Source organism: Isoptericola sp. NPDC057191, from assembly GCF_042670225.1.
Taxonomy (GTDB): domain Bacteria; phylum Actinomycetota; class Actinomycetes; order Actinomycetales; family Cellulomonadaceae; genus Isoptericola.
This window is the reverse complement of sequence record NZ_JBHUWC010000007.1, coordinates 1-54705: the sequence shown is the minus strand read 5'-3', so window position 1 is coordinate 54705 and position 54705 is coordinate 1. Positions and strand designations below refer to the sequence as shown.

Below are 54705 nucleotides of genomic sequence, written 5' to 3'. Positions count from 1 at the left end.
GGCTGCCGCACCCACCCCGCCTCTTTCGGCGCCGCACCCCGGCGCCTGCCCGGAAGGACGACCATGTCCCGTAGCACCCGCAACCGCCTCCTCACCGTCACCGCGATCGCCGCCGTCACCACGTTCGCCCTGTCCGCCTGCGGCGGCTCGGACGCCGCCTCGGGCGACGGCAAGGGGGACGGCAAGCTCCGTGTCGGCGTCGTCGGCGCCTCCGACGACAAGTGGGGCGTCTTCACCCAGGAGGCAGCGGCCGAAGGCCTCGACGTCGAGCTCGTGGACCTCCAGGACTACACGCAGGCCAACCCGTCCCTCTCGCAGGGCCAGCTCGACGCCAACCAGTTCCAGCACCTGCAGTTCCTCGCCGGGTACAACGTCGACGCCGACGACGACCTGACGCCCATCGGCGCCACGGCCGTCTACCCGCTGGGTCTGTACTCGTCGAAGCATGACTCGCTCGACCAGATCCCCGCCGGCGGCCAGGTCGCCGTCCCGAACGACCCGACCAACCTGGCCCGCGCGCTCCTCGTGCTCCAGGAGGCCGGTCTCATCGAGCTGAAGGACGGCGGCAGCGCCGTCTCGACCGAGGCCGACGTGCTCCCCAGCTCCAAGGTCTCCGTGACCCCGGTCTCCGCCGAGCAGACCCCGATCCAGCTCCAGTCGGTGGACGCGTCGGTCATCAACAACGACTACATCGAGGACGCCGGCCTCTCCGCCGACGACGCCCTGTTCCAGGACGACCCCGACTCCGCGGCCGCCGAGCCCTACATCAACGTGTGGGTGGCGCGGGCCGAGGACGCCGACGACCCGGACCTCCTGAAGCTCGCCGAGGTCTCGCACTCCGACGCGGTCGTGGCCGCCGAGAAGAAGGCATCCGGCGGCACCGCCGTCATCAAGAAGAACTCGCCCGAGGAGCTGCAGAAGATCCTCACCGGCCTCGAGGACGACATCCGCGCGGCCTCCTGACCCGCCACCCGGACGGGGCGCGCCACCCGCGCCCCGTCCGCGGTGCTGGGCACGACGGCGAAGGACGAGGACTGAGCAGTGAGGACGGACACGTGAGCGAGACCGAGACCGCAGGCGCGGCGCGCGCCGGCACCCCGGCGATCGAGCTGCGCGGGGTGTCGAAGATCTTCGGGGACGGCGACCGCGCCGTGCGCGCCGTGGACGACGTGTCCCTGACGGTGCACGCGGGCGAGATCTTCGGCGTCATCGGCTACTCCGGCGCGGGCAAGTCGACCCTCGTGCGCCTGGTGAACGCCCTGGAGGTCGCGACCTCCGGGACGGTCGTCGTCGAGGGCACCGACCTCTCGGGGCTGCCCGAGCGGCGGCTGCGCGGGGTGCGCGCCCGCATCGGCATGATCTTCCAGCAGTTCAACCTGCTGACCTCGCGCACCGTCGCGGGCAACGTGGCCTACCCCCTCAAGGTGGCGCGCTGGCCGCGGGAGGAGCGCGCGGCGCGGGTCGCCGAGCTGCTGGAGTTCGTCGGCCTGGCCGACAAGGCCAAGGCCTACCCGCGTCAGCTCTCCGGCGGCCAGAAGCAGCGGGTCGGCATCGCGCGCGCCCTCGCGACGTCGCCGACCATCCTTCTCGCCGACGAGTCGACGTCGGCCCTGGACCCCGAGACCACCCGGGACGTGCTGGCGCTGCTGCGGCGCGTCAACGCCGAGCTCGGCATCACCATCGTCGTCATCACGCACGAGATGGAGGTCGTGCGCTCCATCTGCGACCGGGTGGCCGTCATGGAGCGCGGCAAGGTCGTGGAGGTCGGCGACGTGTACGACGTCTTCTCCGCCCCGCGGGCCGACGCCGCCCAGCGCTTCGTCGGCACCGCGATGCACGACCGGCCGTCGCCCGACGCCCTCGCCCGGCTGCGCGAGCGGCACCCGGGCCGCCTCGTCACCGTGGGCGTGCGCGAGGGCGCGAGCACCGGCACCGACCTCTTTCGCTTGCTGCGCGAGCACGAGGTGGACGGCGCCGTCGTCTTCGGCGGCATCAGCGAGGTGGGGGAGCGGCCCTTCGGGTCGCTCACCGTCGAGCTCGTCGCCCCCGACGAGCGGGTCGCCGCGTTCCTCGCGGCGCTGCGCACCCGTGCCGACGTCGTCGACCTCGGCACCGCCGCCCGCCCGCTCGACGACCCACGATCAGCTCTCGCCGAGGGAGGCACCCGATGAACCGCGACTGGGACACCCTCTGGCCGCTCCTGTGGGAGGCGTTCGGCCAGACCCTGCAGATGGTCACCGTGGCGATGCTCACCGGCGGCCTCGCCGGGCTGGCGCTGGGGCTGGCGCTCTACGTCACGCGGCCGGGCAACCTCATGGCGAACCGGGCCGTGTTCGGCGTGCTCAACGTGCTCGTCAACATCGTGCGGCCGATCCCGTTCATCATCTTCGTCACGCTGCTCGGGCCGGTGACGCTGCAGGTCGTCGGCACGACGCTGGGCACCGCGGCGTTCATCTTCCCGCTGTCCGTGATGACGGCGTTCGGCACCTCCCGCATCGTCGAGCAGAACCTCGTCGGCATCGACCCCGGCGTCGTGGAGGCGGCCCGGGCGATGGGCGCGTCGTCGTGGCGGATCATCACCACCGTCCTCGTGCCCGAGGCGCTGGCGCCGCTGATCCTGGGGTACACGTTCCTGTTCATCGCGGTGCTCGACATGTCCGCGATCGCCGGCCTCATCGGTGGTGGCGGCCTGGGTGACTTCGCGCTGCGGTACGGCTACCAGCGGTACAACTGGATGGTCGTCGTCGTCACCGTCGCGGTGATCATCGTGATCGTGCAGGTCGTGCAGTGGCTGGGGAACCTCCTGGCGCGCAAGGTGCTGCACCGCTGAGCTCCCCTCGGGTCAGACGTCCGTGAGGCGGCGCCACTGTGCGGCGACGAGCACCGCCGCGGCGGGTGCCACGACCGCGGTCAGGGCCAGCGCGGCCCCGCCGACGTCCGCCGCAGCCTCGGGCCCGCCGGTGCCGGTCCACAGGGACGGGACGGCGTAGGGGAACCAGGCGCCCGCTCCCACCAGCACGACGACTTGCGTCAGCGCCACGACCCCGATCAGCGCGCCGACCGTGGCGAGGGGGCTGCGCGTCGCCGTCGCGACCGCGGCGAACGGGAGGCTGAGCCCGGTCCCGAGCAGGCCGGCGCCGAGGGCTCGGCCGGCGGCCGCCCAGGCGTCCGGGCCGAAGGGTGCGGACGTCGAGGCGGCGGCGAGGGCCGACGTCGCCACGGTGAGCACGGTCGTCGCGACGACGCACGCCGCCAGCCAACCCGCCACGACCAGCACCCGCGCGAGCGCCAGGGTGCCGCGCGGCGTCGCGAGGCCGAAGTACGCGCCCGCGCGCCCGTCGGCCAGCGGCTGGCCGAAGGTGGCGGCCACGGCGAACCCGCCGGCCATGAGCACCGCGACGGAGAGGATCTGGCCGGCGACGACGAGGTGGGTCGTGGCGAGGTCGCCGGTGGCGTAGTCGGCGAGCTTGGCGGCGCCCGCTCCCTGCACCGCGCCCGACCGTGCCAGCGCGGTCAGCCCGACCGACGCGAGCGGGACCAGCGCGACCAGCAGCGGTGTCGCGAGCCGCTGCACGGTGGCGCGACGCCACGCGAGGAGCTCGACGAGCAGGGCGGTGCGCAGCGCGGTCACGCGTGCCTCCGAGGGTCGGCCTGAGGGTCGGTCTGAGGGTCGGCCAGGGGTTCGGCCGCGACGTCGGCCGCGAGGACGAGGTCGAAGAACCGGCGCTCGAGCTCGGCCCCGCCAGGGGCGAGCGTCCCGACGACGCGCCCGCCGTGCACCGCGAGCACGCGGTCCGCGACGCGCGCCACCTCGTCGAGGTGGTGGCTCGACACCAGGACCGCGGCCCCGCTCGCGGCGCGCTCCCGGACCAGCGCGCGCACGAGCACGACCCCCCGCGGGTCCAGGGCCGAGGTGGGCTCGTCCAGGACGAGGGCGTCGGGCGCGTGGACGACGGCGCACCCGACGGCGAGGCGCTGCGCGTTGCCGAGGGACAGGGCGCGGGCGCGGGCGTCGGCCCAGGGGGTGAGGTCGAGGCGGTCCGCGACGGCGACCACCGCGTCGTCGACCGCGTCGCGGGCCAGCCCGTGCAGGAGGGCCGCGACCCGGAGGTTCTCGACGACGGTGAGGGCGGGGTCCACCAGCGCGGCGCCGACGACGTGGCCGAACCGGCGGGCGGCGGCCACGGGCAGCCGTGCCGGGTCGTGACCCAGCACCCGGGCGGCACCGGCTGCGGGCCGCAGGCGGCCCGTGAGCACGCGCAGCGCCGTCGTCTTCCCCGCTCCGTTGAGCCCGATCATGGCCACCACCTCGCCGGGCGCCACGGTGACGGACAGGCCGGTGAGCGCCCGCCTCCCGCCGAAGGCGTGGTGGACGTCGCGGAGCGCGAGGGCGGGAAGCGGGTCAGGCATCGTCGTCACCCGGCGCGAGCAGCCGGAGCGCGCGGGCGACGGTGTCGGCGACCGTCGTCGCGGGGTCGGCGGGCGCGAGGAGCGCCGCGGTGCACGCGCCCAGGCACGCGGCCGCGGCGACGGTCGCGTCGAAGCGAGGGACGCCGTCGGCGACCAGGCGGTCGGCGACCGCGCGCTCGGTGGCCGCGGTCGCGCCGACGGCCGCCGCCCGCAGCCTCGGCGTCCGCGCGACCAGCGCGACCCGCCGCTGCGCCGTGGTGTCCTCGGTGGGCGCGACGTCGCGGAGGGCCGCGAGCATGCCTCGCCGGACGCGCTCGACGGGCGGCAGGTCTGCCGGTTGGGCGCCGACGGCCTCCGCGATGAGCGGGTCGTACGGGTCGGAGACCAGCAGGGCGTCCTTCGTGGGGAAGTGTCGGAACAGGGTCATCTGCGTGACTCCGGCGGCGTCGGCGATCTGCGCGGTCGTCGTGGCGTCGTAACCCTGCCGCTCGAAGAGGTCCAGGGCGTGGGAGACGAGGCGGTCGCGCGTACGTCGCGCCCGCGGGGTGACGAGCACGGGGCCGTCGGCGGTCATGAAGCCACCGTACACCTGAATGTGAGTGACTCACTTTTCGCCCTGTGCAGCGGCCTCGTCCGTGTCGGCTGGGGCGTCTAGGGTTGGCGGGGTGACCACCGCTCTGTACCGCCGCTACCGGCCCGAGACGTTCGCCGAGGTGATCGGCCAGGAGCACGTCACCGCACCGCTCATGCAGGCCCTGCGCAGCGGGCGCGTCAACCACGCGTACCTCTTCTCCGGCCCGCGCGGCTGCGGCAAGACGACGTCGGCGCGCATCCTCGCGCGGACGCTCAACTGCGCCCGCAACACGCCGGAGACCCCCATCGACACCCCGTGCGGCGAGTGCCCGTCGTGCGTCGAGCTGGCGCGCGGCGGCCCCGGCTCGCTCGACGTCGTGGAGATCGACGCGGCCAGCCACAACGGCGTCGACGACGCGCGCGACCTGCGCGAGCGGGCCACGTTCGCCCCCGCGCGCGACCGGTACAAGATCTTCATCCTCGACGAGGCGCACATGGTGACGCCGCAGGGCTTCAACGCCCTGCTCAAGATCGTCGAGGAGCCGCCGCCCCACGTGAAGTTCGTCTTCGCGACGACCGAGCCGGACAAGGTGATCGGCACCATCCGCTCGCGCACCCACCACTACCCGTTCCGGCTCGTGCCGCCGGACGTGCTAGGCCCGTACCTCGAGCAGCTCACCGCCGCCGAGGGGATCGAGCTGGGCGGGGGCGTCGTGCCGCTGGTCACCCGCGCCGGCGGCGGCTCCGTGCGCGACAGCCTCTCCGTGCTCGACCAGCTCATCGCCGGTGCGACCGGCGGCACCGTGGAGTACGACACCGCGGTCGGTCTGCTCGGCTTCACCCACGCCACGCTGCTCGACGACGTCATCGACGCTCTCGCCGCGAGCGACGGCGCGTCCATCTTCCGCGTGGTCGACCAGGTGATCTCCACCGGGCACGAGCCCCGGCGGTTCGTGGAGGACGTGCTGGAGCGGCTGCGCGACCTCATCGTCATCGGCGTCTCCGGTGACGCCGCCGAGGCCGTGCTCCGTGGGCTGCCCGCCGACCAGCTCGAGCGGATGCGCACCCAGGCCGGGCGCCTCGGCGTGGCCGAGCTGTCGCGCGCGGCCGACCTCGTGAACGCCGCGCTCACCGAGATGACCGGCGCCACCTCCCCGCGGCTGCACCTCGAGCTGCTCTGCGCACGGCTGCTGCTCCCCGGGGCGGACGACGGCGCGGAGGGTCTCGCGGCCCGGATCGACCGCCTCGAGCGCGGAGTCATCGGCAGCGCGCCCGTGCGGTCCGCGCCCGCCGCGACGGGTGACCGTGGGCCCGCGACGGACGCGCCCCCGGCGGCTGCGCCTGCGGCCGGTGGCCTGAGCGGTGCCGCCGCCGCGCGTGCCGCTCTGCAGGCGAGCCGTCGCCCCGCCGACTCCGCCGACTCCGCCGAGCAGGCTGAGACGGCGGTGCCCGCCGCAGCGGCCGCGCCTGCCGCAGCGGTGCCGGAGCGTGCCGGGTCCGACGCGTCCGCCGCGTCGGGGCTCGCGTCCGGACCGGCGGGCTCGGGCGAGGCGCCCCAGGACGGCGACGCCGACACCCGGGCGGAAGACGCTACGCCCCTGGCCTCCGAGGTTGTGGACCCCGAGCCGCCGGTCGCCGGCGTCGAGGACCTCCGCACGGTGGACGCTGAGCCGGACGTCGCGGAGCCCGACGATGCGGCGACGGACGACGCGGCGACGGACGACGCAGAGCCCGTCGGCGCAGAGCCGGTCGCTGCTGAGCCCGTCGACGCTGAGCCCGTCAACCCTGTCCCCGTCAACCCTGAGCAAGTCGCTGCAGAGGCGGACGACGCAGCGCCGGTGGACGCGCAGCCGGTCAGCGTGGCCGCCGTCGAGCCCCCCGTCGCCGGCGGGGCGCCGGGCGCGACCGCGGAGATGGTCCGCCGACGCTGGGACGAGGTGGTCGCGAACATCGGGAGCCCGGTGACTCGTGCGCTCGTCGGCCCGAACGCCCAGGTCGCGTCGCTCGAAGGCGGGCTGCTGCGACTCGGCTTCGCCGCCCCCGGCATGGCACGGACGTTCTCGCAGCCCCGGCACGTGGACGCCGTGAGCGAGTCGGTCTACCAGACGCTCGGTGTCCAGGTGCGGGTCGAGGCCACCGTCGACGAAGGGCGGTCCGGTGGCGGGTCCGCGCCCTCCGGAGGCGACCCCGGCGGCCCGCCGCCCGAAGACCCCGACCCGGAACCCGCTCCGAGCGCCGACGACTCCGCCGGGCGGTCCGGGTTCTCGCGCGCGTCCGGCAACCGCCCGGGCGGCGATCGCCCCGCGGGTACCGGGCCGACGGGATTCGGTGCCGGGAGCCACGGTCCTGGGGGCCGCAGTTCTGGGGGCCACGGAGCTTCCGGCTCCGCACCGACCGCTGGTGGCAATGGCAATGGCAGTGGTGGGTGGCCGGAGGTGCCGGCGCCCGGAGCCGGCCAGGGGCGTCCGTCCGCGCCTGTCGCCGCGACCCCGGTCGCGACCGTCGCGGCGGCCACGGTGGCGGCGGCCGGTCCGCAGTCGCCCGGCACCTCCGGCGCGACAGCTGCCGGCGTCGCCCTCGCTGAGCGCCCGACGGAGTCGCAGCGCGACGCGTCCCCTGAGCTCGCATCCTCTGAGGCCGCATCTGCGGAGCCCACATCTGCGGAGCCCGCATCTTCGGAGGCCGTGGTCCCTCAGGGGCGTGCGGCCGCGCCGGCGCGCACGGCGGCGGAGGACGCTGACGCCGCCTGGCTGGCGGGCGCGTCCACCGCTGCCGCCGCGCCGCGGCGCGCCACCGGGTCCAGCGCCCCCGCCGTCGAGACGGTGCCGCCGTCCGGCTCCCGGGCCGGCGACCCGTCGTCGTGGACGCAGGAGGTCCGGGCACCCGCGCCGTCCGCGCCGTCCGCGCCAGGTCCGGCCGAGCCGAACCGGTCCGCCGCCGCTCCGTCCGGCCCCGCACCGTCGGCGTCGGCGACGGCTCAGGCTGCCGCCACCCCGTCAGTGGCACCGCCGTCTCCGGCCGCCCCGCCGCCGACCGTACCGGCACCGACCACCTCGCCGGCTGGTGCGCCTGCCGGCTCGCCCGTCCGCGAGACGCCGCGGCAGGCAGCCGAGCGGCGCGTGCGCGAGGCGCAGCAGGCCGAGGCTCGACCCGCCTGGGGCGGGTCGTCCGGCCCGGGCGGGATGGACGACGAGCCGTCCGCCGACGACCCCGACATCACGTCGACCGGACTGGTCGGCGTGCAGCTGGTGGTCCAGGTGCTGGGCGGCAAGGTCATCGAGGAGATCGCGGAGCAGCCCTGACATGACCGGCCACCCGACCACCGCGTCGAGCTCCGCTCCGGAGATCCCGACTACCCCGGCGACCCCGGCGACCACCACGCTGCACATCGTCGCCGCCGTCATCGTGCGCGACGACGGCCGCGCGCTCCTCGTGCGCAAGCGCGGGACCACCGCGTTCATGCAGGTGGGTGGCAAGATCGAGCCGGGGGAGGAGCCGGTGGCAGCGCTCGTGCGCGAGTGCGCGGAGGAGATCGGCCTCGTCGTCGACCCGACCGCCGCCCGGCCGCTGGCCCGCCGAGCCGCCGTAGCGGCCAACGAGCCGGACCACGTGGTCGACGCGCACGTCTTCGAGATCGGGCTGCCGCAGGGATTCGTCGTCGAGACGCGGGCCGAGCTCGAGGAGCACGTCTGGGTCGACCCGGCCGACCCCGTCGCGCCGCACCCGCTGGCACCGCTGTCGGTCGACCTCATGGCCGACGTCGCCGCCGGCCGATGACCTTCGGCCGGTGAGCGCACCCGTGCCCGGGGGCCCGCGGCGCGGTGCGATCCACCACGTCGAGCTGTGGGTACCGGACCTCGCGCGCGCCGAGCGTTCATGGGGCTGGCTGCTCGCCCGGCTCGAGTACCGCCCCCACCAGTCCTGGGAGCACGGGCGGTCGTGGCTGCTCGACGACGCCTACGTGGTCGTCGAGCAGAGCCCGGCGCTGTCGGACACCACCCACGACCGCCGTCGTCCCGGGCTGAACCACCTCGCCCTCCACGCCGGCACGCGCGCCCAGCTCGACGCACTGGTCGCCGCCGCTCCCGAGCACGGGTGGACGTTGCTCTTCGCCGACCGCCATCCGTTCGCCGGCGGCCCGGAGCACTACGCCGCCTACCTGGAGGACGAGGACGGGTTCGAGGCCGAGCTCGTCGCGGGCTGACCGAGAACACCTCGGCGGGCTCGGAACTACCTCGGCAGGCTCGGGACTACCTCGGCAGGCCTGGGACTACCTCGCGGGGGCCTGGGACGACCTGGGCTGGGAGCGGCGCAGGTCGTCGAGCCAGGACGCGAAGTTGGCGACGCTGTCGGGCATGAACGGCAGCTCGTCGATCATCCGGAGCAGCCGGGCGGGCGGGACCCACGCGCCCCAGGCGACCTCCTCGGGCTGCCAGGTGACGGCGCCGTCGTAGGTGCACTCGTAGAGGAACTCGCGCATGCGCGTGCGGTCGTCGGCGTAGTCGGCGGACCCGAGGGGCGCGAGGTCGACACCCGTCACCCCCAGCTCCTCGGCCAGCTCCCGGACGGCGGACTCCGCCGGGTCCTCGCCGGCGCGCAGCACGCCGCCGGCGCAGAAGTCGTACCGGCCGGGGTAGAGGTCCTTCGTGTCCGTGCGGCGGTGCACGTAGACCTCGCCGGCGCCGTTGCGCACGACGACCGCCGTCGCGGCGTGCCGCAGGTTCTCGGCACGCACCCGGGCCCGGGGCGCCGTACCGCACGGGCGCCCGTCGTCGTCGAGCAGCGCCACGACCTCGGAGGCGGACAGATCCATGCGAGCCATCCTGCCGCAGTGGTCACGTCGGCAGTTCGGCATCGGGGCGGCAGTCCGAACTGCCGACACGGTCGTGAAGTGCCGCACCGATCACGGAGCCGCCGCTGTCCGGCACCGACAGTCCGCGGTGTCTCCGGCGGCCCGTAGGCTGGGTCCTTGTGTACGAGGGCGCAGTCCAGGACCTGATCGACGAGCTCGGCCGCCTTCCCGGCGTCGGGCCCAAGAGCGCGCAGCGGATCGCGTTCCACCTGCTCGCGGCCGACTCCGCCGACGTGCGCCGCCTGGCCGACGCGCTCACCGAGGTCAAGGCGCGCGTGCAGTTCTGCGAGACGTGCGGCAACGTCGCCGAGTCGCCGAAGTGCCGCATCTGCGCGGACCCGCGCCGCAGCGACGACGTGATCTGCGTCGTCGAGGAGCCCAAGGACGTCGTCGCCATCGAGCGCACGCGGGAGTTCCGGGGGCGGTACCACGTGCTCGGCGGCGCCATCAACCCGATCGAGAACGTCGGCCCCGACGACCTGCGCATCAGCCAGCTCATGACGCGCCTCGCCGACGGGGCGGTCACCGAGGTCATCCTCGCCACCGACCCCAACATCGAGGGCGAGGCGACGGCCACGTACCTGTCGCGGCTCATCGCCCCGATGGGCGTCACCGTGTCTCGTCTGGCCAGCGGCCTGCCCGTCGGGGGAGACTTGGAGTACGCGGACGAGGTGACCCTCGGGCGCGCGTTCGAGGGCCGGCGGGTCGTCGGCGGCTGACCAGCCGCGACGCCCGCGAGGACACCGTCCAGCACGACCGACGCCGTCGACCACGGCGGGAGGGGGCAGCATCGTGGGGGAGATCGAGGCGGGCTCAGAGTTCCGGGACGTCGCCGAGCAGATGTCCGCGCAGGCGCGCGTGTTCCTCTCGACGACGACGCAGGTGGCGTCCGGCGCCGCACCGGGGGCCGAGCTCTCGCTGCTGATCCTCGCGACGTCCGACCTGCTCGCCGCGGGCGCGCGGCTGGCCGCGATCGTCGACGTCGTCCCCGCCGAGCGGTGGGAGCCCGACGCCGGCCCGGAGACCGACGTCGACCCCCTGCGTGACGCGCTCGCGAAGATGTTCGACGGCTTCGACGACTACGTGGAGGTGGCCGACCCGGCGCTCAGCGCCGACGTCACCCCCGCCACCCTGTCCGGCGACCTGGCGTGCGTCGCCGAGGAGATCGCCAAGGGCTTGCAGCACTTCGACGACGGTCACGAGCTCGAAGGCCTGTGGTGGTGGCAGTTCAGCTACCTGTCGTCCTGGGGCGAGCGCGCGTCGTCGGCGCTGCGCGTGCTGCAGGGCGTGCTCGCGCACCTGCGCCTCGACGTCGACGACGACGTCGCCGCCGAGGCGGAGTACGACGCCCTGCACTCCTGAGCGTCAGGCCGGCGGCGGTCGCCGCGCGGCACGACCCGTCGCCCTGCGCCGCGACACACTCGGCGGGGTGACGGACAGGTACCGGGCATGAGCCAGCAGCAGCGGCACGCCGATCCGGAACGCACCTTCAGGGCGCTCTACGAGGCGGTCTATCCGGACCTCGTGAGGTTCGCCCAACGTCGAGCGCATCCCGACCGTGCCGAGGACCTGGCTGCCGAGGCGCTGCTGGTGGTCTGGCGTCGCCTCGAGGACCTGCCACGCTCGCACGACGACGCCCGAGCCTGGGTCTTCGGCATCGCCCGCAACCTCATGCTCAACGATCAGCGGGGTGAGCAGCGCCGCCGCGCCCTCGGCGTGCACCTCGCCGACACGCCGTCGCTCCCGTCGGCCATGGAGGCCGACGGGGTCGTGAGCCTGATCGACCTCGGCCGGGCATGGAAGCTCCTGAGCGAGACGCACCAGGAGGCGATCGCTCTCGCAGCGTTCGAAGGTCTCGATGCGCCCCGGGCCGCCGCCGTCCTCGGCATCTCGCCGGTGGCGTTCCGGCTGCGACTGAGTCGGGCGCGTCGAGCGCTCCGGCTGTTCCTCGACGACCTGCCCCGGCAGGCCGCGCCATCGACCCCCGTCACCGAGAGGACCGCAGCATCATGAACCGTTCCGACACCATCGACGGCGCCCTGCGGCTGCTGGACCGGGCCGACCGCACCGTCGACCCCACCAGCTCCCGTGCTCGCGCTGACCTCGACACCATCCTGGCGACGGAGCCTGGTCGGGCGACGGGGCCGAGGCTCGCGTCGTCACCGATCGCCGACGTCCGCGCCCCCCAGCTTTCCAGGCCCGTCCGTCGAGCAGCCCTGCTCGGCGGCGTGGCGGTCGCGGCCGCCGCGTCGATCGTGGTGATGCCTGCGCTCACCGGCGGAGACCAGGCCTTCGCCACCTGGAAGGCGACACCGCAAGGCATGTCAGCGCAAGAGCGTGAGCGGGCGGCCGACGCATGCCGGGAGAGCCAGGCAGGAGGTCCCGGCAGCGCGTACGTCGACCTGCTGGACCGCTCCGAGACCGTCGTGGCTGAACGCCGAGGGGCCTGGAGCACGGTGATGCTCGCCGACGTCGGCGGATTCTCGGCCCTCTGCATCACCGACGACTCCTCGCACCTCTTCGACAAGGCCTGGATCGGCTCCGTCGGCGCCCCCACCGCCTACGCAGCACCGGGACCGCGCGACCTGTCGGCGAGAGACCTGGGCGTGGGCACGATGAGCTCCGGCGACATCTCGCTGGCGGCCGGCGATGCCGGGACCGAGGTCTCGAGCGTCGCGTACGACAGCCGGTCGCACGGCCGGGTCGTCGCCACCGTGACCGGTGGTCACTTCGCCCTCTGGTTCCCCGGTGATGAGCTGCTGGGCGCGTCGAGCGACGGGGTGGACGTCCAGGTCACGTACACCGACGGCACCACCGACACGGTCCGTCTGACTCTCTGACCGTCGTCGCATCCCGACAGGGAGGCGATCACGGCAGGGACGGCGGGAGAACCGCCACGGGCGAGATCGGCGCCGGTGGGCATGGCAGGATTCCCGCGTGCCCGACCTCGACACCCTCACCATCGTGCTGCTCGTCCTCGCCGGGCTCACCGCCGGCTGGGTCGACGCCGTCGTGGGGGGCGGCGGGCTGATCCAGCTCCCGGCGCTGCTGCTGGTGCCCGGGATCTCGCCGGTGCAGGCGCTGGCCACGAACAAGCTCGGCTCGATCATGGGGACGTCGACCAGCGCGATCACCTACTACCGCCGGGTGGGCCCCGACCTCACGACCGCCGGCCCGATGGCGCTCGCGGCCCTGGTCGGGGCGTTCGGCGGGGCCGCGCTGGCCAGCCGCATCCCGGCCGACCTGTTCAAGCCGATCATCCTCGTCGTCCTCGTGGGCGTGGCCACGTACACCGTGCTGAAGCCGAAGCTGGGCGCGCACGACAACCTGCGCTGGGAGGGCAACCGGCACCGCTGGACCGCGGCCGGCATCGGGCTCGTCATCGGCGCGTACGACGGGCTGCTCGGACCCGGCACGGGCACGTTCCTCGTCATCGCGCTGGTGAGCGTGCTCGGCTACGCGTTCCTGCCGGCGTCGGCGCTGGCGAAGATCACCAACTTCGCGACGAACCTCGGCGCGCTGCTGTTCTTCGTCCCGCACGGCGCCGTGCTGTGGGGGCTGGGGCTCATGATCGGCGCGGCCAACCTCGTGGGCGCGTACGTCGGAGCGCGGATGGCGGTCGCCAAGGGCAGCGCGTTCGTGCGCGTCATCTTCGTCGTCGTGGTGGGCGCGCTCATCATCAAGCTCGGGTACGACGTCTGGCACGACTGGAGCGCGTGAGGCGTTCACGACCTGGACCACACCTGCGGCCCGAGGTGACGACCACGTAGCATCGACGGGCAAGCACCAGCACCCGGCGGGCCGTTGAGAGAGACGGAGGCCGGCCAGCAGAAGGTTGTGACAGGTATGGCACTTGTCGTACAGAAGTACGGCGGATCCTCCGTGTCCGACGCCCACAGCATCAAGCGCGTGGCGAAGCGGATCGCGGCGACCAAGCGGGCGGGGAACGACGTCGTCGTCGTGGTGAGCGCCATGGGCGACACCACGGACGAGCTCCTCGACCTCGCCGGGCAGATCACCCCGCTGCCCCCGCAGCGCGAGCTCGACATCCTCCTCACCTCCGGTGAGCGCATCTCGATGTCCCTGCTCGCCATGGCGATCACGAACCTCGGGGTGAAGGCGAAGTCCTTCACCGGCCAGCAGGCCGGCCTCATCACCGATGCCGTGCACGGCCGCGCGCGGCTCGTGGACGTCGTCCCGCACCGTGTCCGCGAGACGGTGGAGCGGGGCCAGGTCGCGATCGTCGCCGGGTTCCAGGGCGTGAGCTCGTCGAACGACGTGACGACGCTCGGCCGCGGCGGCTCGGACACGACGGCGGTCGCGCTCGCGGCAGGGCTCGACGCCGACGTCTGCGAGATCTACACGGACGTCGACGGCGTGTTCACCGCCGACCCGCGCATCGTCCCGGCAGCGCGGAAGATCGACCGCGTCACCTACGAGGAGATGCTCGAGCTCGCCGCGTCCGGCGCCAAGGTCCTCGCCCTGCGTGCGGTGGAGTACGCACGCCGCTACGACGTGCCCGTGCACGTGCGCAGCTCGTTCAGCAACACCACCGGCACCCTCGTCACCGGTACGTACGGCGACGCGATCGACCCCAACGCCCCCACGGGCGACCAGGAGGAGACAGAGATGGAAGCCCCGATCATCTCCGGCGTCGCGCACGACCGCAGCGAGGCCAAGATCACCGTCGTCGGCGTGCCGGACAAGCCCGGCACCGCCGCCCGCATCTTCGAGGTGGTGGCCGGCGCGGGCGCGAACATCGACATGATCGTGCAGAACGTCTCGGCAGCCCACACCGGCCTCACGGACATCTCGTTCACGCTGCCGCACGCGGACAGCCCCTCCACGCTCGCCGCGCTGAACGCCCTCCAGGAGGAGATCGGGTTCGCGTCGCTGCAGTACGACGACCAGATCGGCAAGCTGTCGCTGGTCGGCGCGGGCATGAAGTCGCACCCCGGGGTCTCGGCGCGGCTGTTCGGCGCGCTGCGGGACGCGGGGATCAACATCGAGATGATCTCCACCTCGGAGATCCGCATCTCGGTCGTGACCCGCGAGGACGCCCTGGACGACGCGGTGCGCGCCATCCACACGGCGTTCGAGCTGGACTCCGCCGAGGGCGAGGCCGTCGTCTACGCCGGCTCGGGGCGGTGACGCGCTGATGGTCCAGATCAACACCTCCGGCGTGAACGTCGCCATCGTCGGCGCCACCGGCCAGGTCGGCGGCGTGCTGCGCCGCCTCCTGGCGGAGCGCGCCTTCCCGGTCAAGGAGCTGCGGTTCTTCGCCTCGGCGCGCTCCGCCGGCAGCACCCTGCCGTTCGAGGGCGTGGACGTCGTCGTCGAGGACGTCGCGGCCACCGCCACCGACGACCTGGCGGACGTCGACGTCGCGATCTTCTCCGCGGGCGGCGGCACGTCGCGCGAGCACGCGCCCCGGTTCGCCGAGGCGGGCGCCGTCGTCATCGACAACTCGTCAGCGTGGCGCCTCGACCCCGAGGTGCCGCTGGTCGTCTCCGAGGTGAACCCGGAGGCGATCGGCGACGCCGTCAAGGGCATCGTCGCGAACCCGAACTGCACCACGATGGCCGCGATGCCGGTGCTCAAGCCGCTGGCCGACGAGGCAGGGCTGGAGCGGCTGCGCGTCGCGACCTACCAGGCGGTGTCCGGCTCCGGCCTCGGCGGGGTCAAGGAGCTGGCCGACCAGGCGCGGGCCGCCGTCGCCGGGGACCTGGAGGGACTGGCGCACTCTGGTGCGGCGGTCGACTTCCCGACGCCGGACAAGTACGTCGCGCCCATCGCGTTCGACGTGCTGCCGCTGGCCGGGAACCTCGTGGATGACGGCTCGGGCGAGACCGACGAGGAGCAGAAGCTCCGCAACGAGTCCCGCAAGATCCTCGGCCTGCCCGACCTGGCCGTCGCCGGCACCTGCGTGCGGGTGCCGGTGTTCAGCGGGCACTCGCTGGCCATCCACGCCGAGTTCGGTGCCGCGATCACGCCCGAGCGTGCCCGGGAGCTGCTCGCGTCCGCGCCGGGCGTCGAGCTGGCGGACGTGCCCACGCCGCTGCAGGCTGCGGGAGCCGACCCGTCGTTCGTCGGGCGGATCCGCACCGACCAGTCCGTGCCCGGCGGGCGCGGACTCGTCCTGTTCGTCGCGAACGACAACCTACGCAAGGGTGCGGCGCTCAACGCCGTCCAGATCGCGGAGATCGTCGCCGGCGACCTGGCCGAGCTGGCCGCGCTCGAAGACGTCGACGCCGCCGAGGCTGCGGAGGCCACCCCCGCCTGACCTGCAGCGCCTGCACAACCACGGGGCCCGGTGACGAGCGATCGTCGCCGGGCCTCGTGCTGTGCGGACCCGTGCCCGACCCTGTCCGCGGTCGACCTGTCCGTGGGTGGGTCAGCAGGTGCGGTTGCCGTGGAGGTCTTGGCAGACGAGGTGGGTGCGGGCTTCGGTGATGGTGAGGGGGGTGGTGGTGCTGGTGGTGGTGAGGGTGTCGGGGATGGTGGTCCAGGTGCTGGTGCCTTGGATGCGGTAGCGGCCTTGCCAGGTGGTGGTGAGGGTGGGGGTGATGTGGGTGCGGTAGACGTTGCCGTGGGTGTCGGTGTGGGTGTGGGGGTCGGTGTCGGGGGTGCCGAGGCGGGTGTAGGTGTGCCCGATCCAGGTGGTGTCGGGGGTGGGGTCGCCGGGGTGCCAGGGGTGTCCGGGGTCGGTGGTGGTGAGGGTGTTGCTGGTGCTGTGGGGGTCGTCGAAGTCCCAGGTGTATCTGGTGGGTTCGGCGCGGATGGTGAGGGGGATGCCGAGGAGGGTGGTGTCGCGGTCGTGGGGGGTGGCGGTGGTGTAGGCGGGGTAGTGGATGTTGACGAGCAGGGGTGGGGTGGCTTGGAGGGTGGCGGTGGGGGTGGGGATGTGCAGGGTGCGGAAGGCGTGGCGGGCTTGGGTGGTGAGGTCGGTGGGGGTGATGCATTGGTCGTCGGTGAGTTGTTCGGGGTTGGCGTAGGTGCCGTCCTTGCGCAGGCGTTGGACCCATAGGGCGTGCAGGCGGGTGCCGTCGCAGGCGGGGGTGATCTGGGCTTCGGTGGTGTTCTGGGGGCAGGCGCCGGGTGCGGTGGTGATGGCTTGGACGGCTTCGAGGTCGTCGAACGTGAGGCAGGCCGTGGCGTCCGCGCGCAGGTAGCGGTCCTGGGATTGGCCGGAAGTGGACTTGCCAGGCCCCGTGTTTCCTGCGTGAGCATCGCCCTCGCGTCCGACCTGCATGGTGTCGGTTGCCTCGTCTGCCCTGCTCCAGATCGATCCCTCGTCGGCGGGCGATGTCGCTACCGACGGGAGGACGAGTGCGGTCATCAAGCCAAGTGAGGTCGCCGCGAGTTTCGCGATTTCGCGCATCTCACTTTTCCTTGATCTGGGCGGCGCCGATCATGACCCAGGCACCGTCCTGTCGCCCGACCTCGACAGCCAGGTGCAGTTGGACTGGTTTTTCCTCGTAGATGACCGCGTCCGTCATATCCGTCAGGGTGACGGCACCCTGCGCGACCTTGACGTCGACCGGCCAGATCCCGGTCGCCTGATCTTGTTCGTACAAATGTGTGACGCTCGCGGTGGTCGGCTTGCTCTCCCAGTCGTAACCCTTCGCTGCGATTTCTCGCGCCTGCCTCAGGCGATTGGCGCAGTATTCACAGCTCTTGTGCGACATGGCCTCCCACTCGGCGGTGTCGCCCGTCTTCATGATGTAGTCGTCGAGCTCGAGGAAGTAGACCGCGGCGGCTTCGGCGCCGGCGGGCCCGTCGTCGTCCAGCGCCTGGGGTCGTTCGGGTGCCACGACGACAGCCTTGGCTGTCGGCGACGGCGACGGCGAGGGCTTCGTGCTGGCGCTGGTACCGGGCCGCGGTGTGGCGGTCGGTGGCTCGTCCTCGGCGCACCCGGCGACGAGCAGGGCGGCGGCCGTGGCGAGGGAGGTGGCGGCGAGGACGGCCCGGGTGCGGGTCATGACGAGGCTTCCTGTCGGCGGCGAGGTCGCGTCACTGTAGGTCGATCCCGCAGCGGGCCGCCGAGGGCCTGTGGATAACCGTCTGGCACCCGGTGTGCCCCGGGGGGTTGCGCGACGCGCCGTTCAGTGGTTCATTAGTCGAGTAACGAACCCATGAACCACTGACCCTGCGTGAGGAGGCCGCGTGTTCGACGGTCCCGAACCGATCTACCTGCAGATCGCCCAGATGATCCGCGCGCAGGTGCTCGCCGGAGAGCTCGCGGAGGAGGAGCAGGTCATGTCGACCACCCAGTTCGCCACGACGTTCCGCATCAACCCCGCCACCGCCGCCAAGGCCTTCGCCGGCCTGGTGGACGAGGGCGTCCTGTACAAGCGCCGCGGCCTGGGCATGTTCGTCGCCCCAGGAGCGCGCGAGCGCCTGCTCGACCACCACCGCAAGGCCTACTTCGACGACGTGCTCGCGCCGGCGCTCGCGCAGGCCGACCTGCTCGGCATCTCGACCGACGAGCTCGTCGCCTACGTCCTCGGCACGGACGACCACCACCAGCCCACGACCACCACGGAGGAGCCATGACCCCCGCACCCTTCGGCGCCCGTCTCGACGACGTCGTCGTCCGGTTCGGAGCGCAGCGCCGGCTGACGGCCGACGGCGCGGCCATCAAGGACGAGGCCGGGACCGCGCTCGACGGCGTGACGCTCGACCTGCGGCCCGGCGTCATCACGGGCGTCCTGGGCCGCAACGGCGCCGGGAAGTCGACGCTCCTGACCCTGCTGGCCGCGTTCAACCGCCCCACCGAGGGCACGGTCCGCGTCGGCACGGGCGACCTCCTGGAGGACCCGTGGGAGAACCCGTGGGTCACCGCGAACGTCCAGCTCGTGCGCGAGAGCGGCGACCTCATGGACGACGAACGCGTCTCCGAGACGCTCAAGTACTACGCCGACCTGCGCCCGTACTGGGACGCCGACCTCGCCGCGCGGCTGCTCGACACGTTCGAGGTGAACCCGCGCAAGAAGCCGACCGCCCTGTCCCGCGGCAAGCGGTCCGCAGTCGGGGCCACGATCGGCCTCGCGGCGCGCGCCCCGCTGACGATCCTCGACGAGGTGTACCTCGGCATGGACGCCCCGACGCGGTACGCGTTCTACGACGAGATCCTGGCGGACTACGCCGAGCACCCGCGCACCATCCTGCTCTCCAGCCACCTGGTGGAGGAGGTCGAGCGGCTCTTCGAGGACGTCGTGGTGCTGCACCGCGGTCGCGTGCTCCTCGCCGAGACCGCCGAGGAGATGCAGGCCCGCGGATTCAGCCTCACCGGCCCGGTCACGGCGGTCGAGGAGCTCGCCCGCGGCCGCCGCGAGCTGCACCGCCAGCAGCTGGGCGCCACCGTGCAGGTCACGCTCGAGGGCGCGCCCGACGACGCCACGACAGCCGCGGCACGCGCCGCCGGCGTCGAGCTCGGGTCCCTGCCCCTGCAGGACCTCTTCGTGCGCCTGACCCAGCCGGAGGCCGCGAGCGTGGCGGAGGCACGGCGATGAGCGCCGCGGTCGTCGTCACCCCGGCCGAGCGGGACGTCTTCGTGGCGCGGATGCACGCGCGGGCGGTGCGCCGTGTGGCGCGGTCCGTCGGGCGGGCGTCGCTCGTCGTCGGGTCGATCTTCTGGGGCATCTTCCTCGTCGTCACCGTCGCCGTGCCGCTCGTCGTGCACCAGGCCGGTGGCGTGATGGGTGGGGGAGTGCTGACGGGTGCCGAGTACGCGGCGCCGTGGTTCGCGCTCTCTCTCGGCATGATCGCGCTCGGCTCGCTGGTCGTCCCGCACCTGGCCGCCGGCGGCACCCGTCGCTCGCTGGCCGTGGGCGGGCTCGGCGCGGCCCTGGTCGCGGGCCTCGCCTACGGCGTGGCCTACGGGCTGCTCCTGCTCGTGGAGCGCGGCCTCTTCGGCGCCCTCGGGTGGACGTGGGACCAGCTCGGCAGCGGGCTCGACGCCGGCGGGGCATGGCTCGTGGTCACCGTCGTGGCCAGTGCGATCTCCGTCGCCGTGTACACGCTGGTCGGGATGGCCGCGCAGGCCGCCTACCGGACGCACGGCGTGTGGCGCGGCACGGCGCTGCTGCTGCCCGGGCTGGTGCTGCTGGTCCTGGTCGACCACGCCACCCGCAGCGGAGCGTTCGCGGACGCCTTCGGCGGCCTCGGCCTGGGCGGGGACCACGCTCCCGCCGCGCTCGGGCTCCTGCAGGCGTTCGTCGTGCTGGCGCTGGCCGCGGGCTGGCTCTGGTGGCAGGTGCGCACCCTCCGACTCCGTCCGACGAGGTGACCCCATGACCACAGCGCCGTACCGCGTCGCCGTCGGCAAGGTCCGCCGCCGGACGCTGCGCTCGCTCGTGATCTCCGGCGCCTGGTTCTGGGCGATCTGGGCGGCGTTCGTCGTCGCCGTGCCGCTGGCCGTCGACCGGTGGGGCGGCGAGATGGACGGCCTCACCTACGACGCCGCCGGCGGACCGGTCCGCTGGGTCGCGTTCGCCGTCGGAACCATCCTCACGGCGGCGCTGCTCGACCTGCACGTCGCCGCCGGCGGCACCCGCCGGTCGTTCGTCGACGGCGTCGTGCGCGCCGCAGCCGTCGCCGGGCTCGCGTTCGGGGTGCTCGCCGTGGTGCTGGCGCTCGCGGAGCAGCGGCTCTACGCCGCGATCGACCGGTCCTGGCAGGGCACCGCCGCGCCGCTCGACGTCGGCACCCCGGCGGGGGCCGTCGTCACGGCCGCGGGGGAGGCGCTCGTCGTCGTGACGTACGTCCTCGTGGGCGTCGCCGTGGTCGCGGGCTACCGGCGCGGCGGCCCGTGGCGCGGCACGCTCCTGGTCGTCCCGCTCCTGCTGCCTGCCGCGCTGGCCGACCTCGCCACGCAGACGGGCGTCTTCGGGCTCGCCGTCCGCGGCGGGTACGAGAACGTCCCGCTCGGCGCCGTGCTCGCCGTCGCGGGCTCGCTCGCCGCCGCCGCGCTGGCCACCGTCGTCGCCCACCGCATGCTCTCCGCCGTCCCGCTCCGCCCCTGACCGCGCACCACACCCGCACCCGCCCGCACACACCCGCACCACCGACCCGAAGGAGGCCCTCATGGCCGACCCCATCGTGGAGGTGTCGAACCTCCGCAAGACCTACGGTCCGAAGACGGCCGTCGACGACGTGTCGTTCACGGTCCAGCCCGGTGAGATCTTCGGCATCCTCGGCCCCAACGGTGCCGGGAAGACCACCACCGTCGAGACGCTCGCCGGGCTGCGCACGGCCGACGGCGGCACCGTGCGCGTCCGCGGTGTCGACACGCAGCGCGACCCCGCCGCCGTCCGGGACGTCCTGGGCGTGCAGCTCCAGGAGGCGGCGCTGCACGACAAGATCACCGTGGGCGAGGCCCTGCGCCTGTTCGCGGGGTTCTACCCCGACCCCGCCGACCCCGCCGAGCTGCTGGCGCTGCTCGACCTCACCGAGCACGTCGACAAGCAGTTCGCGCGGCTCTCGGGCGGCCAGAAGCAGCGGCTGTCCATCGCGCTCGCCCTCGTCGGCAACCCCGAGATCGCCATCCTCGACGAGCTCACCACCGGCCTCGACCCGCAGGCGCGGCGCGCTACCTGGGACCTCGTGGAGCGCGTCCGCGACACGGGCGTCACCGTCCTGCTCGTCACGCACTTCATGGAGGAGGCCGAGCGCCTCTGCGACCGGCTCGTCGTCATCGACGCGGGCCGCGTCGTCGCCGAGGGCACCCCGGCCGAGCTGATCGACGGGCTCGAGGGCGGCCGCACCGTCGTCGTGCGCTTCGCCGCGCAGGACGTCGACCGCGGCCGTGCCGTCCTCGACTCCCTCGCGGACCGCGACCCCGACGTGCACCGTGTCGAGCGGGTGGACGGCACCACCGCCGAGGTGGCCGTCTCCGGCAGCCGCCGGGTGCTGTTCTCCCTCGTCCCCGCCCTCGCCGCGGCCGACCTCGTGCCCGACGACGTCCGCACCGTCACCCGTTCGCTGGAGGACGTCTTCCTCGCCGTCACGGGGCGCACCTACGACCCCGAGGCCGCACCCGCCCTCGCCACCGAAGGAGCGTCGTCATGACCGCCGCTGCGCCCGCAACGCCCGCTCGTCCCGTCCGTCCCGCCCGCCGCGCCTGGCGCGGGTTCGGGCTGCTGGTGCGCACCGAGGCCCGGGTGTGGCTCCGGGACTTCGCCGCCCCGTTCTTCGGGATCCTCTTCCCGACCCTGATCCTCGTCGGCGTCGGCTACGCCATCCCCGGCATGCGCGACCCGATCACCGACGCGCCGGTGACGTCGGTCTGGTACGGGCTCACCCCGATCGCCACCTACCTGCCCACCGTGATGGCGATGGCCGTCGGCACCGCGTCGCTCACCGTCATGCCGGTGACGATCGCGACCTACCGCGAGAAAGGCGTGCTGCGCCGCCTCTCGACCACCCCGATGCGTCCGCAGGGGATCGTGCTGAGCCACCTGCTCATCAACGTCGCGACGACGGTCGTGGGCGTCGTCCTCGCCCTCGTCGTCGCGCAGCTCGCGTTCGGCATCGCCGTGCCGCAGCACCTCGGCGTCGTGCTGCTCGCGTTCGTCCTCGGACTGTGCGCGATGTTCTCGCTCGGCATGCTCGTCGCCGCCGTCGCGCCGCGGGCGTCCGTGGCCAACGCCGTCGCGATGTCGCTGTACTTCCCGATGCTCCTGCTCGCCGGGCTCTGGACGCCCGGGCCGATCATGCCCGAGCTGCTCCGACAGATCGGCCAGTTCACGCCGCTCGGCGCCGCGTCCCAGGCGATGACCACGGGCTGGTTCGAGTCCGGGTTCCCCCTGCTGCAGTGCGTCGTCATGGTGGTGTGGACGGCGGTGCTGCTGCCCCTCGCGGTCCGGTTGTTCCGCTGGACGTGAGCGTCGCGCGCGCCCGGGGCGAGTAACGTGCGGCGGATGCGCAGAGTGGCAGAGCTGGCCGGGAAGTGGTTCGCGGTGCTCGTGGTGCTGGGCGGGGTCGCGGGGCTGCTGGCGCCGACGGCGCTCGCGCCCGTCGCCGCGCAGACGCCGCTGTTCCTCGGGATCATCATGTTCGGGATGGGGCTCACGCTGCGTGGGTCCGACTTCGGGCTCGTCGCGCGCCGGCCGTGGGCCGTGCTGCTCGGCGTGGTCGCGCAGTTCACGATCATGCCGGTGCTGGCCTGGGCGATCGGGCACCTGTTCGGCCTCGAGGGCGACGCGCTGATCGGCATGATCCTCGTGGGCGCCGCCCCGGGCGGGACGGCGTCCAACGTCGTCGTCTACCTCGCGAAGGGCGACACCGCCCTGTCCGTCACGCTGACGTCCGTCTCCACGCTGCTCGCCCCGCTCCTCACGCCGGCGCTGGTGCTGTGGCTCGCCGGCTCCCAGCTCGACGTCACCTACGGCGCGCTGGTCACGTCCATCATGCAGATCGTGCTGTTCCCCGTGCTGGCCGGGCTGCTGGTGCGGACGTTCGCGGGCGGGCTCGTGGAGCGGTACATGCTGCCCTACCTGCCGCTCGTGTCCGTCGCGGGGATCGTCGTCATCGTGGCCGGCATCGTTGCCGCCAACGCCGACGCCGTGCTCGGCACCGGGATCCTCGTGGCGCTCGCCGTGATCGTGCACAACGGCCTCGGCCTCCTGCTCGGCTACGGCGCCGCGAGCCTGGCGCGGCTCGACGAGGGCTCCCGTCGCGCCGTCAGCGTCGAGGTCGGCATGCAGAACTCGGGCCTCGCGGCCAGCCTCGCCACCCACTACTTCACGCCGGCGGCAGCGCTGCCCGCCGCGCTGTTCTCCGTCTGGCACAACGTGTCCGGCTCGGTGCTCGCGTCGTTCTGGGCCCGTCGTCCGGTCGGGCCGGACGAGCGGCGTGCTACCGCCGCGGCCCCTAGCCTGCAGCCGTGAAGCCGTTCCTCTTTCTCGGCACGCGGGCCGAGGACGTCGCCGCCGACGGCGAGTACGAGGCCGTCCTGCGCCACTCGGGGCTCCCCGCCGGGGCGCTGCGACGCGTGCGCCTGGAGGCCGGGCCGCTGCCGCCCGTCGACCTCGACGCCCTGTCGGGGGTGATCGTCGGCGGCGGCCCGTTCAACTCGTCCGACCCCGAGGACGAGAAGTCGGACGTGCAGCGCCGCGTGGAGCGGGAGATGGCCGCCCTGCTCGACACGCTGGTCGAGCGCGACTTCCCGTTCCTCGGCGCCTGCTACGGCGTCGGGACGCTGGGCACGCACCAGGGCGGGGTGATCGACCGCACCTACGCCGAGACCGTCGGCCCGGCCGAGATCGAGCTGACGCCCGAGGGCATGACCGACCCGCTGCTGGCAGGCATGCCCGCCCGGTTCACGGCCTACCTCGGGCACAAGGAGGCGGTGAGCGTGCCGCCGCCGACGGCCACCGTCCTCGCGCGGTCCGCCGGCGCGCCCGTGCAGATGTTCCGCGTGCGCCAGAACCTGTACGCCACCCAGTTCCACCCCGAGCTGGACCTCGCCGGCATCGAGCAGCGGGTCGAGGTGTACCGGTCCTACGGGTACTTCCCGCCGGAGGAGGGGGAGCGGATCGTCGCGCGCTCCCGCGAGCACCAGGTCACCGAGCCCATGCGCATCCTGCGCAACTTCGTGGCCCGGTACGCCCGCTGACCCCCGAACATGTCAGAGCCACGTCACGCTCGAGCGTGACGTGGCTCTGACATGTTCGGGGGTCAGCGGGCGTACCGGGCCACGAAGTTGCGCAGGATGCGCATGGGCTCGGTGACCTGGTGCTCGCGGGAGCGCGCGACGATCCGCTCCCCCTCCTCCGGCGGGAAGTACCCGTAGGACCGGTACACCTCGACCCGCTGCTCGATGCCGGCGAGGTCCAGCTCGGGGTGGAACTGGGTGGCGTACAGGTTCTGGCGCACGCGGAACATCTGCACGGGCGCGCCGGCGGACCGCGCGAGGACGGTGGCCGTCGGCGGCGGCACGCTCACCGCCTCCTTGTGCCCGAGGTAGGCCGTGAACCGGGCGGGCATGCCTGCCAGCAGCGGGTCGGTCATGCCCTCGGGCGTCAGCTCGATCTCGGCCGGGCCGACGGTCTCGGCGTAGGTGCGGTCGATCACCCCGCCCTGGTGCGTGCCCAGCGTCCCGACGCCGTAGCAGGCGCCGAGGAACGGGAAGTCGCGCTCGACCAGCGTGTCGAGCAGGGCGGCCATCTCCCGCTCCACGCGGCGCTGCACGTCCGACTTCTCGTCCTCGGGGTCGGACGAGTTGAACGGGCCGCCGCCGACGATCACCCCCGACAGGGCGTCGAGGTCGACGGGCGGCAGCGGCCCGGCCTCCAGGCGCACGCGTCGCAGCGCCCCGGCGGGGAGCCCCGAGTGGCGCAGGACGGCCTCGTACTCGCCGTCGGCGGCGACGTCCTCGGCCCGCGTGCCGAGAAAGAGGAACGGCTTCACGGCTGCAGGCTAGGGGCCGCGGCGGTAGCACGCCGCTCGTCCGGCCCGACCGGACGACGGGCCCAGAACGACGCGAGCACCGAGCCGGACACGTTGTGCCAGACGGAGAACAGCGCGGCGGGCAGCGCTGCCGCCGGCGTGAAGTAGTGGGTGGCGAGGCTGGCCGCGAGGCCCGAGTTCTGCATGCCGACCTCGACGCTGACGGCGCGACGGGAGCCCTCGTCGAGCCGCGCCAGGCTCGCGGCGCCGTAGCCGAGCAGGAGGCCGAGGCCGTTGTGCACGATCACGGCGAGCGCCACGAGGATCCCGGTGCCGAGCACGGCGTCGGCGTTGGCGGCAACGATGCCGGCCACGATGACGACGATCCCCGCGACGGACACGAGCGGCAGGTAGGGCAGCATGTACCGCTCCACGAGCCCGCCCGCGAACGTCCGCACCAGCAGCCCGGCCAGCACGGGGAACAGCACGATCTGCATGATGGACGTGACCAGCGCGCCGTAGGTGACGTCGAGCTGGGAGCCGGCGAGCCACAGCACCAGCGCCGGCGTGAGGAGCGGGGCGAGCAGCGTGGAGACGGACGTCAGCGTGACGGACAGGGCGGTGTCGCCCTTCGCGAGGTAGACGACGACGTTGGACGCCGTCCCGCCCGGGGCGGCGCCCACGAGGATCATGCCGATCAGCGCGTCGCCCTCGAGGCCGAACAGGTGCCCGATCGCCCAGGCCAGCACCGGCATGATCGTGAACTGCGCGACCACGCCGAGCAGCACGGCCCACGGCCGGCGCGCGACGAGCCCGAAGTCGGACCCACGCAGCGTGAGCCCCATCCCGAACATGATGATCCCGAGGAACAGCGGCGTCTGCGCGGCGACGGGCGCGAGCGCCGTCGGCGCCAGCAGCCCCGCGACCCCGCCCAGCACCACGAGCACCGCGAACCACTTCCCGGCCAGCTCTGCCACTCTGCGCATCCGCCGCACGTTACTCGCCCCGGGCGCGCGCGACGCTCACGTCCAGCGGAACAACCGGACCGCGAGGGGCAGCAGCACCGCCGTCCACACCACCATGACGACGCACTGCAGCAGGGGGAACCCGGACTCGAACCAGCCCGTGGTCATCGCCTGGGACGCGGCGCCGAGCGGCGTGAACTGGCCGATCTGTCGGAGCAGCTCGGGCATGATCGGCCCGGGCGTCCAGAGCCCGGCGAGCAGGAGCATCGGGAAGTACAGCGACATCGCGACGGCGTTGGCCACGGACGCCCGCGGCGCGACGGCGGCGACGAGCATGCCGAGCGAGAACATCGCGCACAGTCCGAGGACGAACGCGAGCAGCACGACGCCGAGGTGCTGCGGCACGGCGATGCCGAACGCGAGCTGCGCGACGACGAGGGCGAGGACGACGCCCACGACCGTCGTCGCGACGTTGATGAGCAGGTGGCTCAGCACGATCCCCTGCGGACGCATCGGGGTGGTCGAGAGGCGGCGCAGCACGCCTTTCTCGCGGTAGGTCGCGATCGTCACCGGCATGACGGTGAGCGACGCGGTGCCGACGGCCATCGCCATCACGGTGGGCAGGTAGGTGGCGATCGGGGTGAGCCCGTACCAGACCGACGTCACCGGCGCGTCGGTGATCGGGTCGCGCATGCCGGGGATGGCGTAGCCGACGCCGACGAGGATCAGGGTCGGGAAGAGGATCCCGAAGAACGGGGCGGCGAAGTCCCGGAGCCACACCCGGGCCTCGGTGCGCACCAGCAGCCCGAACCCGCGCCAGGCGCGGCGGGCGGGACGGACGGGACGAGCGGGCGTTGCGGGCGCAGCGGCGGTCATGACGACGCTCCTTCGGTGGCGAGGGCGGGTGCGGCCTCGGGGTCGTAGGTGCGCCCCGTGACGGCGAGGAAGACGTCCTCCAGCGAACGGGTGACGGTGCGGACGTCGTCGGGCACGAGGTCGGCCGCGGCGAGGGCGGGGACGAGGGAGAACAGCACCCGGCGGCTGCCGGAGACGGCCACCTCGGCGGTGGTGCCGTCCACCCGCTCGACACGGTGCACGTCGGGGTCGCGGTCCGCGAGGGAGTCGAGGACGGCACGGCCGCGGTCGACGTCCTGCGCGGCGAAGCGCACGACGACGGTGCGGCCGCCCTCGAGCCCGTCGATCAGCTCGGCCGGGGTGCCCTCGGCGACGACGCGGCCCGCGTCGATGACGACGAGCCGGTCGCAGAGGCGCTCGGCCTCCTCCATGAAGTGCGTGACGAGCAGGACGGTGACGCCCGTGTCGCGGACGCGCTCCACGAGGTCCCAGGTAGCGCGCCGCGCCTGCGGGTCGAGGCCGGTGGTGAGCTCGTCGAGGATGGCGATCTCGGGGTTGCCGACGAGGGCGAGCGCGATGGACAGCCGCTGCTTCTGGCCGCCCGAGAGCCGCGCGAACTGCTTGTCGACGTGCTCGGTGAGGTCGAGCAGCGCCAGCAGCTCGGCGGGGTCGGCGGGGTCGGGGTAGAACCCCGCGAACAGGCGCAGGGCCTCGCCCACGGTGATCTTGTCGTGCAGCGCCGCCTCCTGGAGCTGCACGCCCAGGACGTCCCGGACGGCGGCGGGGTCGCGCTGCGTGTCGACACCGCGGACGCGCACGGTGCCGCCGTCGGCCGTGCGCAGCCCGGCGAGCGTCTCGACGGTGGTGGTCTTCCCGGCACCGTTGGGGCCGAGGATGCCGAAGATCTCACCGGGCTGGACCGTGAACGACACGTCGTCGACGGCCGTCTTCGGACCGTAGGTCTTGCGGAGGTTCGACACCTCCACGATGGGGTCGGCCATGAGGGCCTCCTTCGGGTCGGTGGTGCGGGTGTGTGCGGGCGGGTGCGGGTGTGGTGCGCGGTCAGGGGCGGAGCGGGACGGCGGAGAGCATGCGGTGGGCGACGACGGTGGCCAGCGCGGCGGCGGCGAGCGAGCCCGCGACGGCGAGCACGGCGCCGAGCGGGACGTTCTCGTACCCGCCGCGGACGGCGAGCCCGAAGACGCCCGTCTGCGTGGCGAGGTCGGCCAGCGCGGCAGGCAGCAGGAGCGGGACGACCAGGAGCGTGCCGCGCCACGGGCCGCCGCGCCGGTAGCCCGCGACCACGGCGACGCCCACGAGGACGTACGTCACGACGACGAGCGCCTCCCCCGCGGCCGTGACGACGGCCCCCGCCGGGGTGCCGACGTCGAGCGGCGCGGCGGTGCCCTGCCAGGACCGGTCGATCGCGGCGTAGAGCCGCTGCTCCGCGAGCGCCAGCACCACGGCGAGCACCCCGAACGCGAGCCCGGCGACGGCTGCGGCGCGCACGACGCCGTCGACGAACGACCGGCGGGTGCCGCCGGCGGCGACGTGCAGGTCGAGCAGCGCCGCCGTGAGGATGGTTCCGACGGCGAACGCGACCCAGCGGACCGGTCCGCCGGCGGCGTCGTAGGTGAGGCCGTCCATCTCGCCGCCCCACCGGTCGACGGCCAGCGGCACGGCGACGACGAACGCCGCCCAGATCGCCCAGAACCAGGCGCCGGAGATCACGAGCGAGCGCAGCGTCCGGCGGCGGACCTTGCCGACGGCGACGCGGTACGGCGCTGTGGTCATGGGGTCACCTCGTCGGACGGAGTCGGAGGGTGCGCACCTGCCACCAGAGCCAGCCCGCGGCCAGCGCCAGCACGACGAACGCCTGCAGGAGCCCGAGCGCGGCGGGAGCGTGGTCCCCGCCCAGGCCGAGGCCGCCGAAGGCGTCCGCGAACGCTCCGCTGCGGGTGGCGTGGTCGACCAGGACCAGCAGCACCAGCCCGGGCAGCAGCAGCGCCGTGCCGCGCCACACGCCGTGCGTCCGGTAGGCGGCCTGCGCGGCCATCCCGACCAGCGTGTACACGGCGACGGAGATCGCACTGGCCACGACGGTGACCACGAGCCATGCCCCGCCGGCGTCGAGCCCGCTGCCGAGCTGGTCCCACGTCCACCCGAGGGCGCCGAAGAGGCCGCGCTCCACGAGCAGGAGCAGCCCGTAGGCCACGCCGTAGGCGAGGCCCGCGACCAGGGCCGCGCCGAGCCCGCCCACGGCCAGCGAGCGACGGGTGCCGCCGGCGGCCAGGTGCGGGACGACCAGCGAGCCGAGCGCGATCATGCCGAGAGAGAGCGCGAACCACGGCGCCGCGTACTCGGCACCCGTCAGCACTCCCCCACCCATCACGCCACCGGCCTGGTGCACGACGAGCGGCACGGCGACGGTGACGACGAGGAAGATGCCCCAGAAGATCGACCCGACGACGAGCGACGCCCGCCCGACGGACCGCGCCACACGGCGCACCGCCCGCGCGTGCATCCGCGCCACGAAGACGTCCCGCTCGGCCGGGGTGACGACGACCGCGGCGCTCATCGCCGTGCCTCCGCCACGCTCGCGGCCTCCGGCTGGGTCAGGCGCACGAAGAGGTCCTGCAGGGGCAGGGACCCGAGCTCGACGCCGGCGGCGCGTGCCGCGGCTGTCGTGGCGTCGTCGGGCGCGCCCTCGAGCGTGACCTGCACGGTGGCGCCCAGCTGCTGGCGGTGCAGCTCGCGGCGGCCGCGGGCGAGCTCCTCGACCGCCGTGACCGGGCCGGTGAGGCTGAATCCGCGGGCCTGCATCTCCTCGGCGGTCTCGGCGAGGAGCACGCGACCGCGGTGCAGCACCACGACGTCCTCGAAGAGCCGCTCGACCTCCTCCACCAGGTGGCTGGAGAGCAGGATGGTGCGCGGGTGCTCGGCGTAGTCCGCCAGGATCTCGTCGTAGAACGCGTACCGCGTCGGGGCGTCCATGCCGAGGTACACCTCGTCGAGGATCGTCAGCGGGGCGCGCGCCGCGAGGCCGATCGTGGCCCCGACTGCGGACCGCTTGCCGCGGGACAGGGCGGTCGGCTTCTTGCGCGGGTTCACCTCGAACGTGTCGAGCAGCCGCGCGGCGAGGTCGGCGTCCCAGTACGGGCGCAGGTCGGCGTAGTACTTGAGCGTCTCGGAGACGCGTTCGTCGTCCATGAGGTCGCCGCTCTCGCGCACGAGCTGGACGTTCGCGGTGACCCACGGGTTCTCCCACGGGTCCTCCAGGAGGTCGCCCGTGCCGACGCGGACCGTGCCCTCGGTGGGGCGGTTGAACGCGGCCAGCAGGGTCAGGAGCGTCGACTTCCCGGCGCCGTTGCGGCCCAGGACGCCCGTGATGACGCCGGGCCGCAGGTCGAGCGTCACGCCGTCGAGCGCGGTCCCGGCCTCGTCCTTGATGGCCGCGCCGTCGGCCGTCAGCCGGCGCTGCGCTCCGAACCGGACGACGACGTCGTCGAGACGGGCGCCGAAGGGTGCGGGGGTCATGGCTCCTCCGTGGTGGTCGTGGGCTGGTGGTGGTCGTCCGTGCCGAGGACGTAGGCGACGAGCTCGTCGGTCGAGATGCCGAGCAGGTCGGCCTGCGCGAGCGCCGGCGCGAGCACGTCGTCGAAGTAGGCCTTGCGGTGGTGGTCGAGCAGGCGCTCGCGCGCTCCTGGGGCGACGAACATGCCCAGGCCGCGGCGCTTGTACAGGACGCCCTCGTCCACCAGGCCGGCGAAGGCCTTGGCGGCGGTGGCGGGGTTGATGCGGAACGTCGTGGCGAACTGGGTGGTCGACATGACCTGCTCCTCCTCCGCGAGCTCTCCGGCGAGCACCTGCGCGCGGATCATCTGGGCGATCTGCAGGTAGATCGGTTCGGGACCGTCGAACACGCGGCCTCCTCACGCAGGGTCAGTGGTTCATGGGTTCGTTACTCGACTAATGAACCACTGAACGGCGCGTCGCGCAACCCCCCGGGGCACACCGGGTGCCAGACGGTTATCCACAGGCCCTCGGCGGCCCGCTGCGGGATCGACCTACAGTGACGCGACCTCGCCGCCGACAGGAAGCCTCGTCATGACCCGCACCCGGGCCGTCCTCGCCGCCACCTCCCTCGCCACGGCCGCCGCCCTGCTCGTCGCCGGGTGCGCCGAGGACGAGCCACCGACCGCCACACCGCGGCCCGGTACCAGCGCCAGCACGAAGCCCTCGCCGTCGCCGTCGCCGACAGCCAAGGCTGTCGTCGTGGCACCCGAACGACCCCAGGCGCTGGACGACGACGGGCCCGCCGGCGCCGAAGCCGCCGCGGTCTACTTCCTCGAGCTCGACGACTACATCATGAAGACGGGCGACACCGCCGAGTGGGAGGCCATGTCGCACAAGAGCTGTGAATACTGCGCCAATCGCCTGAGGCAGGCGCGAGAAATCGCAGCGAAGGGTTACGACTGGGAGAGCAAGCCGACCACCGCGAGCGTCACACATTTGTACGAACAAGATCAGGCGACCGGGATCTGGCCGGTCGACGTCAAGGTCGCGCAGGGTGCCGTCACCCTGACGGATATGACGGACGCGGTCATCTACGAGGAAAAACCAGTCCAACTGCACCTGGCTGTCGAGGTCGGGCGACAGGACGGTGCCTGGGTCATGATCGGCGCCGCCCAGATCAAGGAAAAGTGAGATGCGCGAAATCGCGAAACTCGCGGCGACCTCACTTGGCTTGATGACCGCACTCGTCCTCCCGTCGGTAGCGACATCGCCCGCCGACGAGGGATCGATCTGGAGCAGGGCAGACGAGGCAACCGACACCATGCAGGTCGGACGCGAGGGCGATGCTCACGCAGGAAACACGGGGCCTGGCAAGTCCACTTCCGGCCAATCCCAGGACCGCTACCTGCGCGCGGACGCCACGGCCTGCCTCACGTTCGACGACCTCGAAGCCGTCCAAGCCATCACCACCGCACCCGGCGCCTGCCCCCAGAACACCACCGAAGCCCAGATCACCCCCGCCTGCGACGGCACCCGCCTGCACGCCCTATGGGTCCAACGCCTGCGCAAGGACGGCACCTACGCCAACCCCGAACAACTCACCGACGACCAATGCATCACCCCCACCGACCTCACCACCCAAGCCCGCCACGCCTTCCGCACCCTGCACATCCCCACCCCCACCGCCACCCTCCAAGCCACCCCACCCCTGCTCGTCAACATCCACTACCCCGCCTACACCACCGCCACCCCCCACGACCGCGACACCACCCTCCTCGGCATCCCCCTCACCATCCGCGCCGAACCCACCAGATACACCTGGGACTTCGACGACCCCCACAGCACCAGCAACACCCTCACCACCACCGACCCCGGACACCCCTGGCACCCCGGCGACCCCACCCCCGACACCACCTGGATCGGGCACACCTACACCCGCCTCGGCACCCCCGACACCGACCCCCACACCCACACCGACACCCACGGCAACGTCTACCGCACCCACATCACCCCCACCCTCACCACCACCTGGCAAGGCCGCTACCGCATCCAAGGCACCAGCACCTGGACCACCATCCCCGACACCCTCACCACCACCAGCACCACCACCCCCCTCACCATCACCGAAGCCCGCACCCACCTCGTCTGCCAAGACCTCCACGGCAACCGCACCTGCTGACCCACCCACGGACAGGTCGACCGCGGACAGGGTCGGGCACGGGTCCGCACAGCACGAGGCCCGGCGACGATCGCTCGTCACCGGGCCCCGTGGTTGTGCAGGCGCTGCAGGTCAGGCGGGGGTGGCCTCCGCAGCCTCGGCGGCGTCGACGTCTTCGAGCGCGGCCAGCTCGGCCAGGTCGCCGGCGACGATCTCCGCGATCTGGACGGCGTTGAGCGCCGCACCCTTGCGTAGGTTGTCGTTCGCGACGAACAGGACGAGTCCGCGCCCGCCGGGCACGGACTGGTCGGTGCGGATCCGCCCGACGAACGACGGGTCGGCTCCCGCAGCCTGCAGCGGCGTGGGCACGTCCGCCAGCTCGACGCCCGGCGCGGACGCGAGCAGCTCCCGGGCACGCTCGGGCGTGATCGCGGCACCGAACTCGGCGTGGATGGCCAGCGAGTGCCCGCTGAACACCGGCACCCGCACGCAGGTGCCGGCGACGGCCAGGTCGGGCAGGCCGAGGATCTTGCGGGACTCGTTGCGGAGCTTCTGCTCCTCGTCGGTCTCGCCCGAGCCGTCATCCACGAGGTTCCCGGCCAGCGGCAGCACGTCGAACGCGATGGGCGCGACGTACTTGTCCGGCGTCGGGAAGTCGACCGCCGCACCAGAGTGCGCCAGTCCCTCCAGGTCCCCGGCGACGGCGGCCCGCGCCTGGTCGGCCAGCTCCTTGACCCCGCCGAGGCCGGAGCCGGACACCGCCTGGTAGGTCGCGACGCGCAGCCGCTCCAGCCCTGCCTCGTCGGCCAGCGGCTTGAGCACCGGCATCGCGGCCATCGTGGTGCAGTTCGGGTTCGCGACGATGCCCTTGACGGCGTCGCCGATCGCCTCCGGGTTCACCTCGGAGACGACCAGCGGCACCTCGGGGTCGAGGCGCCACGCTGACGAGTTGTCGATGACGACGGCGCCCGCCTCGGCGAACCGGGGCGCGTGCTCGCGCGACGTGCCGCCGCCCGCGGAGAAGATCGCGACGTCGACGTCCGCCAGGTCGTCGGTGGCGGTGGCCGCGACGTCCTCGACGACGACGTCCACGCCCTCGAACGGCAGGGTGCTGCCGGCGGAGCGCGCCGAGGCGAAGAACCGCAGCTCCTTGACCGGGAAGGCGCGCTCCGCCAGGAGGCGGCGCAGCACGCCGCCGACCTGGCCGGTGGCGCCGACGATGGCGACGTTCACGCCGGAGGTGTTGATCTGGACCATCAGCGCGTCACCGCCCCGAGCCGGCGTAGACGACGGCCTCGCCCTCGGCGGAGTCCAGCTCGAACGCCGTGTGGATGGCGCGCACCGCGTCGTCCAGGGCGTCCTCGCGGGTCACGACCGAGATGCGGATCTCCGAGGTGGAGATCATCTCGATGTTGATCCCCGCGTCCCGCAGCGCGCCGAACAGCCGCGCCGAGACCCCGGGGTGCGACTTCATGCCCGCGCCGACCAGCGACAGCTTGCCGATCTGGTCGTCGTACTGCAGCGACGCGAACCCGATCTCCTCCTGGAGGGCGTTCAGCGCGGCGAGCGTGGAGGGGCTGTCCGCGTGCGGCAGCGTGAACGAGATGTCCGTGAGGCCGGTGTGGGCTGCCGAGACGTTCTGCACGATCATGTCGATGTTCGCGCCCGCGCCGGCCACCACCTCGAAGATGCGGGCGGCGGTGCCGGGCTTGTCCGGCACGCCGACGACGGTGATCTTGGCCTCGCTGCGGTCGTGCGCGACGCCGGAGATGATCGGGGCTTCCATCTCTGTCTCCTCCTGGTCGCCCGTGGGGGCGTTGGGGTCGATCGCGTCGCCGTACGTACCGGTGACGAGGGTGCCGGTGGTGTTGCTGAACGAGCTGCGCACGTGCACGGGCACGTCGTAGCGGCGTGCGTACTCCACCGCACGCAGGGCGAGGACCTTGGCGCCGGACGCGGCGAGCTCGAGCATCTCCTCGTAGGTGACGCGGTCGATCTTCCGCGCTGCCGGGACGATGCGCGGGTCGGCGGTGAACACGCCGTCGACGTCCGTGTAGATCTCGCAGACGTCGGCGTCGAGCCCTGCCGCGAGCGCGACCGCCGTCGTGTCCGAGCCGCCGCGGCCGAGCGTCGTCACGTCGTTCGACGAGCTCACGCCCTGGAACCCGGCGACGATCGCGACCTGGCCCCGCTCCACCGTCTCGCGGACACGGTGCGGGACGACGTCCACGAGCCGCGCGCGGCCGTGCACGGCATCGGTGATGAGGCCGGCCTGCTGGCCGGTGAAGGACTTCGCCTTCACCCCGAGGTTCGTGATCGCCATGGCGAGCAGGGACATCGAGATGCGCTCACCGGAGGTGAGGAGGATGTCGAGCTCGCGCTGCGGGGGCAGCGGGGTGATCTGCCCGGCGAGGTCGAGGAGCTCGTCCGTGGTGTCGCCCATGGCGCTCACCACGACGACGACGTCGTTCCCCGCCCGCTTGGTCGCCGCGATCCGCTTCGCCACGCGCTTGATGCTGTGGGCGTCGGACACGGAGGATCCGCCGTACTTCTGTACGACAAGTGCCATACCTGTCACAACCTTCTGCTGGCCGGCCTCCGTCTCTCTCAACGGCCCGCCGGGTGCTGGTGCTTGCCCGTCGATGCTACGTGGTCGTCACCTCGGGCCGCAGGTGTGGTCCAGGTCGTGAACGCCTCACGCGCTCCAGTCGTGCCAGACGTCGTACCCGAGCTTGATGATGAGCGCGCCCACCACGACGACGAAGATGACGCGCACGAACGCGCTGCCCTTGGCGACCGCCATCCGCGCTCCGACGTACGCGCCCACGAGGTTGGCCGCGCCGATCATGAGCCCCAGCCCCCACAGCACGGCGCCGTGCGGGACGAAGAACAGCAGCGCGCCGAGGTTCGTCGCGAAGTTGGTGATCTTCGCCAGCGCCGACGCCGGCAGGAACGCGTAGCCGAGCACGCTCACCAGCGCGATGACGAGGAACGTGCCCGTGCCGGGTCCGAGCAGCCCGTCGTACGCGCCGATGACGAGCCCGATGCCGGCCGCGGTCCAGCGGTGCCGGTTGCCCTCCCAGCGCAGGTTGTCGTGCGCGCCCAGCTTCGGCTTCAGCACGGTGTACGTGGCCACGCCCACGAGGACGACGAGGATGATCGGCTTGAACAGGTCGGCCGGGATGCGGCTGGCCAGCGCGGCCCCGCCGAACGCCCCGACCAGGGCCGCGAGCGCCATCGGGCCGGCGGTCGTGAGGTCGGGGCCCACCCGGCGGTAGTAGGTGATCGCGCTGGTCGACGTCCCCATGATCGAGCCGAGCTTGTTCGTGGCCAGCGCCTGCACCGGCGAGATCCCGGGCACCAGCAGCAGCGCCGGGAGCTGGATCAGCCCGCCGCCCCCCACGACGGCGTCGACCCAGCCGGCGGTGAGCCCGGCGAGGACGAGCAGCACGATGGTGAGGGTGTCGAGGTCGGGCACGCGGGAATCCTGCCATGCCCACCGGCGCCGATCTCGCCCGTGGCGGTTCTCCCGCCGTCCCTGCCGTGATCGCCTCCCTGTCGGGATGCGACGACGGTCAGAGAGTCAGACGGACCGTGTCGGTGGTGCCGTCGGTGTACGTGACCTGGACGTCCACCCCGTCGCTCGACGCGCCCAGCAGCTCATCACCGGGGAACCAGAGGGCGAAGTGACCACCGGTCACGGTGGCGACGACCCGGCCGTGCGACCGGCTGTCGTACGCGACGCTCGAGACCTCGGTCCCGGCATCGCCGGCCGCCAGCGAGATGTCGCCGGAGCTCATCGTGCCCACGCCCAGGTCTCTCGCCGACAGGTCGCGCGGTCCCGGTGCTGCGTAGGCGGTGGGGGCGCCGACGGAGCCGATCCAGGCCTTGTCGAAGAGGTGCGAGGAGTCGTCGGTGATGCAGAGGGCCGAGAATCCGCCGACGTCGGCGAGCATCACCGTGCTCCAGGCCCCTCGGCGTTCAGCCACGACGGTCTCGGAGCGGTCCAGCAGGTCGACGTACGCGCTGCCGGGACCTCCTGCCTGGCTCTCCCGGCATGCGTCGGCCGCCCGCTCACGCTCTTGCGCTGACATGCCTTGCGGTGTCGCCTTCCAGGTGGCGAAGGCCTGGTCTCCGCCGGTGAGCGCAGGCATCACCACGATCGACGCGGCGGCCGCGACCGCCACGCCGCCGAGCAGGGCTGCTCGACGGACGGGCCTGGAAAGCTGGGGGGCGCGGACGTCGGCGATCGGTGACGACGCGAGCCTCGGCCCCGTCGCCCGACCAGGCTCCGTCGCCAGGATGGTGTCGAGGTCAGCGCGAGCACGGGAGCTGGTGGGGTCGACGGTGCGGTCGGCCCGGTCCAGCAGCCGCAGGGCGCCGTCGATGGTGTCGGAACGGTTCATGATGCTGCGGTCCTCTCGGTGACGGGGGTCGATGGCGCGGCCTGCCGGGGCAGGTCGTCGAGGAACAGCCGGAGCGCTCGACGCGCCCGACTCAGTCGCAGCCGGAACGCCACCGGCGAGATGCCGAGGACGGCGGCGGCCCGGGGCGCATCGAGACCTTCGAACGCTGCGAGAGCGATCGCCTCCTGGTGCGTCTCGCTCAGGAGCTTCCATGCCCGGCCGAGGTCGATCAGGCTCACGACCCCGTCGGCCTCCATGGCCGACGGGAGCGACGGCGTGTCGGCGAGGTGCACGCCGAGGGCGCGGCGGCGCTGCTCACCCCGCTGATCGTTGAGCATGAGGTTGCGGGCGATGCCGAAGACCCAGGCTCGGGCGTCGTCGTGCGAGCGTGGCAGGTCCTCGAGGCGACGCCAGACCACCAGCAGCGCCTCGGCAGCCAGGTCCTCGGCACGGTCGGGATGCGCTCGACGTTGGGCGAACCTCACGAGGTCCGGATAGACCGCCTCGTAGAGCGCCCTGAAGGTGCGTTCCGGATCGGCGTGCCGCTGCTGCTGGCTCATGCCCGGTACCTGTCCGTCACCCCGCCGAGTGTGTCGCGGCGCAGGGCGACGGGTCGTGCCGCGCGGCGACCGCCGCCGGCCTGACGCTCAGGAGTGCAGGGCGTCGTACTCCGCCTCGGCGGCGACGTCGTCGTCGACGTCGAGGCGCAGGTGCGCGAGCACGCCCTGCAGCACGCGCAGCGCCGACGACGCGCGCTCGCCCCAGGACGACAGGTAGCTGAACTGCCACCACCACAGGCCTTCGAGCTCGTGACCGTCGTCGAAGTGCTGCAAGCCCTTGGCGATCTCCTCGGCGACGCACGCCAGGTCGCCGGACAGGGTGGCGGGGGTGACGTCGGCGCTGAGCGCCGGGTCGGCCACCTCCACGTAGTCGTCGAAGCCGTCGAACATCTTCGCGAGCGCGTCACGCAGGGGGTCGACGTCGGTCTCCGGGCCGGCGTCGGGCTCCCACCGCTCGGCGGGGACGACGTCGACGATCGCGGCCAGCCGCGCGCCCGCGGCGAGCAGGTCGGACGTCGCGAGGATCAGCAGCGAGAGCTCGGCCCCCGGTGCGGCGCCGGACGCCACCTGCGTCGTCGTCGAGAGGAACACGCGCGCCTGCGCGGACATCTGCTCGGCGACGTCCCGGAACTCTGAGCCCGCCTCGATCTCCCCCACGATGCTGCCCCCTCCCGCCGTGGTCGACGGCGTCGGTCGTGCTGGACGGTGTCCTCGCGGGCGTCGCGGCTGGTCAGCCGCCGACGACCCGCCGGCCCTCGAACGCGCGCCCGAGGGTCACCTCGTCCGCGTACTCCAAGTCTCCCCCGACGGGCAGGCCGCTGGCCAGACGAGACACGGTGACGCCCATCGGGGCGATGAGCCGCGACAGGTACGTGGCCGTCGCCTCGCCCTCGATGTTGGGGTCGGTGGCGAGGATGACCTCGGTGACCGCCCCGTCGGCGAGGCGCGTCATGAGCTGGCTGATGCGCAGGTCGTCGGGGCCGACGTTCTCGATCGGGTTGATGGCGCCGCCGAGCACGTGGTACCGCCCCCGGAACTCCCGCGTGCGCTCGATGGCGACGACGTCCTTGGGCTCCTCGACGACGCAGATCACGTCGTCGCTGCGGCGCGGGTCCGCGCAGATGCGGCACTTCGGCGACTCGGCGACGTTGCCGCACGTCTCGCAGAACTGCACGCGCGCCTTGACCTCGGTGAGCGCGTCGGCCAGGCGGCGCACGTCGGCGGAGTCGGCCGCGAGCAGGTGGAACGCGATCCGCTGCGCGCTCTTGGGCCCGACGCCGGGAAGGCGGCCGAGCTCGTCGATCAGGTCCTGGACTGCGCCCTCGTACACAAGGACCCAGCCTACGGGCCGCCGGAGACACCGCGGACTGTCGGTGCCGGACAGCGGCGGCTCCGTGATCGGTGCGGCACTTCACGACCGTGTCGGCAGTTCGGACTGCCGCCCCGATGCCGAACTGCCGACGTGACCACTGCGGCAGGATGGCTCGCATGGATCTGTCCGCCTCCGAGGTCGTGGCGCTGCTCGACGACGACGGGCGCCCGTGCGGTACGGCGCCCCGGGCCCGGGTGCGTGCCGAGAACCTGCGGCACGCCGCGACGGCGGTCGTCGTGCGCAACGGCGCCGGCGAGGTCTACGTGCACCGCCGCACGGACACGAAGGACCTCTACCCCGGCCGGTACGACTTCTGCGCCGGCGGCGTGCTGCGCGCCGGCGAGGACCCGGCGGAGTCCGCCGTCCGGGAGCTGGCCGAGGAGCTGGGGGTGACGGGTGTCGACCTCGCGCCCCTCGGGTCCGCCGACTACGCCGACGACCGCACGCGCATGCGCGAGTTCCTCTACGAGTGCACCTACGACGGCGCCGTCACCTGGCAGCCCGAGGAGGTCGCCTGGGGCGCGTGGGTCCCGCCCGCCCGGCTGCTCCGGATGATCGACGAGCTGCCGTTCATGCCCGACAGCGTCGCCAACTTCGCGTCCTGGCTCGACGACCTGCGCCGCTCCCAGCCCAGGTCGTCCCAGGCCCCCGCGAGGTAGTCCCAGGCCTGCCGAGGTAGTCCCGAGCCTGCCGAGGTAGTTCCGAGCCCGCCGAGGTGTTCTCGGTCAGCCCGCGACGAGCTCGGCCTCGAACCCGTCCTCGTCCTCCAGGTAGGCGGCGTAGTGCTCCGGGCCGCCGGCGAACGGATGGCGGTCGGCGAAGAGCAACGTCCACCCGTGCTCGGGAGCGGCGGCGACCAGTGCGTCGAGCTGGGCGCGCGTGCCGGCGTGGAGGGCGAGGTGGTTCAGCCCGGGACGACGGCGGTCGTGGGTGGTGTCCGACAGCGCCGGGCTCTGCTCGACGACCACGTAGGCGTCGTCGAGCAGCCACGACCGCCCGTGCTCCCAGGACTGGTGGGGGCGGTACTCGAGCCGGGCGAGCAGCCAGCCCCATGAACGCTCGGCGCGCGCGAGGTCCGGTACCCACAGCTCGACGTGGTGGATCGCACCGCGCCGCGGGCCCCCGGGCACGGGTGCGCTCACCGGCCGAAGGTCATCGGCCGGCGGCGACGTCGGCCATGAGGTCGACCGACAGCGGTGCCAGCGGGTGCGGCGCGACGGGGTCGGCCGGGTCGACCCAGACGTGCTCCTCGAGCTCGGCCCGCGTCTCGACGACGAATCCCTGCGGCAGCCCGATCTCGAAGACGTGCGCGTCGACCACGTGGTCCGGCTCGTTGGCCGCTACGGCGGCTCGGCGGGCCAGCGGCCGGGCGGCGGTCGGGTCGACGACGAGGCCGATCTCCTCCGCGCACTCGCGCACGAGCGCTGCCACCGGCTCCTCCCCCGGCTCGATCTTGCCACCCACCTGCATGAACGCGGTGGTCCCGCGCTTGCGCACGAGGAGCGCGCGGCCGTCGTCGCGCACGATGACGGCGGCGACGATGTGCAGCGTGGTGGTCGCCGGGGTCGCCGGGGTAGTCGGGATCTCCGGAGCGGAGCTCGACGCGGTGGTCGGGTGGCCGGTCATGTCAGGGCTGCTCCGCGATCTCCTCGATGACCTTGCCGCCCAGCACCTGGACCACCAGCTGCACGCCGACCAGTCCGGTCGACGTGATGTCGGGGTCGTCGGCGGACGGCTCGTCGTCCATCCCGCCCGGGCCGGACGACCCGCCCCAGGCGGGTCGAGCCTCGGCCTGCTGCGCCTCGCGCACGCGCCGCTCGGCTGCCTGCCGCGGCGTCTCGCGGACGGGCGAGCCGGCAGGCGCACCAGCCGGCGAGGTGGTCGGTGCCGGTACGGTCGGCGGCGGGGCGGCCGGAGACGGCGGTGCCACTGACGGGGTGGCGGCAGCCTGAGCCGTCGCCGACGCCGACGGTGCGGGGCCGGACGGAGCGGCGGCGGACCGGTTCGGCTCGGCCGGACCTGGCGCGGACGGCGCGGACGGCGCGGGTGCCCGGACCTCCTGCGTCCACGACGACGGGTCGCCGGCCCGGGAGCCGGACGGCGGCACCGTCTCGACGGCGGGGGCGCTGGACCCGGTGGCGCGCCGCGGCGCGGCGGCAGCGGTGGACGCGCCCGCCAGCCAGGCGGCGTCAGCGTCCTCCGCCGCCGTGCGCGCCGGCGCGGCCGCACGCCCCTGAGGGACCACGGCCTCCGAAGATGCGGGCTCCGCAGATGTGGGCTCCGCAGATGCGGCCTCAGAGGATGCGAGCTCAGGGGACGCGTCGCGCTGCGACTCCGTCGGGCGCTCAGCGAGGGCGACGCCGGCAGCTGTCGCGCCGGAGGTGCCGGGCGACTGCGGACCGGCCGCCGCCACCGTGGCCGCCGCGACGGTCGCGACCGGGGTCGCGGCGACAGGCGCGGACGGACGCCCCTGGCCGGCTCCGGGCGCCGGCACCTCCGGCCACCCACCACTGCCATTGCCATTGCCACCAGCGGTCGGTGCGGAGCCGGAAGCTCCGTGGCCCCCAGAACTGCGGCCCCCAGGACCGTGGCTCCCGGCACCGAATCCCGTCGGCCCGGTACCCGCGGGGCGATCGCCGCCCGGGCGGTTGCCGGACGCGCGCGAGAACCCGGACCGCCCGGCGGAGTCGTCGGCGCTCGGAGCGGGTTCCGGGTCGGGGTCTTCGGGCGGCGGGCCGCCGGGGTCGCCTCCGGAGGGCGCGGACCCGCCACCGGACCGCCCTTCGTCGACGGTGGCCTCGACCCGCACCTGGACACCGAGCGTCTGGTAGACCGACTCGCTCACGGCGTCCACGTGCCGGGGCTGCGAGAACGTCCGTGCCATGCCGGGGGCGGCGAAGCCGAGTCGCAGCAGCCCGCCTTCGAGCGACGCGACCTGGGCGTTCGGGCCGACGAGCGCACGAGTCACCGGGCTCCCGATGTTCGCGACCACCTCGTCCCAGCGTCGGCGGACCATCTCCGCGGTCGCGCCCGGCGCCCCGCCGGCGACGGGGGGCTCGACGGCGGCCACGCTGACCGGCTGCGCGTCCACCGGCGCTGCGTCGTCCGCCTCTGCAGCGACTTGCTCAGGGTTGACGGGGACAGGGTTGACGGGCTCAGCGTCGACGGGCTCAGCAGCGACCGGCTCTGCGCCGACGGGCTCTGCGTCGTCCGTCGCCGCGTCGTCCGTCGCCGCATCGTCGGGCTCCGCGACGTCCGGCTCAGCGTCCACCGTGCGGAGGTCCTCGACGCCGGCGACCGGCGGCTCGGGGTCCACAACCTCGGAGGCCAGGGGCGTAGCGTCTTCCGCCCGGGTGTCGGCGTCGCCGTCCTGGGGCGCCTCGCCCGAGCCCGCCGGTCCGGACGCGAGCCCCGACGCGGCGGACGCGTCGGACCCGGCACGCTCCGGCACCGCTGCGGCAGGCGCGGCCGCTGCGGCGGGCACCGCCGTCTCAGCCTGCTCGGCGGAGTCGGCGGAGTCGGCGGGGCGACGGCTCGCCTGCAGAGCGGCACGCGCGGCGGCGGCACCGCTCAGGCCACCGGCCGCAGGCGCAGCCGCCGGGGGCGCGTCCGTCGCGGGCCCACGGTCACCCGTCGCGGCGGGCGCGGACCGCACGGGCGCGCTGCCGATGACTCCGCGCTCGAGGCGGTCGATCCGGGCCGCGAGACCCTCCGCGCCGTCGTCCGCCCCGGGGAGCAGCAGCCGTGCGCAGAGCAGCTCGAGGTGCAGCCGCGGGGAGGTGGCGCCGGTCATCTCGGTGAGCGCGGCGTTCACGAGGTCGGCCGCGCGCGACAGCTCGGCCACGCCGAGGCGCCCGGCCTGGGTGCGCATCCGCTCGAGCTGGTCGGCGGGCAGCCCACGGAGCACGGCCTCGGCGGCGTCACCGGAGACGCCGATGACGATGAGGTCGCGCAGCCGCTCCAGCACGTCCTCCACGAACCGCCGGGGCTCGTGCCCGGTGGAGATCACCTGGTCGACCACGCGGAAGATGGACGCGCCGTCGCTCGCGGCGAGAGCGTCGATGACGTCGTCGAGCAGCGTGGCGTGGGTGAAGCCGAGCAGACCGACCGCGGTGTCGTACTCCACGGTGCCGCCGGTCGCACCGGCGATGAGCTGGTCGAGCACGGAGAGGCTGTCGCGCACGGAGCCGCCGCCGGCGCGGGTGACCAGCGGCACGACGCCCCCGCCCAGCTCGATCCCCTCGGCGGCGGTGAGCTGCTCGAGGTACGGGCCTAGCACGTCCGGCGGCACGAGCCGGAACGGGTAGTGGTGGGTGCGCGAGCGGATGGTGCCGATCACCTTGTCCGGCTCGGTCGTCGCGAAGACGAACTTCACGTGGGGCGGCGGCTCCTCGACGATCTTGAGCAGGGCGTTGAAGCCCTGCGGCGTCACCATGTGCGCCTCGTCGAGGATGAAGATCTTGTACCGGTCGCGCGCGGGGGCGAACGTGGCCCGCTCGCGCAGGTCGCGCGCGTCGTCGACGCCGTTGTGGCTGGCCGCGTCGATCTCCACGACGTCGAGCGAGCCGGGGCCGCCGCGCGCCAGCTCGACGCACGACGGGCACTCGCCGCACGGGGTGTCGATGGGGGTCTCCGGCGTGTTGCGGGCGCAGTTGAGCGTCCGCGCGAGGATGCGCGCCGACGTCGTCTTGCCGCAGCCGCGCGGGCCGGAGAAGAGGTACGCGTGGTTGACGCGCCCGCTGCGCAGGGCCTGCATGAGCGGTGCGGTGACGTGCTCCTGGCCGATCACCTCGGCGAACGTCTCGGGCCGGTAGCGGCGGTACAGAGCGGTGGTCACCCCGCCAACCCTAGACGCCCCAGCCGACACGGACGAGGCCGCTGCACAGGGCGAAAAGTGAGTCACTCACATTCAGGTGTACGGTGGCTTCATGACCGCCGACGGCCCCGTGCTCGTCACCCCGCGGGCGCGACGTACGCGCGACCGCCTCGTCTCCCACGCCCTGGACCTCTTCGAGCGGCAGGGTTACGACGCCACGACGACCGCGCAGATCGCCGACGCCGCCGGAGTCACGCAGATGACCCTGTTCCGACACTTCCCCACGAAGGACGCCCTGCTGGTCTCCGACCCGTACGACCCGCTCATCGCGGAGGCCGTCGGCGCCCAACCGGCAGACCTGCCGCCCGTCGAGCGCGTCCGGCGAGGCATGCTCGCGGCCCTCCGCGACGTCGCGCCCACCGAGGACACCACGGCGCAGCGGCGGGTCGCGCTGGTCGCGCGGACGCCGAGGCTGCGGGCGGCGGCCGTCGGCGCGACCGCGGCCACCGAGCGCGCGGTCGCCGACCGCCTGGTCGCCGACGGCGTCCCTCGCTTCGACGCGACCGTCGCCGCGGCCGCGTGCCTGGGCGCGTGCACCGCGGCGCTCCTCGCGCCCGCCGACCCCGCGACGACGGTCGCCGACACCGTCGCCCGCGCGCTCCGGCTGCTCGCGCCGGGTGACGACGATGCCTGACCCGCTTCCCGCCCTCGCGCTCCGCGACGTCCACCACGCCTTCGGCGGGAGGCGGGCGCTCACCGGCCTGTCCGTCACCGTGGCGCCCGGCGAGGTGGTGGCCATGATCGGGCTCAACGGAGCGGGGAAGACGACGGCGCTGCGCGTGCTCACGGGCCGCCTGCGGCCCGCAGCCGGTGCCGCCCGGGTGCTGGGTCACGACCCGGCACGGCTGCCCGTGGCCGCCGCCCGCCGGTTCGGCCACGTCGTCGGCGCCGCGCTGGTGGACCCCGCCCTCACCGTCGTCGAGAACCTCCGGGTCGCGGCCCTCCTGCACGGGCTGGCCCGCGACGCGGTCGACGACGCGGTGGTCGCCGTCGCGGACCGCCTCGACCTCACCCCCTGGGCCGACGCCCGCGCCCGCGCCCTGTCCCTCGGCAACGCGCAGCGCCTCGCCGTCGGGTGCGCCGTCGTCCACGCGCCCGACGCCCTCGTCCTGGACGAGCCCACCTCGGCCCTGGACCCGCGGGGGGTCGTGCTCGTGCGCGCGCTGGTCCGGGAGCGCGCCGCGAGCGGGGCCGCGGTCCTGGTGTCGAGCCACCACCTCGACGAGGTGGCGCGCGTCGCGGACCGCGTGCTCGCGGTGCACGGCGGGCGCGTCGTCGGGACGCTCGCCCCTGGCGGGGCCGAGCTCGAGCGCCGGTTCTTCGACCTCGTCCTCGCGGCCGACGTCGCGGCCGAACCCCTGGCCGACCCTCAGACCGACCCTCAGGCCGACCCTCGGAGGCACGCGTGACCGCGCTGCGCACCGCCCTGCTCGTCGAGCTCCTCGCGTGGCGTCGCGCCACCGTGCAGCGGCTCGCGACACCGCTGCTGGTCGCGCTGGTCCCGCTCGCGTCGGTCGGGCTGACCGCGCTGGCACGGTCGGGCGCGGTGCAGGGAGCGGGCGCCGCCAAGCTCGCCGACTACGCCACCGGCGACCTCGCCACGACCCACCTCGTCGTCGCCGGCCAGATCCTCTCCGTCGCGGTGCTCATGGCCGGCGGGTTCGCCGTGGCCGCCACCTTCGGCCAGCCGCTGGCCGACGGGCGCGCGGGCGCGTACTTCGGCCTCGCGACGCCGCGCGGCACCCTGGCGCTCGCGCGGGTGCTGGTCGTGGCGGGTTGGCTGGCGGCGTGCGTCGTCGCGACGACCGTGCTCACCGTGGCGACGTCGGCCCTCGCCGCCGCCTCGACGTCCGCACCCTTCGGCCCGGACGCCTGGGCGGCCGCCGGCCGAGCCCTCGGCGCCGGCCTGCTCGGGACCGGGCTCAGCCTCCCGTTCGCCGCGGTCGCGACGGCGACGCGCAGCCCCCTCGCCACGGTCGGCGCGCTGATCGGGGTCGTGGCGCTGACGCAAGTCGTCGTGCTGGTGGGAGCGGGCGCCTGGTTCCCCTACGCCGTCCCGTCCCTGTGGACCGGCACCGGCGGGCCCGAGGCTGCGGCGGACGTCGGCGGGGCCGCGCTGGCCCTGACCGCGGTCGTGGCACCCGCCGCGGCGGTGCTCGTCGCCGCACAGTGGCGCCGCCTCACGGACGTCTGACCCGAGGGGAGCTCAGCGGTGCAGCACCTTGCGCGCCAGGAGGTTCCCCAGCCACTGCACGACCTGCACGATCACGATGATCACCGCGACGGTGACGACGACGACCATCCAGTTGTACCGCTGGTAGCCGTACCGCAGCGCGAAGTCACCCAGGCCGCCACCACCGATGAGGCCGGCGATCGCGGACATGTCGAGCACCGCGATGAACAGGAACGTGTACCCCAGGATCAGCGGCGCCAGCGCCTCGGGCACGAGGACGGTGGTGATGATCCGCCACGACGACGCGCCCATCGCCCGGGCCGCCTCCACGACGCCGGGGTCGATGCCGACGAGGTTCTGCTCGACGATGCGGGAGGTGCCGAACGCCGTCATCACGGACAGCGGGAAGATGAACGCCGCGGTGCCCAGCGTCGTGCCGACGACCTGCAGCGTCACCGGCCCGAGCAGCGTGACGAAGATGATGAACGGGATCGGCCGCACGATGTTGACGAGCACGTTGAGCACGCCGAACACGGCCCGGTTCGCCATGAGGTTGCCCGGCCGCGTGACGTAGAGCGCCAGCCCCAGCGCCAGCCCGGCGAGGCCGCCGGTGAGCATCGCCACGGTGACCATCTGCAGGGTCTGGCCGAACGCCTCCCACAGGAGCGGCCAGAGGGTGTCCCAGTCGCGGTTCATCGGGTGCCTCCCTCGGCGAGAGCTGATCGTGGGTCGTCGAGCGGGCGGGCGGCGGTGCCGAGGTCGACGACGTCGGCACGGGTGCGCAGCGCCGCGAGGAACGCGGCGACCCGCTCGTCGGGGGCGACGAGCTCGACGGTGAGCGACCCGAAGGGCCGCTCCCCCACCTCGCTGATGCCGCCGAAGACGACGGCGCCGTCCACCTCGTGCTCGCGCAGCAAGCGAAAGAGGTCGGTGCCGGTGCTCGCGCCCTCGCGCACGCCCACGGTGACGAGGCGGCCCGGGTGCCGCTCGCGCAGCCGGGCGAGGGCGTCGGGCGACGGCCGGTCGTGCATCGCGGTGCCGACGAAGCGCTGGGCGGCGTCGGCCCGCGGGGCGGAGAAGACGTCGTACACGTCGCCGACCTCCACGACCTTGCCGCGCTCCATGACGGCCACCCGGTCGCAGATGGAGCGCACGACCTCCATCTCGTGCGTGATGACGACGATGGTGATGCCGAGCTCGGCGTTGACGCGCCGCAGCAGCGCCAGCACGTCCCGGGTGGTCTCGGGGTCCAGGGCCGACGTCGACTCGTCGGCGAGAAGGATGGTCGGCGACGTCGCGAGGGCGCGCGCGATGCCGACCCGCTGCTTCTGGCCGCCGGAGAGCTGACGCGGGTAGGCCTTGGCCTTGTCGGCCAGGCCGACGAACTCCAGCAGCTCGGCGACCCGCGCCGCGCGCTCCTCCCGCGGCCAGCGCGCCACCTTGAGGGGGTAGGCCACGTTGCCCGCGACGGTGCGCGAGGTCAGCAGGTTGAACTGCTGGAAGATCATGCCGATGCGGGCGCGCACCCCGCGCAGCCGCCGCTCGGGCAGCCCCGAGAGGTCGGTGCCCTCGACGACGACCGTCCCGGAGGTCGCGACCTCCAGGGCGTTCACCAGGCGCACGAGGGTCGACTTGCCCGCGCCGGAGTAGCCGATGACGCCGAAGATCTCGCCCGCGTGCACCGTCAGGGACACGTCGTCCACGGCGCGCACGGCGCGGTCGCCGTCCCCGAAGATCTTCGACACCCCGCGCAGCTCGATCGCCGGGGTGCCGGCGCGCGCCGCGCCTGCGGTCTCGGTCTCGCTCACGTGTCCGTCCTCACTGCTCAGTCCTCGTCCTTCGCCGTCGTGCCCAGCACCGCGGACGGGGCGCGGGTGGCGCGCCCCGTCCGGGTGGCGGGTCAGGAGGCCGCGCGGATGTCGTCCTCGAGGCCGGTGAGGATCTTCTGCAGCTCCTCGGGCGAGTTCTTCTTGATGACGGCGGTGCCGCCGGATGCCTTCTTCTCGGCGGCCACGACCGCGTCGGAGTGCGAGACCTCGGCGAGCTTCAGGAGGTCCGGGTCGTCGGCGTCCTCGGCCCGCGCCACCCACACGTTGATGTAGGGCTCGGCGGCCGCGGAGTCGGGGTCGTCCTGGAACAGGGCGTCGTCGGCGGAGAGGCCGGCGTCCTCGATGTAGTCGTTGTTGATGACCGACGCGTCCACCGACTGGAGCTGGATCGGGGTCTGCTCGGCGGAGACCGGGGTCACGGAGACCTTGGAGCTGGGGAGCACGTCGGCCTCGGTCGAGACGGCGCTGCCGCCGTCCTTCAGCTCGATGAGACCGGCCTCCTGGAGCACGAGGAGCGCGCGGGCCAGGTTGGTCGGGTCGTTCGGGACGGCGACCTGGCCGCCGGCGGGGATCTGGTCGAGCGAGTCATGCTTCGACGAGTACAGACCCAGCGGGTAGACGGCCGTGGCGCCGATGGGCGTCAGGTCGTCGTCGGCGTCGACGTTGTACCCGGCGAGGAACTGCAGGTGCTGGAACTGGTTGGCGTCGAGCTGGCCCTGCGAGAGGGACGGGTTGGCCTGCGTGTAGTCCTGGAGGTCCACGAGCTCGACGTCGAGGCCTTCGGCCGCTGCCTCCTGGGTGAAGACGCCCCACTTGTCGTCGGAGGCGCCGACGACGCCGACACGGAGCTTGCCGTCCCCCTTGCCGTCGCCCGAGGCGGCGTCCGAGCCGCCGCAGGCGGACAGGGCGAACGTGGTGACGGCGGCGATCGCGGTGACGGTGAGGAGGCGGTTGCGGGTGCTACGGGACATGGTCGTCCTTCCGGGCAGGCGCCGGGGTGCGGCGCCGAAAGAGGCGGGGTGGGTGCGGCAGCCACGGCCATCAGCTCGAGGCGGCGAGAGAACGGGGCTCCCGGGCGGTGCCGGGGGCGGGGCGACGGCGGGAGGCGCCGTCAGGCGCGAGGCCGAGCGATGGTCAGTCGAGCACGCACATTCGTCCCGCGGTCGCCGCCGGGCAGCACATGTCGCCGCGACGGCAGGAGCGCGCGGTCGAGGGTGCTGCGGGAGCGAAGCGGGACATGCCGTCAAGGTGACCATCCGCAGCGGCCCTGCACCAAGCCGGTGACCGGCAAATCTCAGGGACCGGACGGAAATGTGTCCGCATCGTGGATTCTGTGACCCGGGGCACTCTCGCTACGCCGCGAGGGCCTCCTCTGCCGCGCGTTCTGGGACGGTCCGGCAAAAATAAGGACCCCCCGCACACCCACCAGAGCTCACTTACCCTTGCTGCCTTCCGGCCCTGGGGGAGTTCGGCGAGATGGTGCCGCACGAGGGGTCTGCCCGACAGCCTAACCGAGACCCCGCCCGGTCCCGAAACCGGCGCCGGGACCTCCTCGCACCCGCGCCGCGCCCCGGCACGGCCCTGCCGGGGTGCAGCGAGAGCCGAGACCACCGTCACGTCCTCGCGATTCGGACGGAGCCGCAGGTGTCGGCTATCCTGCTGAGGCTGCTGGCGATCGATGCCGGCTGCGCTCCAGGAGGATTCGCCTAGCGGCCTATGGCGCACGCTTGGAAAGCGTGTTGGGTTCACGCCCTCGGGGGTTCGAATCCCCCATCCTCCGCCTGGAACCGACGGGGCCCGCACCACACGGTGCGGGCCCCGTCGTCGTTCGCGCAACCTCGTCTCTGCGCGGACCGGGAAGCGACTCATCGAGCATCGTGGCTCGGTCGCCCCTTCAATCAGTACCGCTCATCCGACCCGCCGCGCCGGTCCCGGGCCGGCTGCCGACCGGACGGACGCTCGCACGATTCACTGCGGGGTACGCGACGGGCTCAGCACCGCGGTGTGACGAACTGGGCTTGCAGTTCTTGCAATCCGTCTCGTTCTGGCGGTCGCACCCCGCGACGGGGGCGGAACCTGGTCGACGGACCGCAGGGCAGAGCTTCTCGAACGAGCCGAGGGGCCCCGCGGACCGTTGAACAGGTCGAAGGGGTCTGAGTTGAGAAGGACTGCACGAACCGTCACGGCCGGGCTGGTCGGTGCCTGCCTGCTGGGCGGGAGTATCTCCACTGCCGCGGCCGCCACCCCTGCGGGGTCGACACCACGTTCACCCAGGCCGGGCTGAGCATCATCGACGCGCACACCACGATCACCCCGGGCACGGTGAAGGTGCTGGGCCGATCGGGCAAGGTCCGCGTCGATGCCGCCGTCACCACCACGACCACCTCGACCGGTATGCCCGGCATCCATGAGTCAGGCGGGCCAGTCGGTTCGGGAAGCGAGGAGATCGAGTCGTCCTGGACCGACACCCACCGGTACGTGCTGCGCCAGACCGACACCGGCTACCAGGTCATCTCCGACACCGTGCTACGGCCGCGCCGACGGCACCATCGACCACGTCATGGTCGTCACCGGCAACCGCACCGGCGTGTACAAGAACTACCCGAACATGCCGTTCATCAGCCAGAAGAGCTCCAACCGTCACAACATCCCCCTGACCACCTCGATCAAGCTCGCCAAGGACCAGGGCAAGACCAAGCGCGTCTGGTACGCACTCAAGCACCGCTAGGAGGTACCGATGTCCGACAGCGATCTCGCCGTTCTCCTGTCCGTCGTGTGGACCCTGCCCCTACTCATCGTCGGGACGACAACACTCGTCTTGATCATTGCCAACCTTCGAGGCGTTCGGCGCACCCGCGCGGTCGCCTGGCCTGTCACTGCCGTCGCCCTCATCCTGCTGGCCTTTGCATGGTGGAACTGCCTTGGGCAAGCGACCGCTCGCGACGGTGCCATCTGCGGGAGCGTGATCGGGCAAGCACTCATCGACGACACGATCTACCCCGAATGCGAGGGCAACGCTTGGCCAGTCCTCCTACCGTGGACGATTGTCACAATCGCCACCTTCGCCGCCTGGGCCTACGTCATCATCCGTTGGACCTCGCGCACCGACCGAACTCCCCACGCTCCAGAGAGTTCGGCAGCACCTGACGCCGCCGCAACGCCCTAGCCGCCGGCCCGCAACACGTCGTGGCGAAGCGGCGACCGCCTCCCACAGCGTCGGTGTGCACGTGTCGACGAATTGCCATCGATCAACGGGCACAAGATCGCCATCGGGCGATGCGGCGGGCCTTGCGCTCGTCGATCAACTCCCTCATGTGCACGGGTGCGGCCTCGCACGCGCCAGAATTCCCTTGGCGGCCGCCCGGCTGCCGCCGGAGCATGGGCGCCATGGACCGCACCTTCGACGAGCTCGTCGCCGAGGCCGACGCCGCGCCGATGGCGGGCTGGGACTTCTCCTGGCTTGCGGGCCGCGCCACGGAGGAGCGCCCGAGCTGGGGCTACTCGCGGCTGCTGCACGCACGGCTCGGCACCGTCGACGCGGCGCTCGACCTGCAGACCGGCGGCGGCGAGGTGCTCGCCGCCGCGCCCACGCTCCCCCGCCTGCTGGTCGCCACCGAGGGCTGGCCCCCGAACGTCGCGGCCGCGACCGCGCGGCTGCACCCGCGCGGCGTGGCCGTCGTCGCGCACGACGACGACGCGCCGCTGCCGTTCGCCGACGCGGCGTTCGACCTCGTCACGAGCCGGCACCCGGTGGTGCCGCGCTGGGCGGAGATCGCCCGCGTGCTGCGACCCGGCGGCACCTATCTCGCACAGCACGTGGGCCCGGCGAGCGTCTTCGAGCTGGTCGAGCACTTCCTCGGCCCGCTGCCCGACGACGTACGGCGCGGCCGCGACCCGCAGGACGAGGTGGCCGGCGCCCGCGCGGCGGGGCTCGAGCTGGTCGACCTGCGAGCGGAGCGCCTGCGGATCGAGTTCCACGACGTGGGCGCGGTCGTGTGGTTCCTGCGCAAGGTCGTGTGGATGGTGCCCGGGTTCACCTCCGACGCCTACCGGACCGAGCTGCGCGCGCTGCACGACCGGATCACGACGGACGGGCCGTTCGTGGCCCACTCGTCCCGCCACCTGCTGGAGCTGCGACGGGCACCGTGACGGGATCGTGACGACATCGTGTCCGTATCGCGAGGCAACCGCCCGCCTGGTCACGAGCCCGCCCCTACGATGGCAGCCATGATCTTCAAGGCCGTGGGGGACGGCCGTCCCTACCCCGACCACGGACACGTCACCGCGAAGGACTGGGTGGACGTGCCCCCGCGCCAGGTGCGCCTCGACGAGCTCGTCACCACCAAGCGCACGCTCGACCTCGACCACCTGCTGGCGGAGGACTCGACGTTCTTCGGCGACCTCTTCGCGCACGTCGTCGAGTATCAGAACGTCCTCTACCTCGAGGACGGCCTGCACCGCGCCGTGCGCGCCGCCCTGCAGCAGCGCCCGGTGCTGCACGCTCGCGTGCTCGTGCTTCGCTGAGCCCGCCGCGCTCCCACGAACAATCCCTCGAACTCAGGTAGTTTCTTCGCGTGACATCACCCGCCCCCGACCCGGCCCGCGAGACGCGCCGCAGGCGCGAGCACGAGCGTCAGGCCGTCGTCTTCGGGCTCATCATCGTGTTCCTGCTGGTCGCCGCGCTGGCGGCCGCCGCGATGTACTCGGGCGCCTTCAGCTCCCCGTTCTCGCGCCCCATCTACACGCCCGTCGCCGAGGCCCCGCAGCCAGAGCCCTGCCTCCCCCAGGTCAAGGGCCAGCCCGACGGCGCGCTCCCCGTGCCGTACTCGAAGGTCAAGGTGCGGGTCTACAACGCCGCCGACGGCAGCGAGCCGCTCGCGGGGGCGAACGCCGACGCGCTGACCGAGCGCGGCTTCGACGTCGTCACGAGCGGCAACTGGCTCGCCAAGCTGGACCAGTCCGAGGTGCGGTTCGGCACGAAGGGCATCACGCGGGCCTACACGCTCGCCGCCCAGTACCCCGACGTCCGCCTCGTGCTGGACAACCGCAAGGGCCAGACCATCGACCTTCTCGTCGGCGAGCAGTACAGCCCCCCGCTGAGCGAGGACCGCGTGCTCCTCACGGCCGACACCCCGATGCAGGACGTCGAGGGCTGCGTGCCCGCCGCCGAGATCACGCCCATCAAGCAGGAGACCATCAAGAAGCAGGGCTGACCCCGCGGCGAGCGCGCCCTCGTCAGTCGACCGGCGACGCCGCCGCGGGAGCCGAGGCGGGCGAGGCCGGCTCCTGGCTGGTCCCGCGCCAGCGGGCCACGGCGCGCATGCCGTGGAAGATGACCAGCGCCGACGCCGTGCCCAGCGCGATGCCCTCGAAGGACAGGTCGCCGACCACCCACGTGAAGTTCGCGATGCCGACGATCAGCGGCACCGCCGCGGTGGTGAGGTTCACCGGGTTGCCGAAGTCGACCTTGCCCTGCACCCAGATGCGCGCGCCGAGGATGCCGATCATGCCGTAGAGCATCGTCGTCGCGCCGCCCAGCACACCCGCCGGGATGGTCGCGATGAGCGCACCGAACTTGGGCGACATCGACAGCAGGAGCGCGGTCACCGCAGCCACCCAGTACGCCGCCGTCGAGTACACGCGGGTCGCCGCCATGACGCCGATGTTCTCCGCGTACGTCGTGGTGCCGGAGCCGCCGCCGACGCCCGCGAGCGTCGTCGCCAGACCGTCGCTGAACAGCGCCCGGCCGGTGAGGTCGTCGAGGTTGCGGCCGGTCATCGCCGCCACCGACTTCACGTGGCCGACGTTCTCCGCGATCAGCACCAGCACGACCGGAACGAACAGCCCCAGCACCGCCGGGTCGAACGACGGCGTGACGAAGTGCGGGAAGCCGAACCATCCCGCCTCGCGGACGGTCGTGAAGTCCACCTCGCCGCGGATCGTCGCCACGACGTAGCCGATGATCACGCCCACGAGGATCGACAGGCGGCCGAGGATGCCGCGGAACAGCACCGTCACGAGGATGATCGCGACGAGTGTGATGGTCGCCGTCACGGGTGCGGCGCGGAACCCGCTGTCGCAGGCCTGCACGATCTCGCCGTCGACGACCGACTCGCTGCACGAGCCCCACGCCGCAGGCGCAAGGTTCAGCCCGATGAGCGCGACGATCGTGCCGGTGACCACCGGCGGCATGACGACGTCGATCCAGCGGGCGCCGGCGAAGTGCACCAGGACGCCGATCGCGGCCAGCACGAGGCCGGTGACCAGGATGCCGCCGACGGCGACGGACTCGCCGTGCGACGCCGTCGCCGCGGTGATCGGCGCGATGAACGCGAAGCTGGAGCCCAGGTAGCTGGGGAGCCGGTTCCGCGTGACCAGCAGGAACAGCGCCGTGCCGATCGCCGAGAAGAAGAGCGTCGTCGCGGGCGAGAAGCCGGTGAGCACCGGCACGATGAACGTGGAGCCGAACATGGCCACCACGTGCTGCATCCCGATGCCGATGGTGCGCGGCCAGCTCAGCCGCTGCTCGGGGGCGACGACGTCGCCGGGGCCGACGTGCTTGCCGTCGCCGTGCTTGGTCCAGCCGAGGCTCATGGTGCTCCGTCCGTCGGGCCCAGAAATGGGCCGCCGTGCTCACCGTGGATGCTCGCCCGTGAACGTCCGGTGAAGATTGCCGCCGCACAGCGTACTTGCCGCGCCGGGCCGCACCACCACCCGAAAGCTGCCGAGGTAGTGCGAACCGCGCCGAGGTAGTTCATGACGCACGG

60 protein-coding genes, 1 tRNA gene and 1 other RNA gene are annotated in these 54705 nt (G+C 73.2%); 33 read left to right on the top strand and 29 right to left on the bottom strand.

What is annotated here, in order from left to right; translation table 11 throughout:
* Positions 1-63 precede the first annotated feature (63 nt).
* The 3 genes from ACFT55_RS02720 (at position 64) to ACFT55_RS02710 (ending at position 2830) form a co-directional block, all read left to right on the top strand.
* Complete coding sequence (locus tag ACFT55_RS02720) at positions 64-963, top strand: MetQ/NlpA family ABC transporter substrate-binding protein (RefSeq protein ID WP_380241150.1); 900 nt, start codon at positions 64-66, stop codon at positions 961-963.
* Between the two features lie 92 nt (positions 964-1055).
* Positions 1056-2171, top strand: coding sequence for a methionine ABC transporter ATP-binding protein (locus ACFT55_RS02715; RefSeq protein ID WP_380241152.1), 1116 nt, complete (start codon positions 1056-1058; stop codon positions 2169-2171).
* Positions 2168-2830: a methionine ABC transporter permease gene (locus ACFT55_RS02710; RefSeq protein ID WP_380241154.1), complete on the top strand. Its 663-nt coding sequence runs from the start codon at positions 2168-2170 to the stop codon at positions 2828-2830. Before ACFT55_RS02715 ends, ACFT55_RS02710 begins: the two co-directional genes overlap by 4 nt.
* A 12-nt stretch (positions 2831-2842) precedes the next feature.
* On the opposite strand, the gene ACFT55_RS02705 is transcribed toward ACFT55_RS02710, so the two are convergent.
* Genes ACFT55_RS02705 through ACFT55_RS02695 form a run of 3 tightly spaced genes read right to left on the bottom strand, consistent with a single transcriptional unit; the run spans position 2843 to position 4984 of the window.
* Positions 2843-3631, bottom strand: coding sequence for a hypothetical protein (locus tag ACFT55_RS02705; RefSeq protein WP_380241156.1), 789 nt, complete (start codon positions 3629-3631; stop codon positions 2843-2845).
* Positions 3628-4410 carry an ABC transporter ATP-binding protein gene (locus ACFT55_RS02700; protein WP_380241158.1) on the bottom strand — a complete coding sequence of 261 codons (783 nt, stop codon included), beginning with the start codon at positions 4408-4410 and terminating at the stop codon, positions 3628-3630. Before ACFT55_RS02700 ends, ACFT55_RS02705 begins: the two co-directional genes overlap by 4 nt.
* Positions 4403-4984, bottom strand: a complete 582-nt coding sequence (locus tag ACFT55_RS02695; protein ID WP_380241160.1) for a TetR/AcrR family transcriptional regulator — start codon at positions 4982-4984, stop codon at positions 4403-4405. Before ACFT55_RS02695 ends, ACFT55_RS02700 begins: the two co-directional genes overlap by 8 nt.
* 91 nt (positions 4985-5075) lie before the next feature.
* On the opposite strand from ACFT55_RS02695, the gene ACFT55_RS02690 reads away from it, so the two are divergent.
* Genes ACFT55_RS02690 through ACFT55_RS02680 form a run of 3 tightly spaced genes read left to right on the top strand, consistent with a single transcriptional unit; the run spans position 5076 to position 9187 of the window.
* Positions 5076-8285: a DNA polymerase III subunit gamma and tau gene (locus ACFT55_RS02690; RefSeq protein WP_380241162.1), complete on the top strand. Its 3210-nt coding sequence runs from the start codon at positions 5076-5078 to the stop codon at positions 8283-8285.
* Position 8286: 1 nt separating this feature from the next.
* Positions 8287-8760 (top strand): NUDIX domain-containing protein, encoded by a 474-nt coding sequence (locus ACFT55_RS02685; protein WP_380241164.1) that lies wholly within the window; start codon positions 8287-8289, stop codon positions 8758-8760.
* A gap of 10 nt (positions 8761-8770) precedes the next feature.
* Positions 8771-9187 (top strand): VOC family protein, encoded by a 417-nt coding sequence (locus tag ACFT55_RS02680; RefSeq protein WP_380241166.1) that lies wholly within the window; start codon positions 8771-8773, stop codon positions 9185-9187.
* A 66-nt stretch (positions 9188-9253) separates the two neighbouring features.
* On the opposite strand, the gene ACFT55_RS02675 is transcribed toward ACFT55_RS02680, so the two are convergent.
* Complete coding sequence (locus ACFT55_RS02675; protein ID WP_380241168.1) at positions 9254-9796, bottom strand: NUDIX hydrolase; 543 nt, start codon at positions 9794-9796, stop codon at positions 9254-9256.
* 158 nt (positions 9797-9954) lie between these two features.
* Between ACFT55_RS02675 and recR (ACFT55_RS02670) the strand changes: the two genes are divergently transcribed.
* From recR (ACFT55_RS02670) to ACFT55_RS02640, 7 genes are all read left to right on the top strand, one after another.
* A complete protein-coding gene (gene recR, locus ACFT55_RS02670; protein WP_380241170.1) occupies positions 9955-10554 on the top strand; it encodes a recombination mediator RecR in 600 nt (199 codons plus the stop codon).
* A 73-nt stretch (positions 10555-10627) separates the two neighbouring features.
* The gene (locus ACFT55_RS02665) at positions 10628-11197 is read left to right on the top strand and encodes a DUF5063 domain-containing protein (protein WP_380241173.1); all 570 of its coding nucleotides are present in this window, start codon (positions 10628-10630) and stop codon (positions 11195-11197) included.
* A gap of 87 nt (positions 11198-11284) precedes the next feature.
* Positions 11285-11848, top strand: coding sequence for an RNA polymerase sigma factor (locus ACFT55_RS02660; protein WP_380241175.1), 564 nt, complete (start codon positions 11285-11287; stop codon positions 11846-11848).
* Positions 11845-12675, top strand: coding sequence for a hypothetical protein (locus ACFT55_RS02655; protein ID WP_380241177.1), 831 nt, complete (start codon positions 11845-11847; stop codon positions 12673-12675). Before ACFT55_RS02660 ends, ACFT55_RS02655 begins: the two co-directional genes overlap by 4 nt.
* A 97-nt stretch (positions 12676-12772) precedes the next feature.
* The gene (locus tag ACFT55_RS02650) at positions 12773-13555 is read left to right on the top strand and encodes a TSUP family transporter (RefSeq protein WP_380241187.1); all 783 of its coding nucleotides are present in this window, start codon (positions 12773-12775) and stop codon (positions 13553-13555) included.
* Between the two features lie 126 nt (positions 13556-13681).
* Positions 13682-14986, top strand: a complete 1305-nt coding sequence (locus tag ACFT55_RS02645; RefSeq protein WP_380241189.1) for an aspartate kinase — start codon at positions 13682-13684, stop codon at positions 14984-14986.
* Positions 14987-14993: 7 nt separating this feature from the next.
* Positions 14994-16118, top strand: coding sequence for an aspartate-semialdehyde dehydrogenase (locus tag ACFT55_RS02640; protein ID WP_380241191.1), 1125 nt, complete (start codon positions 14994-14996; stop codon positions 16116-16118).
* A gap of 111 nt (positions 16119-16229) precedes the next feature.
* Here the strand turns inward: ACFT55_RS02640 and ACFT55_RS02635 are convergent, their stop codons facing one another.
* Both ACFT55_RS02635 and ACFT55_RS02630 read right to left on the bottom strand, forming a co-directional pair.
* On the bottom strand, positions 16230-17216 hold the full coding sequence (locus ACFT55_RS02635; RefSeq protein ID WP_380241193.1) for a hypothetical protein: 987 nt from the start codon (positions 17214-17216) through the stop codon (positions 16230-16232).
* 1 nt (position 17217) lies between these two features.
* Positions 17218-17817: a DUF6318 family protein gene (locus tag ACFT55_RS02630; protein ID WP_380241195.1), complete on the bottom strand. Its 600-nt coding sequence runs from the start codon at positions 17815-17817 to the stop codon at positions 17218-17220.
* A 184-nt stretch (positions 17818-18001) separates the two neighbouring features.
* Between ACFT55_RS02630 and ACFT55_RS02625 the strand changes: the two genes are divergently transcribed.
* The 8 genes from ACFT55_RS02625 to ACFT55_RS02590 all read left to right on the top strand — a co-directional run bounded on the left by ACFT55_RS02625 (position 18002) and on the right by ACFT55_RS02590 (position 24455).
* Positions 18002-18391, top strand: coding sequence for a GntR family transcriptional regulator (locus ACFT55_RS02625; RefSeq protein ID WP_380241197.1), 390 nt, complete (start codon positions 18002-18004; stop codon positions 18389-18391).
* Positions 18388-19350, top strand: a complete 963-nt coding sequence (locus tag ACFT55_RS02620; protein ID WP_380241200.1) for an ATP-binding cassette domain-containing protein — start codon at positions 18388-18390, stop codon at positions 19348-19350. The genes ACFT55_RS02625 and ACFT55_RS02620 overlap by 4 nt, the downstream gene beginning before the upstream one ends.
* On the top strand, positions 19347-20126 hold the full coding sequence (locus ACFT55_RS02615) for a hypothetical protein (protein ID WP_380241202.1): 780 nt from the start codon (positions 19347-19349) through the stop codon (positions 20124-20126). The genes ACFT55_RS02620 and ACFT55_RS02615 overlap by 4 nt, the downstream gene beginning before the upstream one ends.
* A 4-nt stretch (positions 20127-20130) precedes the next feature.
* Positions 20131-20862 (top strand): hypothetical protein, encoded by a 732-nt coding sequence (locus ACFT55_RS02610; protein WP_380241204.1) that lies wholly within the window; start codon positions 20131-20133, stop codon positions 20860-20862.
* A 61-nt stretch (positions 20863-20923) separates the two neighbouring features.
* Positions 20924-21907: an ABC transporter ATP-binding protein gene (locus ACFT55_RS02605; protein ID WP_380241206.1), complete on the top strand. Its 984-nt coding sequence runs from the start codon at positions 20924-20926 to the stop codon at positions 21905-21907.
* Positions 21904-22722 carry an ABC transporter permease gene (locus tag ACFT55_RS02600; protein ID WP_380241208.1) on the top strand — a complete coding sequence of 273 codons (819 nt, stop codon included), beginning with the start codon at positions 21904-21906 and terminating at the stop codon, positions 22720-22722. The genes ACFT55_RS02605 and ACFT55_RS02600 overlap by 4 nt, the downstream gene beginning before the upstream one ends.
* A gap of 36 nt (positions 22723-22758) precedes the next feature.
* A complete protein-coding gene (locus tag ACFT55_RS02595; protein ID WP_380241210.1) occupies positions 22759-23727 on the top strand; it encodes a bile acid:sodium symporter family protein in 969 nt (322 codons plus the stop codon).
* Entirely contained in the window at positions 23724-24455 is a 732-nt protein-coding gene (locus ACFT55_RS02590; protein ID WP_380241212.1) for a glutamine amidotransferase, read from the top strand. The genes ACFT55_RS02595 and ACFT55_RS02590 overlap by 4 nt, the downstream gene beginning before the upstream one ends.
* 62 nt (positions 24456-24517) lie before the next feature.
* On the opposite strand, the gene ACFT55_RS02585 is transcribed toward ACFT55_RS02590, so the two are convergent.
* From ACFT55_RS02585 to ACFT55_RS02550, 8 genes are all read right to left on the bottom strand, one after another.
* Positions 24518-25249 (bottom strand): glutamine amidotransferase, encoded by a 732-nt coding sequence (locus ACFT55_RS02585; RefSeq protein ID WP_380241212.1) that lies wholly within the window; start codon positions 25247-25249, stop codon positions 24518-24520.
* On the bottom strand, positions 25246-26214 hold the full coding sequence (locus ACFT55_RS02580; RefSeq protein ID WP_380241210.1) for a bile acid:sodium symporter family protein: 969 nt from the start codon (positions 26212-26214) through the stop codon (positions 25246-25248). The genes ACFT55_RS02585 and ACFT55_RS02580 overlap by 4 nt, the downstream gene beginning before the upstream one ends.
* 36 nt (positions 26215-26250) lie before the next feature.
* Positions 26251-27069 carry an ABC transporter permease gene (locus ACFT55_RS02575; protein ID WP_380241208.1) on the bottom strand — a complete coding sequence of 273 codons (819 nt, stop codon included), beginning with the start codon at positions 27067-27069 and terminating at the stop codon, positions 26251-26253.
* Positions 27066-28049 carry an ABC transporter ATP-binding protein gene (locus tag ACFT55_RS02570; protein WP_380241206.1) on the bottom strand — a complete coding sequence of 328 codons (984 nt, stop codon included), beginning with the start codon at positions 28047-28049 and terminating at the stop codon, positions 27066-27068. The genes ACFT55_RS02575 and ACFT55_RS02570 overlap by 4 nt, the downstream gene beginning before the upstream one ends.
* A 61-nt stretch (positions 28050-28110) precedes the next feature.
* The gene (locus ACFT55_RS02565; RefSeq protein ID WP_380241204.1) at positions 28111-28842 is read right to left on the bottom strand and encodes a hypothetical protein; all 732 of its coding nucleotides are present in this window, start codon (positions 28840-28842) and stop codon (positions 28111-28113) included.
* 4 nt (positions 28843-28846) lie between these two features.
* Positions 28847-29626: a hypothetical protein gene (locus tag ACFT55_RS02560; protein WP_380241202.1), complete on the bottom strand. Its 780-nt coding sequence runs from the start codon at positions 29624-29626 to the stop codon at positions 28847-28849.
* On the bottom strand, positions 29623-30585 hold the full coding sequence (locus ACFT55_RS02555; protein WP_380241200.1) for an ATP-binding cassette domain-containing protein: 963 nt from the start codon (positions 30583-30585) through the stop codon (positions 29623-29625). The genes ACFT55_RS02560 and ACFT55_RS02555 overlap by 4 nt, the downstream gene beginning before the upstream one ends.
* Positions 30582-30971: a GntR family transcriptional regulator gene (locus tag ACFT55_RS02550; RefSeq protein ID WP_380241197.1), complete on the bottom strand. Its 390-nt coding sequence runs from the start codon at positions 30969-30971 to the stop codon at positions 30582-30584. Before ACFT55_RS02550 ends, ACFT55_RS02555 begins: the two co-directional genes overlap by 4 nt.
* Before the next feature lie 184 nt (positions 30972-31155).
* Here ACFT55_RS02550 and ACFT55_RS02545 point away from each other — a divergent pair, with 184 nt between their 5' ends.
* Positions 31156-31755, top strand: coding sequence for a DUF6318 family protein (locus tag ACFT55_RS02545; protein WP_380241195.1), 600 nt, complete (start codon positions 31156-31158; stop codon positions 31753-31755).
* 1 nt (position 31756) lies between these two features.
* Positions 31757-32743, top strand: a complete 987-nt coding sequence (locus tag ACFT55_RS02540) for a hypothetical protein (protein WP_380241193.1) — start codon at positions 31757-31759, stop codon at positions 32741-32743.
* Between the two features lie 111 nt (positions 32744-32854).
* Here ACFT55_RS02540 and ACFT55_RS02535 read toward each other — a convergent pair whose 3' ends face one another.
* The 7 genes from ACFT55_RS02535 to recR (ACFT55_RS02505) all read right to left on the bottom strand — a co-directional run bounded on the left by ACFT55_RS02535 (position 32855) and on the right by recR (ACFT55_RS02505) (position 39018).
* Positions 32855-33979: an aspartate-semialdehyde dehydrogenase gene (locus ACFT55_RS02535; protein WP_380241191.1), complete on the bottom strand. Its 1125-nt coding sequence runs from the start codon at positions 33977-33979 to the stop codon at positions 32855-32857.
* 7 nt (positions 33980-33986) lie between these two features.
* Positions 33987-35291 (bottom strand): aspartate kinase, encoded by a 1305-nt coding sequence (locus ACFT55_RS02530; protein ID WP_380241189.1) that lies wholly within the window; start codon positions 35289-35291, stop codon positions 33987-33989.
* A 126-nt stretch (positions 35292-35417) separates the two neighbouring features.
* Entirely contained in the window at positions 35418-36200 is a 783-nt protein-coding gene (locus tag ACFT55_RS02525) for a TSUP family transporter (RefSeq protein WP_380241187.1), read from the bottom strand.
* 97 nt (positions 36201-36297) lie between these two features.
* Positions 36298-37128, bottom strand: coding sequence for a hypothetical protein (locus tag ACFT55_RS02520; protein ID WP_380241177.1), 831 nt, complete (start codon positions 37126-37128; stop codon positions 36298-36300).
* Complete coding sequence (locus ACFT55_RS02515) at positions 37125-37688, bottom strand: RNA polymerase sigma factor (RefSeq protein ID WP_380241175.1); 564 nt, start codon at positions 37686-37688, stop codon at positions 37125-37127. The genes ACFT55_RS02520 and ACFT55_RS02515 overlap by 4 nt, the downstream gene beginning before the upstream one ends.
* 87 nt (positions 37689-37775) lie before the next feature.
* The gene (locus ACFT55_RS02510) at positions 37776-38345 is read right to left on the bottom strand and encodes a DUF5063 domain-containing protein (protein ID WP_380241173.1); all 570 of its coding nucleotides are present in this window, start codon (positions 38343-38345) and stop codon (positions 37776-37778) included.
* Positions 38346-38418: 73 nt separating this feature from the next.
* Positions 38419-39018 carry a recombination mediator RecR gene (gene recR / locus ACFT55_RS02505; protein WP_380241170.1) on the bottom strand — a complete coding sequence of 200 codons (600 nt, stop codon included), beginning with the start codon at positions 39016-39018 and terminating at the stop codon, positions 38419-38421.
* Between the two features lie 158 nt (positions 39019-39176).
* Between recR (ACFT55_RS02505) and ACFT55_RS02500 the strand changes: the two genes are divergently transcribed.
* The gene (locus tag ACFT55_RS02500) at positions 39177-39719 is read left to right on the top strand and encodes an NUDIX hydrolase (protein WP_380241168.1); all 543 of its coding nucleotides are present in this window, start codon (positions 39177-39179) and stop codon (positions 39717-39719) included.
* Between the two features lie 66 nt (positions 39720-39785).
* Here ACFT55_RS02500 and ACFT55_RS02495 read toward each other — a convergent pair whose 3' ends face one another.
* From ACFT55_RS02495 to ACFT55_RS02485, 3 genes are read right to left on the bottom strand one after another with little or no spacing between them, the layout of a single operon-like run.
* Positions 39786-40202 carry a VOC family protein gene (locus ACFT55_RS02495; RefSeq protein WP_380241166.1) on the bottom strand — a complete coding sequence of 139 codons (417 nt, stop codon included), beginning with the start codon at positions 40200-40202 and terminating at the stop codon, positions 39786-39788.
* Between the two features lie 10 nt (positions 40203-40212).
* Positions 40213-40686 carry an NUDIX domain-containing protein gene (locus tag ACFT55_RS02490; protein ID WP_380241164.1) on the bottom strand — a complete coding sequence of 158 codons (474 nt, stop codon included), beginning with the start codon at positions 40684-40686 and terminating at the stop codon, positions 40213-40215.
* A gap of 1 nt (position 40687) precedes the next feature.
* Positions 40688-43897 carry a DNA polymerase III subunit gamma and tau gene (locus tag ACFT55_RS02485; RefSeq protein ID WP_380241162.1) on the bottom strand — a complete coding sequence of 1070 codons (3210 nt, stop codon included), beginning with the start codon at positions 43895-43897 and terminating at the stop codon, positions 40688-40690.
* A 91-nt stretch (positions 43898-43988) separates the two neighbouring features.
* Between ACFT55_RS02485 and ACFT55_RS02480 the strand changes: the two genes are divergently transcribed.
* The 3 genes from ACFT55_RS02480 to ACFT55_RS02470 are packed head-to-tail and all read left to right on the top strand — an operon-like array spanning position 43989 to position 46130.
* Complete coding sequence (locus ACFT55_RS02480; RefSeq protein WP_380241160.1) at positions 43989-44570, top strand: TetR/AcrR family transcriptional regulator; 582 nt, start codon at positions 43989-43991, stop codon at positions 44568-44570.
* Positions 44563-45345 carry an ABC transporter ATP-binding protein gene (locus ACFT55_RS02475; protein WP_380241158.1) on the top strand — a complete coding sequence of 261 codons (783 nt, stop codon included), beginning with the start codon at positions 44563-44565 and terminating at the stop codon, positions 45343-45345. Before ACFT55_RS02480 ends, ACFT55_RS02475 begins: the two co-directional genes overlap by 8 nt.
* Positions 45342-46130, top strand: a complete 789-nt coding sequence (locus ACFT55_RS02470) for a hypothetical protein (RefSeq protein ID WP_380241156.1) — start codon at positions 45342-45344, stop codon at positions 46128-46130. The genes ACFT55_RS02475 and ACFT55_RS02470 overlap by 4 nt, the downstream gene beginning before the upstream one ends.
* Before the next feature lie 12 nt (positions 46131-46142).
* On the opposite strand, the gene ACFT55_RS02465 is transcribed toward ACFT55_RS02470, so the two are convergent.
* From ACFT55_RS02465 to ffs, 4 genes are all read right to left on the bottom strand, one after another.
* Positions 46143-46805, bottom strand: a complete 663-nt coding sequence (locus ACFT55_RS02465) for a methionine ABC transporter permease (RefSeq protein ID WP_380241154.1) — start codon at positions 46803-46805, stop codon at positions 46143-46145.
* Positions 46802-47917: a methionine ABC transporter ATP-binding protein gene (locus tag ACFT55_RS02460; protein WP_380241152.1), complete on the bottom strand. Its 1116-nt coding sequence runs from the start codon at positions 47915-47917 to the stop codon at positions 46802-46804. Before ACFT55_RS02460 ends, ACFT55_RS02465 begins: the two co-directional genes overlap by 4 nt.
* A 92-nt stretch (positions 47918-48009) precedes the next feature.
* The gene (locus ACFT55_RS02455) at positions 48010-48909 is read right to left on the bottom strand and encodes a MetQ/NlpA family ABC transporter substrate-binding protein (protein ID WP_380241150.1); all 900 of its coding nucleotides are present in this window, start codon (positions 48907-48909) and stop codon (positions 48010-48012) included.
* 431 nt (positions 48910-49340) lie between these two features.
* Positions 49341-49437: signal recognition particle sRNA small type (ffs, locus tag ACFT55_RS02450), an RNA gene on the bottom strand.
* A gap of 196 nt (positions 49438-49633) precedes the next feature.
* Here ffs and ACFT55_RS02445 point away from each other — a divergent pair.
* The 6 genes from ACFT55_RS02445 to ACFT55_RS02420 all read left to right on the top strand — a co-directional run bounded on the left by ACFT55_RS02445 (position 49634) and on the right by ACFT55_RS02420 (position 53151).
* Positions 49634-49718, top strand: a tRNA-Ser gene (locus ACFT55_RS02445).
* Positions 49719-50498: 780 nt separating this feature from the next.
* Positions 50499-50666: a hypothetical protein gene (locus ACFT55_RS02440; protein ID WP_380241148.1), complete on the top strand. Its 168-nt coding sequence runs from the start codon at positions 50499-50501 to the stop codon at positions 50664-50666.
* A 9-nt stretch (positions 50667-50675) separates the two neighbouring features.
* Positions 50676-51104 carry a hypothetical protein gene (locus tag ACFT55_RS02435; RefSeq protein WP_380241146.1) on the top strand — a complete coding sequence of 143 codons (429 nt, stop codon included), beginning with the start codon at positions 50676-50678 and terminating at the stop codon, positions 51102-51104.
* Positions 51105-51325: 221 nt separating this feature from the next.
* Positions 51326-52087, top strand: a complete 762-nt coding sequence (locus ACFT55_RS02430; protein WP_380241144.1) for a class I SAM-dependent methyltransferase — start codon at positions 51326-51328, stop codon at positions 52085-52087.
* A gap of 78 nt (positions 52088-52165) precedes the next feature.
* Positions 52166-52462: a type II toxin-antitoxin system VapB family antitoxin gene (locus tag ACFT55_RS02425; protein WP_380241142.1), complete on the top strand. Its 297-nt coding sequence runs from the start codon at positions 52166-52168 to the stop codon at positions 52460-52462.
* A gap of 50 nt (positions 52463-52512) precedes the next feature.
* Positions 52513-53151 (top strand): LytR C-terminal domain-containing protein, encoded by a 639-nt coding sequence (locus ACFT55_RS02420; protein ID WP_380241140.1) that lies wholly within the window; start codon positions 52513-52515, stop codon positions 53149-53151.
* 22 nt (positions 53152-53173) lie between these two features.
* On the opposite strand, the gene ACFT55_RS02415 is transcribed toward ACFT55_RS02420, so the two are convergent.
* Entirely contained in the window at positions 53174-54532 is a 1359-nt protein-coding gene (locus ACFT55_RS02415) for a uracil-xanthine permease family protein (protein WP_380241138.1), read from the bottom strand.
* Between the last annotated feature and the right edge of the window lie 173 nt (positions 54533-54705).

Excerpts from the sequence above, each read along its gene's own strand:
- ACFT55_RS02455 (WP_380241150.1), bottom strand. The coding sequence starts at position 48,909 with ATGTCCCGTAGCACCCGCAACCGCCTCCTCACCGTCACCGCGATCGCC.
- ACFT55_RS02440 (WP_380241148.1), top strand. The coding sequence starts at position 50,499 with ATGGTCGTCACCGGCAACCGCACCGGCGTGTACAAGAACTACCCGAAC.
- ACFT55_RS02580 (WP_380241210.1), bottom strand. The coding sequence starts at position 26,214 with ATGCGCAGAGTGGCAGAGCTGGCCGGGAAGTGGTTCGCGGTGCTCGTG.
- ACFT55_RS02575 (WP_380241208.1), bottom strand. The coding sequence starts at position 27,069 with ATGACCGCCGCTGCGCCCGCAACGCCCGCTCGTCCCGTCCGTCCCGCC.
- ACFT55_RS02425 (WP_380241142.1), top strand. The coding sequence starts at position 52,166 with ATGATCTTCAAGGCCGTGGGGGACGGCCGTCCCTACCCCGACCACGGA.
- ACFT55_RS02610 (WP_380241204.1), top strand. The coding sequence starts at position 20,131 with ATGACCACAGCGCCGTACCGCGTCGCCGTCGGCAAGGTCCGCCGCCGG.
- ACFT55_RS02430 (WP_380241144.1), top strand. The coding sequence starts at position 51,326 with ATGGACCGCACCTTCGACGAGCTCGTCGCCGAGGCCGACGCCGCGCCG.
- ACFT55_RS02640 (WP_380241191.1), top strand. The coding sequence starts at position 14,994 with ATGGTCCAGATCAACACCTCCGGCGTGAACGTCGCCATCGTCGGCGCC.
- ACFT55_RS02675 (WP_380241168.1), bottom strand. The coding sequence starts at position 9,796 with ATGGATCTGTCCGCCTCCGAGGTCGTGGCGCTGCTCGACGACGACGGG.
- ACFT55_RS02655 (WP_380241177.1), top strand. The coding sequence starts at position 11,845 with ATGAACCGTTCCGACACCATCGACGGCGCCCTGCGGCTGCTGGACCGG.
- ACFT55_RS02545 (WP_380241195.1), top strand. The coding sequence starts at position 31,156 with ATGACCCGCACCCGGGCCGTCCTCGCCGCCACCTCCCTCGCCACGGCC.
- ACFT55_RS02530 (WP_380241189.1), bottom strand. The coding sequence starts at position 35,291 with ATGGCACTTGTCGTACAGAAGTACGGCGGATCCTCCGTGTCCGACGCC.
- ACFT55_RS02435 (WP_380241146.1), top strand. The coding sequence starts at position 50,676 with ATGTCCGACAGCGATCTCGCCGTTCTCCTGTCCGTCGTGTGGACCCTG.
- ACFT55_RS02615 (WP_380241202.1), top strand. The coding sequence starts at position 19,347 with ATGAGCGCCGCGGTCGTCGTCACCCCGGCCGAGCGGGACGTCTTCGTG.
- ACFT55_RS02465 (WP_380241154.1), bottom strand. The coding sequence starts at position 46,805 with ATGAACCGCGACTGGGACACCCTCTGGCCGCTCCTGTGGGAGGCGTTC.
- ACFT55_RS02490 (WP_380241164.1), bottom strand. The coding sequence starts at position 40,686 with ATGACCGGCCACCCGACCACCGCGTCGAGCTCCGCTCCGGAGATCCCG.
- ACFT55_RS02565 (WP_380241204.1), bottom strand. The coding sequence starts at position 28,842 with ATGACCACAGCGCCGTACCGCGTCGCCGTCGGCAAGGTCCGCCGCCGG.
- ACFT55_RS02695 (WP_380241160.1), bottom strand. The coding sequence starts at position 4,984 with ATGACCGCCGACGGCCCCGTGCTCGTCACCCCGCGGGCGCGACGTACG.
- ACFT55_RS02645 (WP_380241189.1), top strand. The coding sequence starts at position 13,682 with ATGGCACTTGTCGTACAGAAGTACGGCGGATCCTCCGTGTCCGACGCC.
- ACFT55_RS02560 (WP_380241202.1), bottom strand. The coding sequence starts at position 29,626 with ATGAGCGCCGCGGTCGTCGTCACCCCGGCCGAGCGGGACGTCTTCGTG.
- ACFT55_RS02720 (WP_380241150.1), top strand. The coding sequence starts at position 64 with ATGTCCCGTAGCACCCGCAACCGCCTCCTCACCGTCACCGCGATCGCC.
- ACFT55_RS02635 (WP_380241193.1), bottom strand. The coding sequence starts at position 17,216 with ATGCGCGAAATCGCGAAACTCGCGGCGACCTCACTTGGCTTGATGACC.
- ACFT55_RS02415 (WP_380241138.1), bottom strand. The coding sequence starts at position 54,532 with ATGAGCCTCGGCTGGACCAAGCACGGCGACGGCAAGCACGTCGGCCCC.
- ACFT55_RS02685 (WP_380241164.1), top strand. The coding sequence starts at position 8,287 with ATGACCGGCCACCCGACCACCGCGTCGAGCTCCGCTCCGGAGATCCCG.
- ACFT55_RS02595 (WP_380241210.1), top strand. The coding sequence starts at position 22,759 with ATGCGCAGAGTGGCAGAGCTGGCCGGGAAGTGGTTCGCGGTGCTCGTG.
- ACFT55_RS02660 (WP_380241175.1), top strand. The coding sequence starts at position 11,285 with ATGAGCCAGCAGCAGCGGCACGCCGATCCGGAACGCACCTTCAGGGCG.
- ACFT55_RS02515 (WP_380241175.1), bottom strand. The coding sequence starts at position 37,688 with ATGAGCCAGCAGCAGCGGCACGCCGATCCGGAACGCACCTTCAGGGCG.
- ACFT55_RS02605 (WP_380241206.1), top strand. The coding sequence starts at position 20,924 with ATGGCCGACCCCATCGTGGAGGTGTCGAACCTCCGCAAGACCTACGGT.
- ACFT55_RS02700 (WP_380241158.1), bottom strand. The coding sequence starts at position 4,410 with ATGCCTGACCCGCTTCCCGCCCTCGCGCTCCGCGACGTCCACCACGCC.
- ACFT55_RS02520 (WP_380241177.1), bottom strand. The coding sequence starts at position 37,128 with ATGAACCGTTCCGACACCATCGACGGCGCCCTGCGGCTGCTGGACCGG.
- ACFT55_RS02540 (WP_380241193.1), top strand. The coding sequence starts at position 31,757 with ATGCGCGAAATCGCGAAACTCGCGGCGACCTCACTTGGCTTGATGACC.
- ACFT55_RS02535 (WP_380241191.1), bottom strand. The coding sequence starts at position 33,979 with ATGGTCCAGATCAACACCTCCGGCGTGAACGTCGCCATCGTCGGCGCC.
- ACFT55_RS02480 (WP_380241160.1), top strand. The coding sequence starts at position 43,989 with ATGACCGCCGACGGCCCCGTGCTCGTCACCCCGCGGGCGCGACGTACG.
- ACFT55_RS02630 (WP_380241195.1), bottom strand. The coding sequence starts at position 17,817 with ATGACCCGCACCCGGGCCGTCCTCGCCGCCACCTCCCTCGCCACGGCC.
- ACFT55_RS02620 (WP_380241200.1), top strand. The coding sequence starts at position 18,388 with ATGACCCCCGCACCCTTCGGCGCCCGTCTCGACGACGTCGTCGTCCGG.
- ACFT55_RS02555 (WP_380241200.1), bottom strand. The coding sequence starts at position 30,585 with ATGACCCCCGCACCCTTCGGCGCCCGTCTCGACGACGTCGTCGTCCGG.
- ACFT55_RS02710 (WP_380241154.1), top strand. The coding sequence starts at position 2,168 with ATGAACCGCGACTGGGACACCCTCTGGCCGCTCCTGTGGGAGGCGTTC.
- ACFT55_RS02475 (WP_380241158.1), top strand. The coding sequence starts at position 44,563 with ATGCCTGACCCGCTTCCCGCCCTCGCGCTCCGCGACGTCCACCACGCC.
- ACFT55_RS02500 (WP_380241168.1), top strand. The coding sequence starts at position 39,177 with ATGGATCTGTCCGCCTCCGAGGTCGTGGCGCTGCTCGACGACGACGGG.
- ACFT55_RS02570 (WP_380241206.1), bottom strand. The coding sequence starts at position 28,049 with ATGGCCGACCCCATCGTGGAGGTGTCGAACCTCCGCAAGACCTACGGT.
- ACFT55_RS02600 (WP_380241208.1), top strand. The coding sequence starts at position 21,904 with ATGACCGCCGCTGCGCCCGCAACGCCCGCTCGTCCCGTCCGTCCCGCC.